Origin of the sequence: Paenibacillus algorifonticola (genome assembly GCF_000971975.1) — a bacterium.
Lineage (GTDB): Bacteria > Bacillota > Bacilli > Paenibacillales > Paenibacillaceae > Pristimantibacillus > Pristimantibacillus algorifonticola.
Window position 1 is genome coordinate 1 of the sequence record NZ_LAQO01000026.1, and the last position, 57,671, is coordinate 57,671.

At 51.0% G+C, this 57,671-nt stretch carries 54 protein-coding genes and 4 pseudogenes (1 of these 58 running past the window's edge); 40 read left to right on the forward strand and 18 right to left on the reverse strand.

Going from position 1 to position 57,671, the window contains the following annotated elements:
- The 4 genes from WH37_RS25145 to purT form a co-directional block, all read left to right on the forward strand.
- Positions 1-1,991: dynamin family protein (locus WH37_RS25145; RefSeq protein ID WP_197091395.1), on the forward strand; the 1,991-nt coding region annotated here is incomplete at its 5' end.
- Between the two features lie 375 nt (positions 1,992-2,366).
- Entirely contained in the window at positions 2,367-4,148 is a 1,782-nt protein-coding gene (locus tag WH37_RS25150; RefSeq protein ID WP_046233405.1) for an ABC transporter ATP-binding protein, read from the forward strand.
- Positions 4,148-5,977 carry an ABC transporter ATP-binding protein gene (locus tag WH37_RS25155; protein ID WP_046233406.1) on the forward strand — a complete coding sequence of 610 codons (1,830 nt, stop codon included), beginning with the start codon at positions 4,148-4,150 and terminating at the stop codon, positions 5,975-5,977. Before WH37_RS25150 ends, WH37_RS25155 begins: the two co-directional genes overlap by 1 nt.
- A 143-nt stretch (positions 5,978-6,120) precedes the next feature.
- Positions 6,121-7,302 carry a formate-dependent phosphoribosylglycinamide formyltransferase gene (gene purT, locus WH37_RS25160; RefSeq protein ID WP_046233508.1) on the forward strand — a complete coding sequence of 394 codons (1,182 nt, stop codon included), beginning with the start codon at positions 6,121-6,123 and terminating at the stop codon, positions 7,300-7,302.
- Positions 7,303-7,560: 258 nt separating this feature from the next.
- Here the strand turns inward: purT and WH37_RS25165 are convergent, their stop codons facing one another.
- The gene (locus tag WH37_RS25165) at positions 7,561-8,289 is read right to left on the reverse strand and encodes a TylF/MycF family methyltransferase (protein WP_046233407.1); all 729 of its coding nucleotides are present in this window, start codon (positions 8,287-8,289) and stop codon (positions 7,561-7,563) included.
- Positions 8,290-8,432: 143 nt separating this feature from the next.
- Here WH37_RS25165 and WH37_RS25170 point away from each other — a divergent pair, with 143 nt between their 5' ends.
- The 5 genes from WH37_RS25170 to gyrA are packed head-to-tail and all read left to right on the forward strand — an operon-like array spanning position 8,433 to position 15,691.
- Complete coding sequence (locus WH37_RS25170) at positions 8,433-9,245, forward strand: GDSL-type esterase/lipase family protein (protein WP_046233408.1); 813 nt, start codon at positions 8,433-8,435, stop codon at positions 9,243-9,245.
- Between the two features lie 14 nt (positions 9,246-9,259).
- Positions 9,260-10,219: an ABC transporter ATP-binding protein gene (locus WH37_RS25175; protein WP_046233409.1), complete on the forward strand. Its 960-nt coding sequence runs from the start codon at positions 9,260-9,262 to the stop codon at positions 10,217-10,219.
- A complete protein-coding gene (locus tag WH37_RS25180) occupies positions 10,212-11,198 on the forward strand; it encodes an ABC transporter permease (protein ID WP_074904760.1) in 987 nt (328 codons plus the stop codon). Before WH37_RS25175 ends, WH37_RS25180 begins: the two co-directional genes overlap by 8 nt.
- 56 nt (positions 11,199-11,254) lie before the next feature.
- Positions 11,255-13,225 (forward strand): DNA topoisomerase IV subunit B, encoded by a 1,971-nt coding sequence (parE, locus tag WH37_RS25185; protein ID WP_046233410.1) that lies wholly within the window; start codon positions 11,255-11,257, stop codon positions 13,223-13,225.
- Between the two features lie 12 nt (positions 13,226-13,237).
- Positions 13,238-15,691, forward strand: coding sequence for a DNA gyrase subunit A (gyrA, locus tag WH37_RS25190; protein ID WP_046233411.1), 2,454 nt, complete (start codon positions 13,238-13,240; stop codon positions 15,689-15,691).
- On the opposite strand, the gene WH37_RS36085 is transcribed toward gyrA, so the two are convergent.
- A complete protein-coding gene (locus WH37_RS36085; protein ID WP_172455590.1) occupies positions 15,682-15,849 on the reverse strand; it encodes a hypothetical protein in 168 nt (55 codons plus the stop codon). The two genes, gyrA and WH37_RS36085, sit on opposite strands and share 10 nt — an antisense overlap.
- A gap of 197 nt (positions 15,850-16,046) precedes the next feature.
- On the opposite strand from WH37_RS36085, the gene WH37_RS25195 reads away from it, so the two are divergent.
- Positions 16,047-16,451 (forward strand): MarR family winged helix-turn-helix transcriptional regulator, encoded by a 405-nt coding sequence (locus WH37_RS25195; protein WP_046233412.1) that lies wholly within the window; start codon positions 16,047-16,049, stop codon positions 16,449-16,451.
- Positions 16,452-16,584: 133 nt separating this feature from the next.
- On the opposite strand, the gene WH37_RS25200 is transcribed toward WH37_RS25195, so the two are convergent.
- Genes WH37_RS25200 through WH37_RS25210 form a run of 3 tightly spaced genes read right to left on the reverse strand, consistent with a single transcriptional unit; the run spans position 16,585 to position 19,506 of the window.
- Positions 16,585-17,889 (reverse strand): CapA family protein, encoded by a 1,305-nt coding sequence (locus WH37_RS25200; RefSeq protein WP_052737202.1) that lies wholly within the window; start codon positions 17,887-17,889, stop codon positions 16,585-16,587.
- Complete coding sequence (locus tag WH37_RS25205) at positions 17,873-18,640, reverse strand: RluA family pseudouridine synthase (protein ID WP_046233413.1); 768 nt, start codon at positions 18,638-18,640, stop codon at positions 17,873-17,875. Before WH37_RS25205 ends, WH37_RS25200 begins: the two co-directional genes overlap by 17 nt.
- Entirely contained in the window at positions 18,640-19,506 is an 867-nt protein-coding gene (locus WH37_RS25210; RefSeq protein WP_046233414.1) for a class I SAM-dependent methyltransferase, read from the reverse strand. The genes WH37_RS25205 and WH37_RS25210 overlap by 1 nt, the downstream gene beginning before the upstream one ends.
- Before the next feature lie 280 nt (positions 19,507-19,786).
- Here WH37_RS25210 and WH37_RS25215 point away from each other — a divergent pair, with 280 nt between their 5' ends.
- Positions 19,787-20,230: a phosphatase PAP2 family protein gene (locus tag WH37_RS25215; protein WP_052737203.1), complete on the forward strand. Its 444-nt coding sequence runs from the start codon at positions 19,787-19,789 to the stop codon at positions 20,228-20,230.
- A gap of 24 nt (positions 20,231-20,254) precedes the next feature.
- Here the strand turns inward: WH37_RS25215 and WH37_RS25220 are convergent, their stop codons facing one another.
- The gene (locus tag WH37_RS25220) at positions 20,255-20,581 is read right to left on the reverse strand and encodes a helix-turn-helix domain-containing protein (protein ID WP_046233415.1); all 327 of its coding nucleotides are present in this window, start codon (positions 20,579-20,581) and stop codon (positions 20,255-20,257) included.
- A gap of 135 nt (positions 20,582-20,716) precedes the next feature.
- Here WH37_RS25220 and WH37_RS25225 point away from each other — a divergent pair, with 135 nt between their 5' ends.
- From WH37_RS25225 to pdaA, 6 genes and pseudogenes are all read left to right on the forward strand, one after another.
- Positions 20,717-20,905, forward strand: coding sequence for a hypothetical protein (locus WH37_RS25225; protein WP_046233416.1), 189 nt, complete (start codon positions 20,717-20,719; stop codon positions 20,903-20,905).
- A 102-nt stretch (positions 20,906-21,007) separates the two neighbouring features.
- Positions 21,008-21,364: pseudogene (locus WH37_RS25230) on the forward strand (hypothetical protein); the annotation flags it as partial.
- Between the two features lie 20 nt (positions 21,365-21,384).
- A pseudogene (locus tag WH37_RS37660) lies at positions 21,385-21,438 on the forward strand (hypothetical protein); the annotation flags it as partial.
- A gap of 141 nt (positions 21,439-21,579) precedes the next feature.
- Positions 21,580-22,026 carry a carboxymuconolactone decarboxylase family protein gene (locus WH37_RS25235; protein WP_046233418.1) on the forward strand — a complete coding sequence of 149 codons (447 nt, stop codon included), beginning with the start codon at positions 21,580-21,582 and terminating at the stop codon, positions 22,024-22,026.
- 66 nt (positions 22,027-22,092) lie between these two features.
- A complete protein-coding gene (locus tag WH37_RS25240) occupies positions 22,093-22,998 on the forward strand; it encodes a sigma-70 family RNA polymerase sigma factor (protein WP_046233419.1) in 906 nt (301 codons plus the stop codon).
- 83 nt (positions 22,999-23,081) lie between these two features.
- The gene (gene pdaA / locus WH37_RS25245) at positions 23,082-23,867 is read left to right on the forward strand and encodes a delta-lactam-biosynthetic de-N-acetylase (protein ID WP_046233420.1); all 786 of its coding nucleotides are present in this window, start codon (positions 23,082-23,084) and stop codon (positions 23,865-23,867) included.
- Between the two features lie 169 nt (positions 23,868-24,036).
- Here the strand turns inward: pdaA and WH37_RS25250 are convergent, their stop codons facing one another.
- Positions 24,037-25,134: a branched-chain amino acid aminotransferase gene (locus tag WH37_RS25250; protein ID WP_046233421.1), complete on the reverse strand. Its 1,098-nt coding sequence runs from the start codon at positions 25,132-25,134 to the stop codon at positions 24,037-24,039.
- Between the two features lie 122 nt (positions 25,135-25,256).
- On the opposite strand from WH37_RS25250, the gene WH37_RS25255 reads away from it, so the two are divergent.
- The 4 genes from WH37_RS25255 to hmpA all read left to right on the forward strand — a co-directional run bounded on the left by WH37_RS25255 (position 25,257) and on the right by hmpA (position 29,330).
- On the forward strand, positions 25,257-26,147 hold the full coding sequence (locus WH37_RS25255; RefSeq protein ID WP_046233422.1) for a LysR family transcriptional regulator: 891 nt from the start codon (positions 25,257-25,259) through the stop codon (positions 26,145-26,147).
- 103 nt (positions 26,148-26,250) lie between these two features.
- Positions 26,251-26,538, forward strand: coding sequence for a hypothetical protein (locus WH37_RS25260; RefSeq protein ID WP_143088480.1), 288 nt, complete (start codon positions 26,251-26,253; stop codon positions 26,536-26,538).
- Positions 26,519-27,463 carry a glycoside hydrolase family 43 protein gene (locus WH37_RS25265; protein WP_046233424.1) on the forward strand — a complete coding sequence of 315 codons (945 nt, stop codon included), beginning with the start codon at positions 26,519-26,521 and terminating at the stop codon, positions 27,461-27,463. The genes WH37_RS25260 and WH37_RS25265 overlap by 20 nt, the downstream gene beginning before the upstream one ends.
- Positions 27,464-28,073: 610 nt before the next feature.
- The gene (gene hmpA / locus WH37_RS25270) at positions 28,074-29,330 is read left to right on the forward strand and encodes an NO-inducible flavohemoprotein (RefSeq protein ID WP_046233425.1); all 1,257 of its coding nucleotides are present in this window, start codon (positions 28,074-28,076) and stop codon (positions 29,328-29,330) included.
- Here hmpA and WH37_RS25275 read toward each other — a convergent pair whose 3' ends face one another.
- Entirely contained in the window at positions 29,331-29,858 is a 528-nt protein-coding gene (locus tag WH37_RS25275; RefSeq protein WP_046233426.1) for a Crp/Fnr family transcriptional regulator, read from the reverse strand.
- A gap of 207 nt (positions 29,859-30,065) precedes the next feature.
- Here WH37_RS25275 and WH37_RS25280 point away from each other — a divergent pair, with 207 nt between their 5' ends.
- Positions 30,066-31,337 carry a molybdopterin molybdotransferase MoeA gene (locus tag WH37_RS25280; RefSeq protein WP_046233427.1) on the forward strand — a complete coding sequence of 424 codons (1,272 nt, stop codon included), beginning with the start codon at positions 30,066-30,068 and terminating at the stop codon, positions 31,335-31,337.
- Between the two features lie 175 nt (positions 31,338-31,512).
- Here the strand turns inward: WH37_RS25280 and nrdD are convergent, their stop codons facing one another.
- Complete coding sequence (gene nrdD, locus WH37_RS25285; RefSeq protein ID WP_231594359.1) at positions 31,513-33,483, reverse strand: anaerobic ribonucleoside-triphosphate reductase; 1,971 nt, start codon at positions 33,481-33,483, stop codon at positions 31,513-31,515.
- An 11-nt stretch (positions 33,484-33,494) separates the two neighbouring features.
- Entirely contained in the window at positions 33,495-34,166 is a 672-nt protein-coding gene (locus WH37_RS25290; protein ID WP_231594360.1) for a radical SAM protein, read from the reverse strand.
- A gap of 118 nt (positions 34,167-34,284) precedes the next feature.
- Between WH37_RS25290 and mobB the strand changes: the two genes are divergently transcribed.
- Positions 34,285-34,797: a molybdopterin-guanine dinucleotide biosynthesis protein B gene (gene mobB / locus WH37_RS25295; RefSeq protein ID WP_046233430.1), complete on the forward strand. Its 513-nt coding sequence runs from the start codon at positions 34,285-34,287 to the stop codon at positions 34,795-34,797.
- Positions 34,798-34,948: 151 nt separating this feature from the next.
- Here mobB and WH37_RS25300 read toward each other — a convergent pair whose 3' ends face one another.
- The 5 genes from WH37_RS25300 to WH37_RS25320 are packed head-to-tail and all read right to left on the reverse strand — an operon-like array spanning position 34,949 to position 37,805.
- Complete coding sequence (locus WH37_RS25300) at positions 34,949-35,290, reverse strand: metal-sulfur cluster assembly factor (protein WP_046233431.1); 342 nt, start codon at positions 35,288-35,290, stop codon at positions 34,949-34,951.
- 31 nt (positions 35,291-35,321) lie between these two features.
- Positions 35,322-36,554 (reverse strand): hypothetical protein, encoded by a 1,233-nt coding sequence (locus WH37_RS25305; RefSeq protein WP_046233432.1) that lies wholly within the window; start codon positions 36,552-36,554, stop codon positions 35,322-35,324.
- 13 nt (positions 36,555-36,567) lie between these two features.
- Positions 36,568-37,179, reverse strand: a complete 612-nt coding sequence (locus WH37_RS25310; protein ID WP_046233433.1) for a DUF2249 domain-containing protein — start codon at positions 37,177-37,179, stop codon at positions 36,568-36,570.
- Positions 37,180-37,201: 22 nt separating this feature from the next.
- Complete coding sequence (locus tag WH37_RS25315) at positions 37,202-37,522, reverse strand: hypothetical protein (RefSeq protein ID WP_046233434.1); 321 nt, start codon at positions 37,520-37,522, stop codon at positions 37,202-37,204.
- A gap of 43 nt (positions 37,523-37,565) precedes the next feature.
- Complete coding sequence (locus tag WH37_RS25320; protein ID WP_046233435.1) at positions 37,566-37,805, reverse strand: DUF2249 domain-containing protein; 240 nt, start codon at positions 37,803-37,805, stop codon at positions 37,566-37,568.
- 244 nt (positions 37,806-38,049) lie between these two features.
- On the opposite strand from WH37_RS25320, the gene lpdD reads away from it, so the two are divergent.
- Positions 38,050-38,409, forward strand: a complete 360-nt coding sequence (gene lpdD, locus WH37_RS25325; RefSeq protein WP_046233436.1) for a prenylated flavin chaperone LpdD — start codon at positions 38,050-38,052, stop codon at positions 38,407-38,409.
- Here lpdD and WH37_RS25330 read toward each other — a convergent pair.
- Positions 38,406-39,389: a multicopper oxidase domain-containing protein gene (locus tag WH37_RS25330; protein ID WP_231594361.1), complete on the reverse strand. Its 984-nt coding sequence runs from the start codon at positions 39,387-39,389 to the stop codon at positions 38,406-38,408. The genes lpdD and WH37_RS25330 overlap by 4 nt on opposite strands.
- A 162-nt stretch (positions 39,390-39,551) precedes the next feature.
- Here WH37_RS25330 and WH37_RS25335 point away from each other — a divergent pair, with 162 nt between their 5' ends.
- From WH37_RS25335 to WH37_RS25345, 3 genes are all read left to right on the forward strand, one after another.
- Entirely contained in the window at positions 39,552-40,742 is a 1,191-nt protein-coding gene (locus WH37_RS25335) for a TIGR04053 family radical SAM/SPASM domain-containing protein (RefSeq protein WP_046233438.1), read from the forward strand.
- Positions 40,743-40,769: 27 nt separating this feature from the next.
- Positions 40,770-43,028 carry a nitric-oxide reductase large subunit gene (locus WH37_RS25340; protein ID WP_046233439.1) on the forward strand — a complete coding sequence of 753 codons (2,259 nt, stop codon included), beginning with the start codon at positions 40,770-40,772 and terminating at the stop codon, positions 43,026-43,028.
- 105 nt (positions 43,029-43,133) lie between these two features.
- Positions 43,134-44,423 (forward strand): hypothetical protein, encoded by a 1,290-nt coding sequence (locus tag WH37_RS25345; RefSeq protein ID WP_046233440.1) that lies wholly within the window; start codon positions 43,134-43,136, stop codon positions 44,421-44,423.
- Positions 44,424-44,429: 6 nt separating this feature from the next.
- Here the strand turns inward: WH37_RS25345 and WH37_RS25350 are convergent, their stop codons facing one another.
- Positions 44,430-45,116 (reverse strand): Crp/Fnr family transcriptional regulator, encoded by a 687-nt coding sequence (locus tag WH37_RS25350; protein WP_052737204.1) that lies wholly within the window; start codon positions 45,114-45,116, stop codon positions 44,430-44,432.
- Between the two features lie 210 nt (positions 45,117-45,326).
- On the opposite strand from WH37_RS25350, the gene hemG reads away from it, so the two are divergent.
- Positions 45,327-46,787: a protoporphyrinogen oxidase gene (hemG, locus tag WH37_RS25355; RefSeq protein ID WP_414812325.1), complete on the forward strand. Its 1,461-nt coding sequence runs from the start codon at positions 45,327-45,329 to the stop codon at positions 46,785-46,787.
- Positions 46,788-46,893: 106 nt separating this feature from the next.
- The gene (gene ric / locus WH37_RS25360) at positions 46,894-47,601 is read left to right on the forward strand and encodes an iron-sulfur cluster repair di-iron protein (RefSeq protein ID WP_046233441.1); all 708 of its coding nucleotides are present in this window, start codon (positions 46,894-46,896) and stop codon (positions 47,599-47,601) included.
- Between the two features lie 63 nt (positions 47,602-47,664).
- Here ric and WH37_RS25365 read toward each other — a convergent pair whose 3' ends face one another.
- Entirely contained in the window at positions 47,665-48,390 is a 726-nt protein-coding gene (locus WH37_RS25365) for a Crp/Fnr family transcriptional regulator (protein ID WP_046233442.1), read from the reverse strand.
- A gap of 224 nt (positions 48,391-48,614) precedes the next feature.
- On the opposite strand from WH37_RS25365, the gene mobA reads away from it, so the two are divergent.
- The 11 genes and pseudogenes from mobA to WH37_RS25420 form a co-directional block, all read left to right on the forward strand.
- On the forward strand, positions 48,615-49,235 hold the full coding sequence (mobA, locus tag WH37_RS25370) for a molybdenum cofactor guanylyltransferase (protein ID WP_052737205.1): 621 nt from the start codon (positions 48,615-48,617) through the stop codon (positions 49,233-49,235).
- A 181-nt stretch (positions 49,236-49,416) separates the two neighbouring features.
- The gene (locus tag WH37_RS25375; protein WP_046233443.1) at positions 49,417-50,457 is read left to right on the forward strand and encodes a hypothetical protein; all 1,041 of its coding nucleotides are present in this window, start codon (positions 49,417-49,419) and stop codon (positions 50,455-50,457) included.
- The gene (locus tag WH37_RS25380) at positions 50,444-52,621 is read left to right on the forward strand and encodes a molybdopterin oxidoreductase family protein (RefSeq protein WP_046233444.1); all 2,178 of its coding nucleotides are present in this window, start codon (positions 50,444-50,446) and stop codon (positions 52,619-52,621) included. The genes WH37_RS25375 and WH37_RS25380 overlap by 14 nt, the downstream gene beginning before the upstream one ends.
- The gene (locus WH37_RS25385) at positions 52,618-53,181 is read left to right on the forward strand and encodes a 4Fe-4S dicluster domain-containing protein (RefSeq protein WP_046233445.1); all 564 of its coding nucleotides are present in this window, start codon (positions 52,618-52,620) and stop codon (positions 53,179-53,181) included. Before WH37_RS25380 ends, WH37_RS25385 begins: the two co-directional genes overlap by 4 nt.
- A gap of 69 nt (positions 53,182-53,250) precedes the next feature.
- Positions 53,251-53,784: a Rieske 2Fe-2S domain-containing protein gene (locus WH37_RS25390; RefSeq protein WP_046233446.1), complete on the forward strand. Its 534-nt coding sequence runs from the start codon at positions 53,251-53,253 to the stop codon at positions 53,782-53,784.
- Entirely contained in the window at positions 53,774-53,959 is a 186-nt protein-coding gene (locus WH37_RS25395) for a hypothetical protein (protein WP_046233447.1), read from the forward strand. The genes WH37_RS25390 and WH37_RS25395 overlap by 11 nt, the downstream gene beginning before the upstream one ends.
- Positions 53,956-55,101: pseudogene (locus WH37_RS25400) on the forward strand (nitrate/nitrite transporter); the annotation flags it as partial. The gene WH37_RS25395 and the pseudogene WH37_RS25400, both read left to right, overlap by 4 nt.
- Before the next feature lie 138 nt (positions 55,102-55,239).
- Positions 55,240-55,593, forward strand: a complete 354-nt coding sequence (locus WH37_RS25405; protein WP_052737206.1) for a hypothetical protein — start codon at positions 55,240-55,242, stop codon at positions 55,591-55,593.
- Positions 55,590-55,886, forward strand: a complete 297-nt coding sequence (locus WH37_RS25410; protein WP_156182364.1) for a hypothetical protein — start codon at positions 55,590-55,592, stop codon at positions 55,884-55,886. Before WH37_RS25405 ends, WH37_RS25410 begins: the two co-directional genes overlap by 4 nt.
- Positions 55,887-56,107: 221 nt before the next feature.
- Positions 56,108-56,233: pseudogene (locus WH37_RS35735) on the forward strand (sugar kinase); the annotation flags it as partial.
- Between the two features lie 147 nt (positions 56,234-56,380).
- Positions 56,381-57,671 carry the 5' portion of an ABC transporter ATP-binding protein gene (locus WH37_RS25420; RefSeq protein WP_046233451.1) on the forward strand. Its footprint extends 428 nt past the window's final position, so the window shows 1,291 of its 1,719 coding nt (coding positions 1-1,291); it begins with the start codon at positions 56,381-56,383; its stop codon lies beyond the right edge, outside the window.

Here is a 57,671-nt window from a genome sequence, read left to right on the forward strand (position 1 = left end):
CAGCGGGCGACGCTGCTGCCGCAAGTGCCGGTGGCGCGGGCGTTGCCGCGACGCCAGTGCAAGCTGCGCTCGGCAGCGGCGAAGCGCTGTCGCAGCAGCATGGCGCAGCCGCGCGCTTGCTCAGCGCAGCCGCGCTGCTGACGCCGCACGCGCCGCTAGCCGCGGCCGCGCAGGCGATGCAGGACAAGGCGAACCGGCTCCGCAGCAGCCGGTTCACAATCGCGCTGTTCGGAGCATTCAGCGCGGGCAAATCCTCGCTCGCCAATGCGCTAATTGGCGAGCCGGTACTGCCGGTGTCGCCGAATCCGACGACGGCGGCGATCAACCGTCTCGTGCCGCCATCGGGCGAGCACGAGCATGGCACGGCAGACGTCGTCATGAAATCCCGCGCCGCCGTCCTTGAAGACCTGCGCTATTCGCTCGCTTTGCTCGGCGAAGACGCTTCTGACGCGGCGCTGCCGGACACTGCCGCCCTTATGCGCGCGATCGACCGCCTGTCGCCGGATGCGATTCACGCCGGCGGACGGCCGCACTACAGCTTCCTGCGTGCTGCACGCGCAGGCTGGGAAGCGCATGAGGCGCTGCTTGGCCAGCGCCTCACCGTCTCACAGGCGGAATATGAGCGCTTCGTAGCGGAGGAATCGCGTTCCTGCTACGTCAGCGAGATCGAGCTTTATTACGATTGCGAGCTGACGCGGCAGGGCATCGTCCTCGTCGATACGCCGGGAGCGGACTCCGTGAACGCCCGCCATACGGGCGTTGCGTTCAATTACATTAAAAATGCCGACGCCGTCCTGTTCGTCACCTATTACAACCATGCTTTTTCACAAGCAGACCGTCAGTTCCTAATGCAGCTTGGACGGGTCAAGGACCAGTTCGAGCTCGATAAAATGTTTTTCCTCGTCAATGCGGCCGATTTGGCAGCCGACCAGGAGGAGCTTGCGGGCGTCCTGAAGCATGTGGAGCATAATTTGCTCCAGCATGGCATTCGTTCCCCGCGCCTCTATCCGGTTTCAAGCCTGGACGGTCTCGACGCGAAGCAAAGTGGCGATGGCGAACTGCTAGTGCGCTCGGGGATTGACGCTTTCGAGCGCTCCTTCCTGCATTTTGTGAGCGAGGATTTAGGGAAGCTTGCGATCGACGCTGCTGAGCAGGAAATTGTCAGAGCAGCAGCTACCGTAAATGGCTGGCTGAGCAGTGCCGCAGGCGATGCGGCTACGAGAGAGCAGGAGCGCAGCCAACTGGCTGCGCTGCAAGAGCAGGCAGAGCTGCTGCTTGCGTCCTACCGGTCCAGCGAGGCACCGCCTCAGCAGGCACAGGAGCTAAGCGAGCTGCTCTATTATGTCGTACAGCGTCAGCAGCTTAGATTCGGAGAGTTTTACAACTATGCCTTTAATCCTTCTGTATTGCAGGATGACGGGCGCGATTTGAAGAAAATGATTTGGACGGCTTGGCTTGATTTGCAGCGGCAAATTCAGATGGAGCTGGCGCAGGAGCTGCAAGCGACCTCGCTGCGTCTGGAGCGGATTTTGAACGGCCTTTTGCGCAAACAATTTGACAGCTGCGCGTCAGAGCTTGCGGCTCTGCTGGCGGGTTATCAATCCATTCCGTATGAGACGGCCGCCATTCCTACTCCGGAAATCGACGTTGATTGGACGACAACGGATATTACAGGCAAATGGCTGTGGAGCCGCTTTAAATCGCCGCGGCAATTTTTCGAAGGAGACGGCAAAGGACAGCTGCGCAAGGAGCTTGAAGCGCTGCTCATTCCATCGCTCCAGCAGTGGATGGCTGCCTTGAACGGACAGTGGACCGAGCGCTACAGCGGGCTCTGGAGGAAATATGCCGAGCAGTCAGGTGAGCAGCTGCAGCAAGACGTTGTCAACTATGTAGAGGGCAAGAGCATCTCGCTCGCGGACAATGCCGATGTGGGGCAATTGCGCGAGCTGCACGAGCAATTGATTCATCTTCACTCTGCAACAATTGCATAAGCTTTCATCTAATAATAGTCTGAATGCTTTCAGCGGCTTGTCACAGCCGCTGAAAGCATTTTTTTATTCTGCCAAGCTGCCTATCGGCTATGCGGCTTTGAAACGGCACATATTTCAATGCGAAATGATTTTTTGCTGTCAAGCCATGCAAAAATGTTTATGCTTGTTTTGTGTGTTTTTGTGCAAAAATGGCGTAAGACACACACTTTAGGGATGATTTAAGACGATACTTGAGCATAGGTTAGTTAGTGTTTCCAAATTGCCATAATCGGCTGTTTCAATGTAATATACGGAAATTTACTCAGATTGCTCCTGCCATGGGATGCTGATAATATTCATTCATGCTTATAAAAAAGAACAGGGAGTGGGATTTACTTGGACGTCTTTAGGCAACTCAAACGATTTTACTGGGTCGAACGAAAATTCCTTCTGACCTCCATCGTCTGCCTGATGTTTGCGACAGCGCTCGGACTCGTATATCCGAATTTGCTTCGCATCTTAATCGACGATGTCATTAAAGAAGAGCAGTATGGCAAGGTACCAGCGTTAGCGCTAACCGTTGTGGGGGTTGTGACGTTAAAGGGATTAATGCAGTTTTTACATGGCTTTTTTGGGGGAAGGCTCGGCAACCGAGTAGCTTTTCGGCTTCGCAACGCTTGTTATGACAAGTTGCAATCGTTATCTTTTCAATATTATGACAAAGCGAAAACAGGCGATCTCATGTCGCGCTTGACTGCGGACTTAGAAGCGATCCGCAACTTTATCGGATTTGGCTTTGCCCAAATTTTGAACGTGGTGCTGATGGTCGTATTCGGCGGAGCGATGATGCTGTCGATCCACTGGCAGCTGACGCTTATTACATTGGTCACAATCCCGCTGCTTGTGTTTACAGCTTTGCGCTTCGAGCGCAAAATCCACCCGGCCTTTCAGGAAATGCGCCGCGCGCTCAGCAGCCTGACGACGGCCGTTCAGGAAAACATTACCGGCGTTCGCACGGTAAAATCCTTTGCCCGCGAGCCGCATGAAGTGAACAAATTTTCAGTGAAAAATGAAGCTTATCAGACGAATCAGATCGGCGCAGCAAAAATTTGGGCTCATTATTTCCCTATTATGGAATTATGTGCCAACATAAGCGCGGTCATCCTGCTTCTCGCAGGTGGCATGCTCGTCATTAGAGGAGAGCTGAAGCTCGGCGAACTGGTTGCCTTTTTCAGCTTGACTTGGTACATTATCGGCCCGATGTGGGGCATTGGGTTCCATATTAACAACTATACGCAATCTAAAGCTTCCGGCGAGCGGGTGCTGAACCTGCTGAACGAGCATGTCCATGTGAAAAATCTCGAACACGCTATCGTGCTTGACGATCAATTGGTTAAAGGGCATGTCCGTTTCAACAATGTAACGTTTAATTATCCAGATAAGGCTCCGGCATTAACGAATATTTCGATTGATGCGCCAGCAGGCTCCGTCATTGGTTTTCTGGGAGCTACAGGCTCTGGAAAATCGACGGTTATCCAGCTGCTAATGCGCGCCTACAATGTGAAAGAGGGCAGCATTACGCTTGATGGGATGGACATTCGCGACATTGACGTGGGTAGCCTGCGCAGACAGATGGCTCCTGTTTTTCAGGAAACGTTCCTGTTCTCCGCGTCCATTCGCACGAATCTGGCTTACGGCATGCAGGATGTGACAGATGAGCAGATTGAACATGCAGCGAAGCTGGCGAAGGCACATGATTTTATTATGGAAATGCCGGAAGGCTATGACACCATTGTCGGTGAAAGAGGAATGGGTCTGTCCGGCGGACAGAAGCAGCGGATCGCGATTGCCCGCGCCCTTATTAAAAATCCGCATATTCTCATTCTTGACGACGCTACGAGCGCTGTAGATATGGAAACGGAGCATGAAATTCAAGCCGGCTTCAAGGAACTCATGGCGGGACGCACGACCTTCATTATTGCCCACCGCATTTCCTCGCTGCGCCATGCGGATGAAATTATCGTTTTGGATCAAGGCGTTATTGTGCAGCGCGGCACGCATCAGCAATTGCTCGCGCAGCATGGACCTTATCGTGATACTTACAAAATTCAATACGCCGACTTTCCGCTCGAAGAGCTCGAGCAGGCGGGCGCGCAGTGGAAGGAGGGGGCGTTGTAATGAGCAGCACATCCGGCACGGATAAATACGATAAAAAAGAACGTTTTATTTACAAAGATGATGATGCGATCGAGAAACCGTTTAACTGGGCGCAGGTGGGCAGATTGTTCGTTTACATGAAGCCCTATAAGCGCCAGCTGATCCCGGCCATCTTCATGATGATTATTGGCACGCTGACGCGGCTCGCTACTCCGGCACTTGTCATCCTCGCGATTGACGAGGCGATTCAGCCGGCTGAAGGCGCGGCAAGCTTGCCTAAGCTTTATCTGTATGCCGGCTTAATGCTTTTGCTGTATGTGGTTCAATGGGCTGCCAACAGCTACCGGATCAAATATACGAATATTATTGGACAAAAGGTCATTTATGACCTGCGGCATGATCTGTTCAAGCATATCCAGAAGCTTAGCTTCCGCTTCTTCGACAAGCGTCCGGCAGGCTCCGTGCTTGTGCGGATTACGAATGACGTTAACGCCCTTCAGGACTTGTTTACGAACGGTGTCGTCAACTTGCTGATGGATTGCGTGCAGCTGCTCGGGATCGTTGTCATTTTGCTGGTCTGGAATTTCAAGCTGGGGCTTGCGATCATGGTGACGGTACCGCTGATGTTTATCGTTTCGACTGCGCTGCGCAAACGGATCCGTTTTGCTTGGCAGGACGTTCGGATGAAGCAATCGCGAATTAATGCCCACTTGAACGAAAGTATTCAGGGCATGAAAGTAACGCAAGCTTACGTTCAGGAAAAAGACAATATGCGTTTCTTCGACTACATGAATACGGTGAATGTGAAATCATGGAATAAGGCATCGGCGCTCAACCAAGCGTTCGGTCCGGTCATTGAAATCACTTCAGCGCTCGGTACATTTATTCTGTTCTGGTACGGTGCGCATTTGATTCAGCAAGGTGCGATTACAATCGGCTTGCTGGTCGGCTTCGCCAACTATATCGGCAACTTCTGGGACCCGATTAACCGACTTGGACAAATGTATTCCCAACTGCTTATTGCGATGGCATCCTCCGAGCGTATTTTTGAATTTATCGATGAGGAGCCAACGGTAAGCGAGAAGGGCGCAGCGAAGGCGCTGCCGAATATTCGCGGCGACGTTGTGTTTGACAACATTATTTTCGAATATGAAAAAGGGCGCCAGGCACTCAAAGGCATTAGCCTGGAGGCCAAGGCTGGCCAATCGATCGCTCTCGTTGGGCATACCGGCTCCGGTAAAAGCACGATTATAAACTTGCTCTGCCGTTTCTATGACCCTGTAAGCGGCAGCGTGCGGATCGATGGGAAGGATATTCGCGATGTAACGATTGAAAGCTTGCGCTCCCAAGTTGGCATCGTTATGCAGGATACGTTTATTTTCTCGGGAACGATTCGCGACAATATTCGTTACGGCAGACTGGGTGCATCGGATGCGGATATTGTGGAAGCAGCTAAAGCGGTTCATGCCCATGATTTCATTATGAATTTGCCGGATGGCTATGATACGGAAGTAGAGGAGCGCGGCAACATTTTGTCGATGGGCCAGCGTCAACTGCTTTCCTTTGCCAGAGCATTGCTTGCGAATCCGCGCATTCTCATTCTCGATGAAGCGACAGCAAGCATTGATACCGATACGGAGCTGAAAATCCAGGAGGCGCTTAAGGCGCTGCTTGCTGGACGGACATCCTTCATGATTGCCCATCGCCTGTCAACGATTCGCAATGCCGATGAAATTATCGTGCTGGATCATGGCCGCATCGTCGAGCAGGGCAAGCACGAAACGCTTATTGCTAAAAAGGGCATATACAATGGGCTGATTGAAGCCCAATATCGTTTCTTGTCGGCTTAAGTCGAAACAAAGCGGTCAAGGTCTTGATTTTTAGAGCAGGAACCTCCACAATGGAAGAAAAAACAATTCGGAATCGGTGTCGCTGCCGCGAAGGGGCAGCCACCGGCAATTATCCGGTTTGCTTCCAGGAGGTTCTTTTTATTATGTATGGATCACCATTGTCCGGGGCTTCGCGCAAGCTTATGCTGCTGGGATCAGGAGAGCTTGGCAAGGAGGTAGCGCTAGAGGCGCAGCGGCTCGGTGTCGAGACGATTGCGGTGGATCGCTATGAGAACGCCCCGGCGATGCAGGTCGCCCATCGCTCTTATGTGGCCGATATGCTTGATGGAGCGGCTCTTAGACGAATCATTGAAGAGGAGCGCCCGGACTATATCGTGCCAGAAATTGAAGCGATTGCAACCGAAACGCTGCTGGAGCTGGAACAAGAGGGCTTCCGCGTCATTCCAACCGCTCGCGCTGCATGGCTGACGATGGACCGGGAAGGCATTCGCCGCCTTGCTGCCGAGCAGCTTAGCTTGCCGACGGCCGCCTACCGCTTTGCCGATACGCTGGAGGAGCTGCGTGAAGCGGCTGCTGCACTTGGTTTTCCATGTGTTATCAAGCCGATAATGAGCTCGTCAGGCAAAGGGCAAAGCGTCTGCCGCAGCGAAGCGGAAATTGAAGCTTGCTGGAGCTACGCTATGGAAGGCGGGCGGGCGAAGAAGCAGCGGATTATCGTCGAAGGATTTATTACGTTTGAATCGGAAATTACGCTGCTCACGATTCGCTCTGTATCAGGCACAAGCTTCTGCGCACCTATTGGCCATGTGCAGAAGGATGGCGATTACATCGAATCGTGGCAGCCGCATGCGATGAGCACTGAGCAAATCGAGCAGGCGGAGGAAATTGCCCGCAAAGTGACGGAAGAGCTGGGCGGTTATGGCCTCTATGGCGTCGAATTGTTTCTTACGCAGGATGGCGTGCTGTTTAGCGAGGTTTCTCCGCGTCCCCATGATACAGGCATGGTTACGATGGCGACGCAGGATTTGTCCGAGTTCGCGCTGCATGTTCGCGCGGTATTGGGCTTCCCGATTCCAACGATCAGACTGCTATCTCCAGGTGCCTCACATACGCTCAAAGCGGATCGTGAAAGCAATCATTTCCGTATTGGCGGCGTGAAGGAAGCGCTGGCGCTGCCGCATACGCAAGTGCGGGTATTCGGCAAGCCGGAGACGAAAGTGGGCCGCCGGATGGCAGTTGCGCTAAGCACGGCTGTAGATGTAGAGCAGGCAAGGGAAACGGCGCGACAAGCGGCGGAGCTGCTGCATATTACATACGGAGAATAGGCTGCAGGAGGGCTGCCGCGTCCAGTTATCGTATGGGCGCAGCAGCCCTTCTTTCCCGAAATATAAGAATTTATAAGTTTCACACTTATAAATGGGCTTATATTTCAACGCGAAACGGAAGCTTTGCCGCCAAAGGACGGCTTCAGCCGTTTACGCATGAAATATAAGAATTTATAAGTTTCACCCTTATAAATGAGCTTATATTTCTCGGACTGAAACGCGCCACGCCGCCAGAGGGCGACAGCCGTTTCACCTTGCCTATTTTGTTTTTTTCCAGTACACGCCGGTTGAATCTATCGTGACGAGTGGATCGGTAATGTGATGGGCGTTGCGGAAATCCGTTACAGCTGCGGCGCAGTAGCCAATAGAGTAGTCGTCAATGACGATAAAGCCGCCGATGGCTACTTTAGGATATAGATGCGTCAGCGCATCCATCGTCGAGGAATACATGTCGCCATCCAGGCGGGCTATTGCTATTTTATTCGTTGGCGCCGTAGGCAGCGTGTCCTTGAACCAGCCTTTAAGAAAGATAATGCCATCGTCATACAAATCATATTTTTGAAAATTGCTGATGACCTCAGGCAAGGAAACGCGCAAAAAGTCCTGTTCGTGGAATTTCGAGGTTTCGTCGATAGGACAGCGGGCCTCCGGCTCTGGCAGCCCTTCAAAGGAATCGGCGACGATGACTTTACGATTCGTTATGCCATTAACTTTCAGGAAGCCGCGCATGAAAATACATGTTCCGCCGCGCCATACGCCAGTTTCAATGAAATCACCCTCGATGTTGTTGTTAACGACGGCATTCATTAGCTGATGCAAATGATTCATGCGGATACGCCCGATCATACTATGTGCAATGAGGGGCCAATCGAGGCCTTGAAAGCGATTTTCCTTCGTTGCGCCTGGCTCATGCTCCAGCCAAATTTCAAATAATATTGCTTTTTTCAACATTTCCAAATACATCTCTTTTGGTGTATTATTGCTCATAATCACAATCCTTTTCAGTTTTATGGTTAACGTATGAATATGAATCAAGTTTGAAAATGGCTTGTGTGTACGACCACTGGAGCGAAAAACTTATACATCGCCCGTAATTTGTAAATGATTGTGAAAAAGGAGAGAGACAAGCGATGCGTTCATCCAAAAGATTAGGCATTATGATTGGCGGCTGCTCCCTGTTGATCACGATATTGATGCTCGTTGGCATTGGCTATGCCATTAAGGATCAGTTGTTTCCCTCTGTATCAGCACAGCCGCAAGTCACGGCATTGCCGGAGCAGACGGCTGAGAAAAATCAGCTTCGCATTGTAGCGATAGGTGACTCCCTGACCAAGGGGGTTGGCGATTCGGCAGGCGGAGGTTATGTCAAGCAGGTCGTAGACAGCTTGGCTGCTGATCCGGACAAGCAGGCGGAGCTGGTCAACAATTTGGGCATTAGCGGCCTGCGCGCCGACCAGCTTGCACAAAATTTAAAGACGGATAAGGGCATTGCTTACGCGCTTCAGCAGGCGAATGTCATTTTGCTGACGATTGGCGGCAATGACCTGTTTCAATCGCTGCAGGGTGTTGGGGATTCCAACGCTGCTGCGACAGCTGAACAAAGTATGTCGCTCGCGCAGGTAGAGAAAGGGCTTGAGGAGGGCTTGACGCGGCTCGATAATGTGCTGTCGGAGCTGCACCGGATTAATCCGGATGCCCGCGTTATTTATATGGGCCTTTATAATCCGTTTTTTGATGTAGAAGAGCTGCGGGACGGCAGCTTGGAGGTACAGAAGTGGAATGAAAGAGCCTATGACATGCTGCATGGATACTCAAATATGACGATGGTGCCGACATTCGATTTGTTTGAGGAACGGATTGGCAGCTACTTGTCATCGGACCATTTTCACCCGAATCATGAAGGTTACAAACAAATTGCGCAGCGGGTCGTGCAGGCGTTGTAGCAGAAGGAGGCGCTATGGAACAGTCAAATGTAGTGCTGCAAGTGACCAATTTAAGCAAAAAAATTCGCGGCAAGCAAATCATTCACGACGTCAGCTTTGAGGTGCGGGCGGGTGAAATTTTTGGTTTCCTTGGACCCAATGGCTCTGGGAAAACGACGACGATCCGCATGCTGGTCGATCTCATTAAGCCGACCTCTGGGAAAATCCAGATTTGCGGGCATGATGTACAGAAGCAGCCGGAGCAGGCGCTTCGTCATATTGGGAGCATTGTAGAAAATCCTGAAATGTATGGCTTTATGACGGGCTGGGACAATTTGCAGTATTTTGCCAATATGCTTGATGATGTGGATGAGGCGAGAATTTGCGAGGTCGTTGAAATCGTCAGCCTGACGCAGCGCATTCATGAGAAAGTCAAAACGTACTCGCTCGGCATGAAGCAGCGTTTAGGTATTGCCCAAGCTTTGCTTGGACGTCCGAAGCTGCTTATTCTTGATGAACCGACGAATGGACTTGATCCGCTTGGTATCAAGGAGCTGAGGGCGTTTGTGCGGATGCTAGCTGGAGAAGGAATCAGCCTATTCATATCAAGCCATCTGCTGAGCGAAATTCAATTGATGTGCGATAGAGTGGCCATTATTGACAAGGGCAGAGTGCTTGCCGTCGGCTCGGTAGACGAGCTGGTGCAGCAAGCTGGAACTTATGTATTATGGCAGTTGGAGCCACGAGAGCAAGGTATTGCTTTACTGCTGCAAGGCGGCAAGGTCGCAATCGTATCGGAAGAGGAGCACCGTATTGATGAAAGCGTGCTGGCCAGCATGCCGGAAGCAGTCGTCACGACGATGCCGCTAGAGGATATTGCCCATACGGTGAGCCGGCTTGTGGCAGAAGGCATTAGCGTTGAAGGGGTGCACAAAGCCGCTCCTACACTGGAAGAATTGTTTTTGAACATGACGGAGGGGAAAAGCCTTGCATAAACTACTGCTCCTTATCGAGAATGAAACCTTGAAAATGTGGAAAAAAAGAAGGTTTCTCGTCATTGTCCTTGTACTCCTTGTTATTATTCCAATGTTCACGTATGCTCAGTTAACCGTTGCCCAGAACAATAAAGACAAATTTGCCGACTGGCGCAACGAGGTGCTGCAGCAAATTACGGATATGCAGAACAGGCTGTCGAGCAATCGGATTCCAGAGGAATGGAAAAAGCAGCAGCGCATTGCGGTGCAGCAGCTCCAATATTATTTGGACCATGATGTCAATCCTAGCAGCCCGAACGGCGTAACGTTTACGCGGGAATTTATGAATAATGCGGTAGGATTGTTTATTCCGCTGCTTGTACTGACCATTGGCTCTGATCTCGTATCAGGCGAGCGCGGCACCGGAACGATCAAAATGCTGCTCACCAAGCCGGTTCGCAGATGGAAGGTGCTGTTCAGCAAGCTTGCAGCGCTTACTCTTTATGTATCGCTGCTTGTCGGGGTGATGGTGCTGCTTTGTTATTTGATATCGGGCATGTTTTTCGGCTATGGAGGCTGGGGCTTGCCGATCTTTACCGGTTTTACGATCAACGGCAGCGAGGTCGACACGAGCTTTGTGCACGTTGTTCCCCAGTGGCTGTACATGCTCATGCAGACGGGACTCGTATGGCTGTCCGCCATGACGGTAGCGATTCTCGCCCTGATGGTATCGGTTCTTGTCAGAAGCACGGCGGCAAGCATGGTCATTATGATGGCTTCCGTTATTGCAGGAACGATCCTTTCGAGCATGTCCTCCTCGTGGGAAAATGCCAAATATTTATTTGCTGTGAACCTCAATTTGCCGGCTTACCTGGAAGGATCGCCGCCGCCAATTGAAGGCATGTCATTTTCTTTTTCCCTTATCGTGCTTGCGATTTGGGCGATTGCAGGGCTTATTGTCTCGTTCAGCGTCTTTACTAAACAGGACATCTTGAATTAAAATAGCTTGAAGATACGGTAACAATGTAACAAGTGCTGCAGATAAGGGGGGCGCATATGGCAGAGCATACAGAAGTTTTTACTCAAGCACCGGCCGCGGATCGGAATTATGAGGCCGATGATATACAGATTCTTGAAGGCTTGACAGCCGTCCGGAAACGTCCGGGAATGTATATAGGCTCTACGAGCAGCTCAGGGCTGCATCATCTCGTTTGGGAAATCGTCGACAATGCTGTCGATGAGCATTTGGCGAAATTTTGTTCCGCCATTGAGGTTACTTTGCACAAAAACGGCTCCATTACCGTCTATGACAATGGACGAGGTATTCCGACAGGAATGCATAAAAGCGGAATTCCAACACCGCAAGTTGTATTTACGATCCTTCACGCTGGGGGAAAGTTCGGCGGCGGAGGATATAAAAAATCAGGCGGCCTGCACGGCGTCGGCGCTTCGGTAACGAATGCGCTATCCGAATGGCTGGAAGTGGAAATTTTCCGTGATGGAAAAATACATAAGCTTCGGTTCGAATATTGGGTAGATGCAGATGGCAAGGAGCATGTCGGCGAGCCGACAACGGGACTTGAAGTGACGGGAACGACGTCGCGTACGGGAACGAAGGTTACATTTAAGCCGGATGGACGCGTGTTTCAAACTGGAACTACGCTGAATTACGATACGCTGGCGGAGCGGCTGCAGGAAATCGCTTTTCTCAATTCGGGGCTGAAAGTGACGATCAAGGATGATCGCAGCGGCAAGCTCGATGTTTTCCACTATGAAGGCGGGGCGCGCCAGTTCGTTGAGTTTCTCAATGAGGACAAGTCGGTGCTGCATGACGTCATTCATTTTGCTGGTGAGCGTGAGGATATTGAGGTTGAAGTGGCGCTTCAGTACAATGACGGCTATACCGAAACACTGGCTTCATTCGTTAATGCCATTCCTACGCGGGGCGGCGGCACGCATGAAACGGGCTTCAAAACCGCGTATACGCGCGTCATGAACGATTATGCCCGCAAAACTGCGATGTTGAAGGAAAAGGACAAAAATCTTGAAGGAAATGACCTGCGCGAAGGCATGATGGCGGTCATTAACATTAAGATGTCTGAGGTGGAGTTCGTCGGCCAGACGAAGGACCAGCTCGGCAGCGCGTCTGCACGCGGCGTCGTTGATGCCATTGTGACGGAGAAAATGCAAGTATTTCTCGAAGAAAATCCGCAGGTCGCACAGCTGCTGCTCAAGAAGGCTGTTCAGGCTTCAAGGGCGCGGGAAGCGGCACGCAAGGCGCGGGAAGATATGCGCAGCGGCAAGAAGAAGAGTGAAAGCTCCAATCTCGGCGGCAAGCTGACGCCAGCGCAATCGAAGGATGTTACGCGCAATGAGCTGTTTATCGTCGAAGGCGATTCGGCGGGCGGCTCGGCCAAGCAGGGGCGTGATTCGAAGCATCAGGCGATTTTGCCGCTCAAGGGCAAGCCGATGAATCCGGAGAAAGCCAAGCTGCATGATATTTTGAAAAACGACGAGTATAAAATGATTATCGCTGCTATTGGGGCAGGCGTTGGCCCGGAATTTGATTCCGAGGAATGCAACTATCACAAAATCATTATTATGACGGATGCCGATACGGACGGTGCCCATATCCAGGTGCTGCTTCTGACGTTCTTCTATCGCTATATGAAGCCGCTCATTGACAGCGGACGCGTATATATTGCTCAGCCGCCGCTTTACAAGCTGACGCGAAAATCCGGCAAGCTGGAGACGGTGCGTTATGCGTGGACGGATGAGCAGCTGCAAAATTATTTAAAGGAATTCGGCAAAAACTTTGAGCTTCAGCGCTATAAAGGACTTGGCGAGATGAATCCGGACCAGCTGTGGGAAACGACGATGAATCCGGAAACGCGGACGATGCTGCAGGTGCAGATCGAGGATGCTGCGAAGGCGGAGCGCCGTGTGTCTGCACTGATGGGCGACAAGGTTGATCCACGCAAGCGCTGGATTTTGGAAAATGTTGATTTTGCGGATTATGAGGAATAGGAGGCAAGCAGCATGAGCATTTTGGAACAGTTTCTTCCAGCATTTCTTGAAGAAATCGTGGGCGACCGCTTCGGCCGCTACTCTAAATATATTATTCAGGACCGCGCCATTCCCGATGTTCGCGACGGCTTGAAGCCGGTACAACGGCGTATTTTGTACGCGATGTACGATTCCGGCAATACGCCGGACAAGCCATATCGCAAGTCTGCGAAAACGGTCGGCGATGTAATGGGCAACTATCATCCACACGGCGACTCATCGATTTACGAAGGCATGGTGCGCATGGCGCAGCCTTGGAAAATGGGGCATATACTCGTTGACGGTCACGGCAACTGGGGCTCGATGGATGATGATCCCGCTGCGGCCATGCGTTACACGGAAGCTCGACTATCTCCGCTGGCGATTGAATTGCTGAGAGATATTGATAAGCGTACAGTCATGTTCAAGGATAACTTCGATAATACGACGAAAGAGCCGGTTGTGCTGCCGTCTCGCTACCCCAATTTGCTCGTAAATGGGGCCAGCGGCATCTCTGCCGGCTTTGCGACTGAAATACCACCCCATAACTTGCGTGAGGTCATTGATGGCTGTATCACGGTTATGAACCGCCCAGAGACGACGCTTGAAGAGCTGATGCAAATTATTAAAGGTCCTGATTTTCCTACGGGCGGCCTCATAATGGGTGAGGAAGGCATACGCGATGCTTATGCGACTGGCAAAGGCCGTATTTATTTGCGCGCCAAGACAGCGATCGAGGACATGCGTGGCGGACGCCAGCAAATTGTCATAACCGAAATTCCTTATCAGGTTGTCAAATCACGCCTCGTGACGGCAATGGAAAATATTCGTCTGGAGAAAAAGGTCGAAGGTATCGCCGAGGTTCGCGATGAGAGCGGACGCAACGGCCTTCGGATCGTTATCGAGCTGAAGAAGGATACGGATGCAAACGGCATTTTGGCTTATTTGCTCAAAAAGACGGATTTGCAGGTTGCCTACAGCTTTAATATGGTGGCCATCGTTAATAAAACGCCGCAGCAGCTCGGCATTCGCCAAATGCTGGATGCCTATATTGCGCATCAAAAGGAAGTTGTAACGTTCCGTACGCAATATGATCTGGAAAAAGCTGAGGATCGTGCCCATGTGCTGGAAGGGCTCGTGAAGGCACTGAATTTGCTTGACGAAGTTATCGCAGCCATCAAAGCTTCCAAAAACCGTGCCGATGCGCAGCAAAATCTCGTGCAGAAGTTTGAGTTCAGCGAGCGCCAGGCGGATGCGATTTTAACCTTGCAGCTGTATCGTCTGACAAATTTGGAGATTACGTCGCTGGAGAAAGAGCATAAGGAAGTAATGAAGCGCATCGCTTATTTGCGCAGTATCTTGAACAGCGATAAGAAGCTGATCGGTGTCATTCGTGATGAGATGATGGAAATTCATGCGAAATTCGGCATTAACCGCCGTTCAGATATTCAGGGAGAGGTCGAGGAGCTGAAAGTAAACCTTGAGGTGATGGTAACGCCTGAGGAAGTGCTCGTTACACTCAGCAATGAAGGGTACATGAAGCGGACAAGCATGCTGTCCTTTACGCGCTCCGGCGGTGAAGTTGGCAACGCGGGTGTCAAGGAAGGCGATATCATCCGCGGCTTGTACGCTGTCAACACCATAGATAATTTGCTGCTCTTCACGAAAAAGGGGCAATATTACACGCTGCCAGTCCATCAAATTCCAGAGTTCAAATGGAAGGATACGGGAACCGCGGTCGTCAATATCGTTCCGATTCCGAAGGATGATGCGATCATTAGCGTCATCCCGGTGAAAGATTTCAATGTTCCAGGCGCATCGCTCGTCTTTGTGACCAAGCGCGGACAGGTGAAGCGGACCGAGCTGAAGGACTACATGTCAACGCGCTCGACAGCGATTGCAGCCTGTAAAGTAGCTGAAGGCGACGAGGTTATTAAAATTTTGCCGAGCGACGGTACGAAGCAGCTGATGCTCGTCAGCAAGCAAGGCTGGAGCATCCGCTTCTCCGAAAGCGAAGTGAACCCTATGGGGCGTGTCGCTGGAGGTGTGCGTGGCATGCAGCTGAAGGAAGACGATGAACTGATTGCGGCAGATTGGGTAGGCGAGGACGAGGGAGAATTGTTCGTCATCTCTGACCTTGGATACGCCAAGCGCTCGCTGCTGCTGGATTATCCCGTCCAGGGCAGAGGCGGCAAAGGTGTCCAGACGTTCGAATTTAAAGAAGGCAAACGCGTGAAGCCGAATGGTTCAGCACTCGTTTATGCCGTTTATTGCAAGGAAGCGATTGATCTCATCGCGCTAACCTCATCCGGGGCTAAGCTGCCGATGACGACGGAGAAATCGCCGATTGATGATCGCAGATCGATAGGACGGGCTATCGTTCCGATCGAAAAAAATGATGCCATAACGGCGGTCATTGTCCGTCCGTCTGAAGTCATTCAATCATAAGGGCGATTAGGCGGATCAAAGCGTTCAATTAACTGGATCATCGCATCCAACATAACCCACAATGGTACGAGCTCATCCGGGCGATCGAGCCATTGTGGGTTTTTTATAATGCCGTAAGCTTTAATTTTGCGAATAATTTCGGCTTTCTCGTTGTCCATTGAGGTTCACTCCTTATGTGGCTGAGGATGGCGAAATAGGGAAAACGCCCAGATTCATTGTATGTCTACTCTTGTCAAAACGTTCGGGTATATCGCAGTTTGTGAGGGAAATTATTAATTGGGTTAACCTTTTATTCGACAATCTCGGATGGTATAATTGGAATTAAAGAGAAATTGGACAGGAAGCGGGTGCATGAATGGTTTCTGATGAATTTACTCGATTGTGGACGAAGCTAAGCAGAGAATGGAGGACAGGTCTGGAAGAGGGGCTGGCGCCGCTCACTGAAGGTCAGCTGAATGTGCTGGATTTATTGCTGCAGCACCAACCGATGAAGCCATCCGATCTGCTGCAGCATTTGGCAACGACTCCAGCAGCGATTACCACTTTGCTGGATCGTATGGAGCGCAATGAACTAATTGTACGTACAAGAGATACAGCTGATAGACGAATTGTATGGGTATCCGTATCAGGCAAAGGGAAATCAGAGGCACAGCGCGGCAAGGAAGTACGAACGAAGCTTATTTCCGAAGCGCTCGACCGGATTTCCTCCCATAATCAGCAGCTGCTCGTTTACTTATTAGGCAAGGTAGCGAATAGATAATATGGTCATTGCAGAAGGCAGGTGATGAGGCGAGCGGAGCAAGACGCCTCTATTATTCTGCACGAAACGGGCGTTGCCGTCCTTAGACGGCAACGCCCGTTTATACTTCCCTGTGTCTGTTACTCGACCTGCCCTAAGACATCGATTCGAGCCTTGTACGCAGCAGGCTGAGGTTTTTTTTCAGAGAAGCATATAGATCCGGTGTGAGCAGCTTGCTCGACTGTTCCGCAAGCGTTTGCTCGACAGGCAGTATGCGATAGCGATAGTTTTGATCCGGTTTGTAGCGGTAAACCCAAGTCGGAATCGCTTCAATATCGGCAAGCTGGATGCTGCCGTCCCCGTTATTTTTGCGAACAAGCACTTGATAAATAACGCCATAATCCTTCGTATCTCCACGCTGGTTGGAAATAAAATTGCCCATCGAATAAATAATAAGTCCTTGGCGCTCGCGCCCGTTGTCATCCGTTGCCTCCAGCACTTCATAGGGCTGAAGGACATGCGTATGCGAACCTGCGATAATGTCGGCGCCTTCCGCAATCAGCTTGCGGGCAAGCGTTTTTTGCTCCTCATTTGGCTTCGTCTGATATTCCGTTCCAAAATGGAGCGCTACCGTAACAAAATCGGCTCCTGCTTTCTTCAGCTTCTTAATATCGCCAATCATTTTTTGCTCATCAATTAGCGGTACCATATAGGGCTTCCCTTTAGGGATAGCAATGCCGTTCGTGCCATACGTATATGCGAGCAGTCCCATGTGAATCCCGTTTTTTTCGACGATGATGTTTGTATCCGCTTCCTTTTTTGTGGCGGCGGAGCCTTTTGTTATAAAACCTTTCTCCTTCATATGCTTCAGCGTCAGCAGCAGTCCTTTCTCGCCTTTGTCGAGCACATGGTTGTTGGCATTGGTCAATATGTTGAAGCCGGCGTTTTGCAGCGCATCGAGCAGGGCAACGGGCGCGTTAAACGTCGGGTAACCTGTATAAGCGAACGCTGATCCGGCAACGGGCGTTTCTAAATTCGCCAAAACCCAGTCGCCTTCTTTTAGTATAGGCTCAACATCTTGAAAGAAAGGGTCAAAGTTATAGCTTTTGGTCTTCTTATTGTAGGCGCCTGGCAACTCCGGGGAGTGCATCATAATATCGCCAACTGCGACCCATAGCGCTTCCTGATAGCTGTTAGAAGGGCTGGATGGGGGAGCCGTTGCTTCCTGCGTTGTAGTGGGCTCAGATGAAAGCACAGGGGAAGTCGTTGCACTAGGAGCTGCTGTCGGTTGTGCACTGGCGCTTGATTCCGACGCCATAGGTATCGTGGAATCGCCGCTGTTAGCGGTAAACGGTAATGAGCTTGCTAGCGGCGGGAAAAAAATAATAAGGAGCCCTGCTGCTGCCAGCAGCAGCAGGAGCAAATTGACGGCAAGATGAATTTTAGTCCTTCGGCGCATGGGCGGAATCTCCTTTAGCCAAGTAGATGTCTGCTGCGGCTTCCAGCTCGGCTTGCGGCCACCAGCCCCATGCTTTCGAACCATAAGGGATGGAGCGGAAGCAGACATGTTCCTTCGTTATGGGATGGGAAACCGAAACGGAGGTAGACCAAAGCGCGATATCGGCAACGCCGCCCGTTTGCGGCGCTCCATATTTACGGTCAGCCACCAGCGGACAGCCGATAAAGGCCATTTGCGCCCGAATCTGATGGGGCCGCCCCGTATGAAGCATGACAGCTACTAGGGAATAACGGTCTGTACTGGCTACAACCGTGTATTCCAGCACGGCCTCCTTCGCGTCGGGTGTTTCCTGCTTGAACACGGTCACCTGATTCAGCTTCGTATCCTTGCGGATAAAGTGGCGAAGCTTGCCGCTTGCCGCGTGAGGCTTGCCATGAACGACGCATACATAGGTTTTGCCAAAATTTCTGCTGCGGACAGCCTCGGAGAGCCGCGAGGCCGCTTTCGAGGTTTTGGCGAACAGCATCGCGCCGCCTACAGGCTGATCAAGCCGGTGAATAAGGCCGAGAAACACATTTCCCGGCTTTTCGTGGCGTTTTTTTAAATCGCGTTTGAGCAGTGTCAGCATATCCGGCGTACCCGTGTGATCCTCTTGGGAGGGAATGCCAGGCTGCTTCACGACTGCCAAAATATGATTGTCCTCAAACAGCACCGGAATTTCACCGATGCTATCCAGAGAGGGGCCAGCCATTAGACAGACTCCCAGCGGCCCAATATGCCACAAGGCAGGTTCAGGCCGGATGCCGTAATCGGCAGGCCGATTTCGCCGCAATGAATGGCCCCGCCGAAGCGCTTCGCCATCGTCATATGGAGCAGATTATGAAGCACGGATGGGGATAGTCCCGTCGTGTACGAATTAATAAGCATAAACAAAGGATGATCAGATAAAATCGTCGTGCAAAACTCAAGGAACGGGAACAGGTTCTCTTCCAGCTTCCATGTCTCGCCGTTCGGGCCGCGTCCGTAAGACGGCGGATCCATAATAATAGCGTCATATTGACGGCCACGACGCTGCTCGCGTTGAACAAACTTGAATACATCATCGGTAATGAAGCGGATTGGCTTATCGGAAAGCCCGGAAAGCTGGGCATTTTCTTTCGCCCACTGCACCATGCCTTTGGAAGCATCCACATGAACAACCTCTGCTCCTGCTGCTGCAGCGGCAACTGTAGCTCCACCGGAATAGGCGAAAAGGTTCAGCACGCGAATCGGACGGTCTGCCGTACGGATTTTATCCATCATCCAGCTCCAGTTCACCGCTTGCTCAGGAAAGAGCCCCGTATGCTTGAAGCTTGTCGGCTTAATATGGAAGGACAGCTCTCCATAGGAAATCGTCCAACGCTCCGGGAGCTGGGAATTGAACTGCCATTCGCCGCCTCCGGAGGAGCTGCGATGGTAGTGGCCGTCTGTTTTCTTCCACAAGCCGTCTTCCTTCGTTATGGGCCAAATAATTTGCGGGTCAGGCCTGCGAAGAATATAGGAGCCCCAGCGCTCCAGCTTATCTCCATTTCCTGTATCTATTACCTCGTAATCTCTCCATTTATCTGATACGTACATGATTTTAGTATTCCTTCCCAATTTCAAAATTTGTATTATAATATTAAGGTCAACGCTAATTATAGCGAAGCAAACAAGTTGAAGCAATTGGGAGAGGATATTTATTCGAAAGGGATTTTGGGGATGGATCGCTGGACTTGCTGTAAGCCTGCTCATATTTGCATTAACAGTAGCGGCTGCAACACGTCCAGAGCTGTCACAGCTCGACAAAGAAACAGCCGCATTCGCTGAGCAAATGCGGGGAGAAGGCTGGACGGCTTTTTTTAAAGTGCTATCTTATATGGGTTCTTCGCTATTTATTATCGCAGCGACTTTCGTGCTTTTTCTATGGTTCGGCTGGCGCAGTGGCTGGCTGAAAGCAACACCAATTATAGTTGGTACTGGACTTGTATACATAACGAATACTTTGGCCAAAATGGCCTTTGACCGGGGCCGGCCAGAGGAGGCTTGGGGAATAGAGGCAGCTGGTGCAAGCTTCCCGAGCGGGAATGCGATGCTGGCGCTGGCGCTTTATGGGCTTGCAGCTATATGGATTGGAAGGGATGCCTGGTTCAGTCAAACGACGAAGCGGATCAGCTATGTACTCGCCGGATTGCTTATTTTATTAATGGGCGCGTCAAGACTGTATTTCAGCGTCCATTACGCAACGGACATTATTAGCGGGTATGCAGCAAGCTTTGCCATCCTTGCACTAATGATGGCCGTTCTGACGGCTCGCCGCTAAAGAAGGCTGCAAGATGGCAAACGATTATTCCGATTCGCGTATGACACTAAGCATTTTATTAATGGATGCTTTTCGCTTGTCTTCATCCATATGATTCAGCAGCCGCAGCAGCTCCTGCGTTTCTTCCCTGGCTAGCCCAGCCTCTTGCTGGCGGGTTTCACCTTCAATAATATAATCCGTCGTCACATGAAAAAAGAAGGCGAGCTTAATCAACGTTTCATATACAGGCTGGCGATTGTTAATTTCGTAATGACTGTAAGCGGAGCGGGTTATCCCGATCGCACGGGCAACGGCTTCTTGCGAAAGATTTTTTTGTAAGCGGAGTTCCTTCAATCGGTCTCCCATCGTCATTTTAGTGGCTCCTTCAAAAAAGCTGAAATAAGAATACAAGCTTAACTATTAATTTATGATACAAAATGTATCATTGTCAATAGTTTTGGCGAAATTAGCAGGAAATAACATCGTTTAGGGGAGGACAATCAAACAGTGGTACTAACCTTTGAATGTGTTTGCGGCAATCAAACCGGACTGTTCGCAACCGGAGATCGAGATGAGCAGGGGCGCGAATATTTGGAAGCGGAGGACGATGATCGCATCAGCTGGGTCATGGGCGAGACCGGCATGTTGTTCAAATGCTCCTTCTGCGGCCATACGTATCGATTAGAGAAGCAGTAGCTTGTTGGAAGAGGCCCTAGCCGGGCCTCTTTTTTGAATGATGGGAGAGGTACTCCCGGCCAAGCGGCCTGCTGAACGTAATAAGGGGTGAATTCCTTTGTAATGTCCGTACAAGTCGAAATGACAGTGGCTGGAGCGGGAAGCCAGCATTTATATGGACCGGAGACGCTTGAGGAAGTCGCGCAGCACTCGCTCATTATAACGGAAGCGTTCAATGAAGACGGAATCAATCCTTTTGAAATCGTATTCAAGACGGTTGCAACAACGCCTGAAGATATTTATCAAATTTGCTTGGCAGCAATAGCAGATGAAACTTGTGCGGGCGTTATTACGTGGATGCATACGTTCTCGCCTGCGAAAATGTGGATTCACGGCCTCACCGATCTTCGCAAGCCGCTGCTTCACCTGCATACACAGTTCAATCGCGATATTCCTTGGGATTCGATTGATATGGACTTCCGGGTCTTGCTGTACAGCGTCTAATGGAGCAAGGTTATGGCTTCGGCGGCGATCTTAGCTACCGTTTGCGTTAAAATACTACAAAGTGAACGAGCAGGATTTACGCTTTATGCGTAGAGTCCGGTTTTTTTGCTTTTGCTTGTCACAAAAGGAGCTGCTATTTTGTCTTATCTTATGAAGAACGAACAACACCAACCTATTAGGAGGAATTAAAAATGAAATTAAGAGTGAACTATCGCACAGCGAACCCGGCTGTATTTAAAGCGTTGATGGAATTGGAAAAAGCGGCGTCAAGCTCCGGTATTGATCCTATCACCTATGAGCTTATTAAGCTGCGCGCATCGCAAATCAATGGCTGTGCTTTTTGTCTGGACATGCATAGTGAGGATCTTATGAACAAGGGCGAAAGCATGCAGCGAATTATGCTGCTAAGCGTATGGAGAGAAGCGCCGATCTATACGGAGAAGGAATGTGCTGTTTTGGAATTAACCGAGCATGTGACCCAGGTTTCTGAAGCGGGCGTGCCGGATGAGCTGTACAATCGAGTGAGAGACTATTATGATGAAGCGGAATATGCGGCTTTAATTTTGGCGATTATTACGATTAACAGCTGGAATCGCATTGCCATTTCAACTGGCATGTTTCCCGGCTGCTTTGACTAAATGGACACCGTAGGCAATTATATATTTGATTATTTTGTTTGAGGGAAAGGAAGTTTTGGAAGCAAAATGGCGGATACTCAGGTTTTGTGGCAGGTAGCAAAGTGGTATGCAGACTATAAGACGCTGCTCAGCTCGCTGGCTTATAAGCTGCTTGGATCACGACAGGAGGCGGATGATGTCGTCCAGGATATTTTTGTGACGCTCCAGTCGGCGGAGCCTTATCCAATGCGCAATGTCAAAGCCTATTTATGCAAAATGACAGTCAACCGCTGTATGAATAGGCTGCAATCTGCTCGTCACAAGCGAGAAGCTTATGTAGGGGAATGGCTGCCGGAGCCTTGGAGTGGCGAGTATGGCGATGGACCATTGGAGCAGTTGGCGCGCAGAGAGACGATCAGCTATGCCATCCTTGTTATGCTGGAGCATTTATCTCCACTAGAGCGTGCTGTATTTGTGCTGCGTGAAGGATATGGTTATGGCTATGATGAGCTTGCCGAGTTGGTAGGCAAATCGGAGGCAAACTGCCGCAAAATTTTAAGTCGTGCCAAGCAGGCACTTGAGCTGTACCGCCAGCTTCCAGAATCACAAGTGGAAGAACAAGAGCTAACGGTGGACGCTTCAGCACTAGAACCATTTGTTGCGGCATTTGAACAGGCCGATATTGGGAAGCTGCTCGCCTTGATGCGCCAAGATGCTGTGCTTTACACCGATGGCGGTGGTAAAGTTACTGCAGCGAGACGGCCCATTATTAGCGCGCGCCGCGCGGTTTTGCTGCTGCGAAGAATGTCTACGCACAGCCTGCACGGTACGAGCATATCCGTCTCCATCATGAATGGGCAGCCAGCGCTCGTCTTTCGCCGTGAAAGGGCTGTACAGGCAGTTATGTGTCTGGAATGGGTGCAAACGGAGGTCGGCAGCCGCATAAAGCGTATTTATACGATGTACAATCCGGATAAGCTATCGTTTATTTAATGTAAGGTTTCACTCATAATTTGCTTGCTGGATGCAGAACATAATGGCGAGTAAGCAGCAAATGAATGAGGGGGAACAGCATGATGAAGCGTATAACACTCCGGCTGCTAAGCCTGTGTTTGGCTGTATGGCTAGGATGCCTTGGCATGGACAGCGCGTTGGCACAGCCGGGGGTTTATCATTTTGGGTTTAAGAAAAGCGTAGGAGGACAGCTGCCTTCGATTAATGAGGAGGGCTTTAAAGGCATCGTTCAGCAAAATGGGGCGATTTTCCTTGGCGATACGAAGCAAAAGGAACTATATTTGACCTTCGATAATGGCTATGAAAATGGCTATACCGCCAAAGTGCTGGATACGCTTAAGGCGAAGGGAGTGCCTGCCGCCTTTTTTGTAACAGGCCATTTCATTAAAGACCAGCCGGAGCTAGTAAAGCGTATGGCGTCAGAAGGGCATATCGTTGGCAATCATTCCTGGAGCCACCCGGATATGACACAGCTCAGCTCAGAACAAATTCAGACGGAGCTCAAAAAGGTGGAGGAGCAGTCGGCACTGCTCACCGGCCAGCAGGAAATGGCGTATTTGCGTCCGCCAAGGGGGATTTTTAGTAACCAGGTGCTTGCTGTCAGCAAGCAGGCAGGATATACGAGCGTATTCTGGTCGGTTGCCTATAAGGATTGGGACATTAAGAGCCAGAGGGGCGCAGCTTACGCCCAGGATCAAGTGATGCGCCAGCTTCATCCGGGTGCCGTTATTTTGCTGCATTCGGTTTCCTCCGATAATGCCCAAGCTTTAGGAGCGATTATAGACGGTGCGAGGGCGCAAGGCTACACGTTCAAAAGCTTGGATCAGTTGACGAATCGCAGCTATTGACTCTATAAGTTGTTTCAACTGACGAAGGAAAATTGCCGTATATGATGAACGATAAAACGAAAATGTAAAACGATAAAACCCACCCTCAGCTGCTCGAAAAGAGCGCGATAGGTGGGTTTTATGCATGGTATGATTGGCATGCTGCGTGTTGAGCAAGCGCCGTTATGTTTTATTTTGTTCCAGCGGTATATTGGGCACTTGGAAGCTCGACGGTCCAGCCAAATGGATCGGCAATGACGCCCGTTTGAATGCCTGTTAACGTCTCGTACAGCTTGCGTGACAATGGACCTGTCTCACCGCCGCGTAGCAGCAGCTGCTCATCGAGGTAATGCAGCTCACCAATTGGAGAAATAACTGCTGCCGTACCCGTTCCGAAAGCTTCCTCCAGCGTACCATTATGATAAGCTTCTACGAGTTCGCCAATGGACAGCTTGCGCTCCTCAACAGGAATGTTCCACGATTTAAGCAGCTCAATAATCGATTTGCGCGTAATGCCGTCGAGAATGCTGCCATTCAGCGCCGGAGTTACAATCGTGCCATTGATGCTGAAAAAGACATTCATGCTGCCAACTTCCTCGACGTATTTACGCTCAACACCGTCCAGCCACAATACTTGCGTGCAGCCTTTAGCTGCTGCTTCTTCCTGGGCTTTCAGGCCAGCGGCATAGTTGCCCGCTGTCTTGGCATTGCCGACGCCGCCTTTAACCGCACGTACATATTCGGATTCCACAAAAATCTTAACCGGATGAATGCCCTCAGCGTAATACGAGCCGACTGGCGAGAGAATAATCATAAACATATAGTTTTGCGAAGGCGCTACACCAAGTGATGATTCGTTTGCAATAATGAACGGACGGACATAAAGAGATGTTTTATCCTCATCAGGAATCCAGTCCTGATCGACAGTAATGAGCTGCTTCAAAGCTTCCAGCGCAATTTCCTCGTCAAGATGCGGAATGCTTAGGCGTTCGTTAGAACGGTTTAGCCGCTTAAAGTTTTCTTCTGGGCGGAACAGCAAAATGCTGCCGTTATCCGTGCGATACGCTTTCAACCCTTCGAACACCGTTTGTCCGTAGTGGAATACCTTGGAGGCAGGGTCGAGCGTAATGGGCTGGTAAGGAACGATTCTTGGGCTATGCCAGCCTTTCGATGCTTCATAGTCCATAATGAACATATGATCGGTATAATATTTTCCAAACCCTAATTGATCGGCTTGGGGCTTTGTTTTTTTTGTAGCAGCTAATTCAATGGCAATCGGTTGGTTCATTATCAGAATCCTCCCACTTATATTGGTGATATTCGTTTAGTTGAATCGTACCACTTAAACAAGTATATTGATAATATCTGTTTTGTCGGATCATCATACTTTTTAGGTATAGGAGAATGCATATGGATATACGCCAGCTTAAATACTTCCTGGCTATCGCCAAGGAGGGACAAATTACGCGCGCTGCCAAGCTGCTGAATATGGAGCAGCCCCCACTTAGCCGCCAATTAAAGCAAATGGAGCAGGAGCTGAACGTCACTTTATTTGACCGCAATGGCAAAAGCCTTGTGCTAACTCATGCGGGAGAGCTGCTGCGCGATAAGGCCGAAAGCTTGGTCAATCAATTTAATGAAACGATGCAGGAGGTACGCGAGCTGGATGCGGGCATTCAGGGCGTGCTGCCCATTGGCTCGGTCGTTTCCTGCATTTCGCTGCTGCCGCCTGTCATTGAGCGATTTCGGGACAAGCATCCCGAGGTGACGTTTAAAATTTGGGAAGGCGATCATTATTTGCTGGGCAGCCAGCTGGAGAAGCGCAGCATTGAGCTTGTCGTTGCCAGACTCCCGTTTGAATCGGCTTCTGATTCGCTGCCTTATTCGATTTTGCCGCTGCCATCCGATCCATTCGTTGCGGTACTGCCTTCGAAGTGGAGCACAGATCCGCAAAAGCATTCGATGCAGATGAGCGAGCTTAAGGATTTGCCGTTTCTTGCCCTCAAGACGGAGCGGACAACGGCGATGCATGAGAAGGTGATGATTGAATGTCGCGCTCACGGCTTTGAGCCGAAAATTATCTGCGAATGCTCCAGCGTCGCCATTATAATGGCACTTGTGGCAGCGGGAATCGGGGTAACCGTCTTTCCTAAATCAGTGATGGCCTCTTTCCCGCTTCCATCGATTCGCATGCTGGCCATCACTGATACGGATTTTCAATCGGATGTCGGCATCGTATGGCTCAGGAATCGTTATCTTTCCAATGCAGCCCGTCATTTTATTCAAATGTTTCAGCAATAATCGGTTCTTCAGGCTCGCCTTGTGTGTTATTTTGGATTTGCGTGTTTCCTCCCGCAGCTCAATAGAGAGCGATGTTAACGCTTCTGACGAAGCGCTCAGTTGAATGTCTATAATGGGGGAAAAGAAGGATTTGGACGTCAAGCTGGAGAAGCTAGTTTATGAGGATTTGGAGCTTGCTGTGGTTGATTTAAGCGCATCGTTGTTGTCCGAGACCCATGTACAGAAGGGCAATGAGCTCAAAACAGCAATAACCGATGCACAGACCAAATACGTATGGGGTGAGCTTGACGAGAAAGGTTGGAATGATGCAGTTGTCAAATGGAGAAAAGACGGCGGAGACAAAATCATCGAAGAGTTTACAGCCGATTACAATGCAATTCACGCAAAATGAGGGCAAAGCGATCATCCTGCAGCGCGCTGACCCGTGGATCTATAAGCATGTAGACGGTTGGTATTATTTCACCGCGACAGAGCCGGATTATAATTATATCGAGCTGCGCCGCTCGCAGACGATCGTTTGCCTTGCTGAGGCCGAGCCGGTTGCCATCTGGCACAAGCATGAAAGCGGCGAGATGAGCGCAAAAATTTGGGCGCCGGAAATCCATTTTATCGCTGGCAAATGGTACGTTTATTTCGCTTCGGGCCGGACGGATGCAGGCTTTGCCCATCGCACCTATGTGCTTGAAAATGAAAGCGCTAATCCGCTGGAGGGCGAATGGACGGAGAAGGGCAAAATTATAATGAACTGGGAGTCCTTCAATCTGGATGCTACGACGTTCGAGCATAAGGGAGAGCGTTATCTGGTGTGGGCGCAAAATGATCCAGCGATCAAAGGCAATACGAACCTGTACATCGCGGCGATGGAAAACCCTTGGACGATTCGCGGGACTCAGATTATGATCGCAACGCCGGAATATGACTGGGAAAAAATCGGCTATTTGGTTAATGAGGGGCCAGCGGTCATTAAACGCAGCGGCAGCATTTTCATCAGCTATTCTGCAAGCGCTACCGATTTTAATTATTGCGTCGGTTTGCTTACGGCATCCGAGGACAGCGACTTGCTTGATGCGGCTTCGTGGACGAAATCGCCGGAGCCGGTATTTAAGACGGATGAGGAACGTGGGCAGTATGGCCCGGGCCATAACGGCTTCACTGTAGCGGAGGATGGCGAGACGGATGTATTTGTGTACCATGCCCGCACGTATAAGGAGATTGAGGGCGACCCGCTTCATGATCCGAATCGTCATACGTTCGTCAAGCAGCTGCATTGGTCGGAGGATGGAAGCCCTGATTTTAATGGATGGAATAAAGGTTAGCGTACAATCGGCATCAAACGATATCAAACCTAAAATAAAAAAAGTGGCCCACATTTCTGTGGGCCTGTCCTAGTTATATGATCAACTGTGGGGTTGATAGTTATTATTATATAAACAAAACCTTAGTCGAACCTTAAAGAACTTTGTCTAACGATTGTCTAAAACGTGACTGATTGAGGGCAAATGTGACAAAAAGTGCTATAAGGTTGAAAAAAAGCTCAAATCCAGCTGAAGCCCTTGCTTTATCTGGATTTTTTTGAAATATAAGACTATTATAAGTTTCACCCTTATAATGGGCTTATATTTCACCCTCGAAACGGTAGCTTTGCCGCCAGAGGACGGCGACAGCCGTTTACGCTTGACGTATAGGAAAGTATATGAATTTTCTCATTCTTTCTCTATACGTTTCGCCAAAACGATGGCGTCTAATAGATAGGACGCCGCCAGGCGTTTTTCTTAGTTTTTCGCTTTTGTCGATTAATCCCTGGGCAACTGTCACAATTCAGCATCTTTTATTGTGATTTCAATCACAATCAAAAACGTATTCCTTGTTTATACTAGTGAAGATCAAGTTTGAAGGATACCTAAAAACCGTGAGGAGAGTGCGATGATGCTGAGTGAGAAGACCATTGCTACAATTAAATCTACCGTTCCTGTATTGGAAGTCCACGGCACGACGATTACGAAGCGTTTCTATGAAACGATGTTTGCGGCTCATCCGGAGCTGCTTCATATTTTTAACCATGCCAATCAAAAACAAGGCAAGCAGCAAGCGGCACTCGCAAATACGGTTTACGCTGCCGCTCTTCATATTGATAATTTGGCTGCTATTTTGCCAGTTGTGAAGCAAATTGCCCATAAGCATAGAAGCTTGGGGATTTTGCCAGAGCATTATCCAATCGTCGGAAAATATTTGCTTGCTGCCATCAAGGATGTGCTGGGCGATGCGGCTACTGATGATATTTTGCAGGCGTGGGCAGAAGCATATGGTTTTATTGCCGATGCGTTTATCGGCGTAGAGAAAGAGATGTATAAGCAGGCGGAGCAGCAGCATGGCGGCTGGGAAGGGTTCCGGGCTTTTGTGGTCAATAAAAAGGTCCAAGAGAGCGACAACATTTCATCCTTCTACCTCGTTCCGGAGGACGGCGGTGCGATAGCAAGCTTTAAAGCCGGGCAATATGTGAGCATGAAAAGGGAACTGCCTAATGATGCCTATACCCATATTCGCCAATACAGTTTATCGGATTCGCCAAGCAAGCCTTATTATCGCATTTCGGTCAAACGCGAGGATGGGCGGGATGACCTGCCTGCTGGCAAAGTGTCTGTGTCTCTGCATGAGCATCTGCGCGAGGGAGATGTCGTTCATTTGTCAGCACCGGCGGGCGATTTTACCGTTGATTTAGAGGATACGCGGCCTGTCGTGCTCATTAGCGGCGGCGTGGGGCTGACACCGATGATGAGCATGCTGCATGCTGTACTGGAAGCCAGTCCAGAACGCCCGGTTACCTTTATCCATGCGACCACGAATGGAGACACGCATGCGATGAAGGAGCAGGTATCCGCGCTTGCCGGCCGTCATCCGCAGCTGTCCGTCTTCTACTGCTATACGCAGCCGACGGCGCATGACCGGGCGCTGAAGGATTACCACAAGGAAGGGCTGATCAATTTCCCATGGCTGCGCACAGTTATTCCGACGACGGATGCCAGCTTCTACTTTTGCGGACCGCAGCCGTTTATGAAAATGATTAATCGCGCCCTGCGGGTATTCGACGTTAGCGCGGCTGATATTCATTTTGAATTTTTTGGCCCGGCTGAAAGCTTGAACGATGGGCAGGAGGAACAGCAGGAAACAGCGGATACCGTTTAATTAGACGGATGCTTCTTTCATTGTTGTTTCGGCGGCCTTTGCCCGCAGCAGCCGATTGACCGTTTCGCGGCGCAGTCCGATTAGCTGCCCAATTTCATCCTGCGTCAGCACATCGCAAAGGGTAGCCGGTGAAATATGCTGATCGAACCACTGCTCCAGCTTGCGGAGCTTATCAATCGGAGCGGCCTGCGTCAATTGATCGATGCGCTGCTGCATCATGCGCAGCTTGTTTTGCAGCAGCAGCGCAATATCGCGGCATTTTTCCGGCCCGCTCTCCAGCGTTTGGTACCACTCCTGCGATGGCAGCACCTCAATATCGCAGGTGACCAGCGCTACGGCTGTCCCGTGATACGCCTGCTGGGTAATGAGAGAATGATGGGGAATCGTTTCTCCAGCGGTAATAATATTCATCAAGATCGGACTGCCATCCTCATGCAGGCGAATAATTTTGAGCATGCCGCTTTTAATGTGATAGAGCGGTCCGAGCTCTCCTTGGCGGAACAGTGTTTCTCCTTTATAAAGCAGCATAACGAGCATCTTCCTTCCTGTATTTCTTATATGTAAATTATATCGGTTTTTCATAGACGGGATCAATCAGTGCCAGGCTGATTGGTCTTTTTTTTGCAATATGGACATGCATAAGCTATTCTTTAGTGACCTATCTCACAGTGGTTCGGCACATTATACTGGTACATTCAAATAAACGAGAACAGCTTTTGAAAGGACGGCCTTCAAATGAACATACACAAGGAAAAAAATGATCGTAAACTCCATCGAAAAGCGGTGACACTAGGCGACGCGCAGCAGGCTTTGCTGGATCGGGTTCATCAAGCGGGTACGGTTAAAATAGCATTGGCCGATGCAGCAGGCTATCGCTTGGCCGAAGACATTCGCGCGCGCGAAGCGATTCCGCATTTTCGCCGTTCTGGCATGGATGGCTACGCCATTAGAACGGCGGATTTACAGCAGCTTCCTGTTATGCTGGAAGTCATTGAACAGCTGCCATGCGGTACTGTGCCGACAAAAGTGATTACACCTGGCACTGCAGCGCGGATTATGACCGGCGGGATGGTGCCGGATGGTGCCGATGCCGTCATCATGCTGGAAATGACCGAGGAGGCCGAACAGGCTGGCCAGCCCTATGTCCAGCTGCGCAAAGCGGTGCCCGTCGGCGCGAACATTTCGCCAATCGGCGAGGAAGCGCGTGCTCAGGAGCTGCTGCTGGAGGCGGGCGAGAGCATCGGACCAGGGCAGATGGCGCTGCTGAGCGCACTTGGCTGCGCAGAGGTTCTCGTGTACCGCAAGCCGCTCGTTGCGATCGTTTCAACAGGGAGCGAGCTGCTGTCCATTAATGATCCTCTGGAAGGCGCCAAAATCAGAAACAGCAACATTTATATGCTGGCGGCTCAGGTGCGCGCTTGCGGCGCTGAACCGCTTTTTGTGGAACACATTCCCGATGATTATCCGAACGCTGAAAGCATGCTGTACAAGCTGCTCAAAAGCGATGTGGATATGGTTATCGCTACTGGAGGCGTGTCTGTCGGAGATTATGATATTATCGCGGATTTTTTCCTGCAGTGGGAAGGGGAAACGCTGTTTAATAAAATCGCAATGCGTCCAGGCAGCCCGACGAGCGCTGGCGTATGGAATAACAAACTGTTTTTTGGATTGTCCGGCAATCCGGCAGCCTGCTTCATCGGCTGTGAATTATTGGTGCGTCCCGTTTTGCTTGCGATACAGGGGGAGCGGAAGGCGGCAGATGTTCAAGCGCATGATGCTTTTCTTGCAGCCGATTATAACAAGGTAAACGCCTATCCCCGATATGTGCGGGGCATTCGTTATTTCCACAATGGACTGGTGTACGTGAAGCAGGAGGGCATGGATATGTCGAGCGCGATGGTTACGCTGAAGGATGCGAACTGCCTGATGGTTATTCCGCCTACGAAGACGGGCATCAAGGCTGGGACGCTTGTAACTGTGATTCCGCTTGCCGCTTCTACGTTGTAAGGCAGGGAGACCTGCACTATACAAGTTCTTTCTATAAAACATGCCATGAAAAAGCGCTGCCCGTCCCCCTCCCGCACTATATTCGGAAGGGGAAAAGGGCGGCGCTACACAATTAGTGGTTGATGCGAACGGGCTTATAACGCAGCCGCCGCACCCGGCCTTCCTATTGTCTAAATCAAGAATCTGCTGCTGAAACGCCAGCGGCTGTGCTAACGCTGTCAACAGCCTCTTCCTTCATGCGTTTACGAGTATTCCAGTCAAAACGCCGCGCGTTGCTCCAGAAATTGTATTCTCCTGTATAATAGCCTTGCTCATCTACCTCCAGCTTTTTACGAGCAATCATTTTGACATAACCAATGACGCGGCTGAAGGTGGCGATATCGTCGCTGCCGCATACAGGGCAGGCGTGAATATTTTTTCCGTCCTCGGCAACGATTTGCTGGCTGCAAGTCAGACAGCTAGTCAGAGTTGGCGTAAGCGTAATGTATTGAATGGGCTTTTCGAAAATTTTCCTTAAATAATCGGCCAGCCTCTCCGGCGCCAGCTTCGTTTCAAGGAAATGATGCAAAATGCTGCCCGAGGTCGCATAAGCCTGAAATTCGGCGCTGTTCTCCACCTGGCGCAAAAAGTCGTCCTCGCTGAACGGCAGCATGCAGCCCGAGGTCAAATAAACGTTATCCCCGGTGCCCTGCACGAAAATGCTGCGGTCATGGTTTTTCGCCCATTTGACATCATGGCGGGCCAGCTTGATGGCTGCATTTTCACCCGGTGCATATTCGATGCCGCAGGCGACCTGATCGCGGACGATAAATTCATTGATCGTTTCCGTCATAAACTGCATAATCCGGTGGGCAAGCCGCTTGCCAGCCTCATTGTTCATCCCGCCCTCATAGCCGATGTTGATTAATCCTTCATGCATGCCGGTAACGGCAAACACATTGAAATAATTGGACAAATCGCGGTTTAAGGCGAAAAAGGTCGGATACAGCTCTTTGTTTTGCTCAATCCACTGCCGCTTGGCCATATGGCCTTCCTGCATAATGTCCAGCAGCTCTTTGATTTTCGCCAGCAGCTTTTCCTCATGTCCGCCGTATTCCATCAGGACGCGGTTCATATTCAAATTAAGAACCTGTACAGCACCTGTAGAGCCAGTGGAGCTGCCAAAAATCCCGCTACCGAGCCGTGACAGCACCGTTAAATCAATTTGCAATCGGCAGCACAGGCTGCGGCTGACCTCGGGATCACGCGGCTTGATGTAAGGGTTAAGACGGCGATAATGCTCGCTCTCGAACGGCTTGCTGCGGAAGTTTTCAAAATAAACGCCGCCCCATTGGTACATGCCGTCCAGCAGCTCCAGAAACAGTGGATTGCTGTAGTCAAAATGATCATCAATCGGCACCGTCAAAAGCGGAAAGGTGAACGGGATGCCATTTCCTGTGCCTTGCTTCATAACCGCAATAACCGCCTCATTCACCCGGTCAAAGTAAGTGGAGGGAATTTCCTTATAGTGCATGTCCAGCAGCGAGCCGCCAATGACGACAAAATCATCTTTAATTTCATCAGAAGGCTTGCCAAATTCCAGCGTAATGTTGGTAAATGCGGATTGCGAGCCGCCGCGCAGCGGCATATTCATTTCCCAGATCAGGCTTTGGAATAGCTGCTGAAGCTCCTCAGCCGTGAAGCTGTGCCCTCTGACCGTCTCCTCATAATAGAGGTAGGAGGCGGACACCGTCGTCATCTGCGAAAGCATGACGGCGCCGGACACCTGCTGCGACATCAGAACGACGAGGTTGCTGAAATGCCGCAGCAGCGTTTCGAGCTTTTTCGTCGGCTGCGAGGACATCATATTTTTCGCCAGTGTAGGGATGCCGTTCGCCGCAATATCCTTACAGCCTACACTTAGGCAATAAGGGCTAAGCTGCTTGTCGTGAATGTACACAACGCCGTCCCAATATAGCTCGGTGAGCGCGGGCGGCAAAATATGCTCCAGCAAATACTCCTCCTCGGCAAAATTGTTCAAATTATGGCGCAGCAGCGGCAGCGAATAGACGAAGTTGCTGTTTTCTCTTTTCAAATAATCGGCTTGCTTCGTTTCGGACCCGGAAGTAAACGTGCGAATAATATCGGTGGATTGGCTAAACATCATCGGCCTCCGTTCTATTTTTGCGGTGGATGGTAGGGATTCAGGGAATAAGGTACAATACTGTCATACTTGTCTTTCAATTGCTCAACATAGGAGGCAATCTGGACGAAAAACTCCTCGCTCAGCAGCGGGTAACGAACCGTCCTTACTTGGCTCAGCCTGCTGTTGTGGCGAATGACGAGATCGACGGAGTCGAGGATGTCCTGACAGAAGCGGGCGGAAGGCACAATGCCGATAATCGCCTCGAACACCTCGGCATCCTCCACAGGGTCCAGCAGGTGAAAGGGCAGCTTCATATCGATATGAACGCCGTCGATCAGTGCTAGTTCTAGCAGCCGCTTCAGTTTGCCAGGGAACGTGCCATTCGTCATAATAATGATTTTCCCTCTGAAAATAAGGCGTACACGCCGCAGGAAGCTTTCCAGCTCCGCCTTGCTGCCGATTAAAAATTCGCCCCCGCTGAACAGCACGGCGTCGAACAGCCCATCGCTGCCGCCCAGCCGATCAAGCGTCTGCTCCGCGGTTAACAGCAAATGCGGAATCGGCTTCTGCGCGATTAATTCTGCATCATTATGGCAGCCGTAGCAGCGCATATTACAGCCGTTCCAAGCATGAATCAGCAGGGAGAGATGCCCGGGCAAATCTGTAAAGGTACGGATGAACCGGGGATAGAAGGTCAGCATCATGTTTTCCTTTCCACTGGAATGACTGCATTTAGTTTCAGGAGTTAATAGTAATACAACATATGGTATGCGTGAAGTGATAGGGATCACAGCAGCGTGAGAAAAAGAAGGAGAGGGACCATTGCACACTTCCATTATTCAAATTGTTGGCTTTAAAAATACCGGGAAAACGACGCTGACCGCGGCGCTGGTCAAGCAGCTTGCCGAAGCCGGCTGCCGCGTCGGCACAGTTAAGCATGACGGGCATGATTTTGACATCGACCATCCGGGTACCGATACATGGCGGCATCGCGAGGCGGGTGCGCATAAAATCGCGATCACCTCGCCGCATCGTACGGCAATTATGGAGCAGCGGCCGACGCTGCTGAAGGAGCTGCTTCAGCAGTTTCGCGAGATGGACTGGGTCATTGTCGAAGGCTTTAAACAAGAGCGCTATCCGAAGATCGTCTTGATTCGCAATGAGGAGGATGAGGCGCTCGTTAAGCAATTAGAGCAGGTCGTTGCGGTTGCATCATGGTATCCAGTGAGTTTTGAAGGGCTTCCGGTATTCGCTGTGCAGGACAGCTCCGGCATGGCAGCTTGGATACAGGAGGAGCGCGGCAGGGGAGTATTCGCGCTGGAAGAGCCTACATAAGCGTATAAGTGGGGAAAGGTAGATTAAAGCGGAGTACCCGATAGCATTGGGAACGCCCCGTGAGAAGCTCGTGGTGCCACGAGGAATAGATAGCAGCACGAATAGGCAAGCCGCGATGATATTCATCAGCAGCTTGCCTATTTATTTTGGACTAGCAATAGCCCAAATATTCTTTCGCCTCCTCCGACATCATGGCAGGCTGCCATGCAGGCTCCCAGACTACATTAACCTCAACGGAGTTAAAGCCCAGCTCACCCAGAAGCACATGCCGAACGCCGCCAGCAATCATATCGTGCATCGGGCAGCCTGGCGTCGTCAGCGTCATTTCCACTGTAATATGCTCATCCTTCCAATTCAAGCTGTACACGAGGCCGAGATCGACAATATTGACGCCAAGCTCGGGATCATGCACCTTGCGCAGCAATTCCCATACTTGCTCTTTCGTACGCTCTTCCAATTGTTCGCCTAAACTTTCTTCTGATCGTTTTTCCATCCTGCTCCTCTCCTCTCCAAAGTGCCGTTCATTACCGTGTAAAAACCGAGGCGATTAGTGAAATGTAACCGAGTGAAAATAAGGAAAAGCCAAGGCCGCCTACAAGCGCTAGAAACGGCAGGCCAAGCAGCAGCCCCGCAAACAGCAGCAGTAGGGAAAAAGCGATGCCGGTAAGCCCGAGATTGACGCCGTTATCACCCAGCAAAGCGGCCATTGTAGGTATGCCGGGTTTGCCGACCTGCGGGCCGTATTTTTGCGTCCACCATAGGAAGGGGACGATTTTGGACAAGTAGCATAAAATCATAAAGGCGACCCAACCGCCCAAATAAATCCAGCCCGCAGCTGTTACAAGAGCAGCAGAATCGAATGCCTGCGGGTCAAATGCCGTATAGATAAGCGCACTAGTGGCAAACAACGCGATGGCGCGGCAGCTGTTCACTGACCAAGCGATGCCTGCGCCCGGCTGGCGCTTGTGCCGATGCTTGCGAATTTGCCCAAGGTGAACATTGTATGCAAGCAGCGCAAGTACGAGAAAGAGCAGCGCTGTCCATTTTGTCCAAAAGCCCCAGTCAAATAGAAACGCCGAGGCGCCGGTCAGCACACCAGCATTCCATAAGCCGAGCGTGACATAGGACAGGCGGGTGGGGAAGCTGTGCGCCAAATAAAACATTGGCAGCATTTTATAGCTGAAGCCGGTAATGAGCAGCCCGAACCAGCCTAAGGTACCGAGCCAAATATGGGCGCCGAACAAGCGTTCATGCAGCCCGCCCCAAGCATTTAGGGCGAAGTTCAGTCCCATGCCCATGCCGGACAACCCCGTCAGCGTCAAATACAAAACGGCGCAAGCGGTGCTGAGCGTAATGGCATTCCACTGTGCGGCGCGCCATAGGGTGCGAGTGACATTTAAGGCGAACAGCAGCAGACCGATTAGAGCGAGTACGGCAAAGCTGGCAATCCAGGCAACCTCGCCATTAATGAACCCGTAAAGCAGTCCACACACACCGGCGGTGAAGCAGCCGTAATGAACGTAAGCGAGCCGTTCGCTATAAATTTTTGATTGTAAAATAACATGAATGAGCTGATACACAGCGCCCATTGCAATCATCGTTGCCCATCCAAGGATGATGAGATGGATGTTGTACCACCCAGTGGGCCCGCGAACAGGATCACCGATCCAGTCGGCAAGCGACAGCAGGGAGGTGAGGTGGAACAAGGTGAACCCGGCGATGCCTGTTGCGATAAAGAGAAAAGGGAGACGCAACATAAGCTGAGGCCTCCTAGCTTTTTTGAATGAACACCTGCGCAGAGCCGTCTTCCTGCTCTTCAATCGTAAAGGCGTAGCCGAGTGAGTTCAGCTCCTCAATGAGGAAGACGGGGACTCTGTCATTATGAATGACTACTTCATCGCCAGCGTTAAGCTTCTCCAGCGCATTCAAGGTACGAATCATCGGCTGAGGCGGCTCCAGACCGCGGTTGTCCAGCCGAATGATTTTTGTGCCAGAATGCTCTGAGGAATTCAGAGCGGCTGCTGGATGTGTTTCTGCTGATAACTCGTCTGCTGCCGCTTTTGTTTTTGTTGGTTCTTCCTTGACTGCCTCCTCCATCGCCGCATCGGGCTCTGCGTCCCATGCTTGCAGGAAGCTTTTATTTTTCTTGTTTACGAAAGTGACGCTCCAGTGCTCGGGGCCTACCTGCTGCACTTTATTGGCGTAACCCTTTACCTTCATTAGACCAAGCAGCGGCGTAGGCTTGAAGGTAGCATGGAGCACGAGCACATCATGAATTTCCAGTTCCTTCACCTGATCCATAATGAGCTGGAAGGGCTCCAGCTTTTGGCGCAAATAAGGCCTGACATCAAGCTCCACAATCCGGGTTTGCTTGGGTAGCATGGCTGCTCTCCTCCTCCAGTAGTTACAGGTAAAGCCTCGCTTCCTCGTACAGTCCTGTCATTCCCCCATACAAAGCGTAGAAAAAGGAATCCGGCGCATCGAGTGAAAAGGAGGTGTACTGCTTGGGATCCGTATCCAGCATCCGCTCGAAAAGCGCGGCGCTGTCGTAAGCATAGAAGCAAAAATACGTATAGTTGAACTGCGGCATTTTTTCCACCATGGTGACGATGTCAAACGCATATTCCGTAATATGGGTCTGGGCATCGCGGATCATGGTCAGCGCATCCTCCAACTGGACTGCAATTTTAATCGTTTTTTCATTGACGATAGTCACTTCGGCCATGTGCTTGCCTCCTTTGCGAAGCTTTTATACGAAGCTCATGCTGCTACAGCGAGAGCTTTCCAATTTTGACGCGAAAGAGGTCAGGGCCCTGCTCGATATATTCCCAATCAAATTGATCCTTGTACATCGATTCGAATTGGAAGCGGAGCGGCACGGGATCATGATCGTTAATGAGCAGCATCGCTTCGGAAGGCTTAAGCTCCTGAAACGTTTGAAAAATAACTTTGTGCTTTAATTGCGGCGGATATTCCGTAGCGTTGACAGTTGCAGTGAAAGCTTGCATAAAACATTCCTCCTCGAAAAGATTGGTTTTGGCTATGTCAAAAGCATAATCGAAAGCGGGAGGCGGCTTTGTGACGGGCATCACATTGTGCGCAGTATGGGCATTTTTTTGCTGAAAGGGTACGCGAAGGGCGGAGGAGCTGTGGTGACGGCTGTCACAGCCATCCTGCCGGGATTGCTGTAGACTCGCTTTATAAAAAACATAAAGGCCGCGCTAATTGCACGCGGCCAAGCAGGAGGGCAGTATGGAGCATCAAATAAGGCATAAGATCGAACAGCAGGTAGACATTCGGGTGCTGCCAATGGGGAGCGATCTAGTATTTCTCATCACTGGGGGAGCTGCGCATATTGGCGCATCGGCTACCGCCTATTGGACAGCATGGGGCGCTCATTTAGCTGCTCCCAAATGCGAAACCATTACGCTGCCAGGGCATCGCGAAGGAGAACTGGCAGCGGAGCTGGCGATGCTGGCGGCAAGCTCACTCGGCGTAACCGTTACGGTGGTCGTGGGCATTCATCTGGAGCAGCCGACACGCAGCGATATTACGAACATCGTCAATCGAACGAGAGAGGACATGAAGCAGAAAATTGCCCTTCTACGTTAATGTTTCATTGCAGGCTCATGCGTATCCTTGCCATCTTTCGTTACGCGTAAAATCGCGGTGGCTCCCTTGGCGGCATCATTAAACTGATGAGTCACAATCGGGTAGTCGCCTTCCTCGGTTACAGTCACCTCGACAACAGCACCACCGCTCGCTGGCAGCAAATACGTTTGCAGCCCGTACAGCACATTTCGCGGATTGCCGTCGATATAAACCCGGTCCAGCAGGGTGCCTACAATATGAAACGAGCTAACCTCGTTCGGACCGGCGTTATTGACATAAAACCGCACCCGATCTCCGACTTTGGCAAGGAAAGGCTGTTCTTTAAGTCCAAAGTCATTGCCATTAAATACGACATAGGTAGGCTCATCATTTAAAAAAGCTTGATAGTCATGCTCCGTATACCACTCGCTTTGCACAATCGTATATTCTCGGTCAATGTCTGCATCACTTGGATAACCGTCCGCTGGCGCTACAATAATCATGCCATACATGCCGTTGGCGATATGGGCAAGTGCCGGACTTGTCCCGCAATGATACATAAACACCCCGGGCGACTCCGCTTTATAGCTGAAATGGCCTTCTTCATTCGGCATCACATCGATGAATTTTTTGCTTGGCGCAGCATGAACGGCGTGAAAATCCATCGAATGGGGCACATTCGGATCCATATTTTTCAGCGTAAAATCAATCGTGTCACCTTCGTTCACGCGTAGTACAGGGCCAGGTACCGTGCCATTGAACGTCCACGCATTGTAAAAGACGCCTTTGGAGATTTCCACATCCGTTATCTGGGCGGTCATTTCAATCGTTACCGTGCTTCCCTCCCGGTGAATAATCGGCGCTACAGGCGGCTGATTCAACGTTTCCGCCGCTTCCGCGATTGCGGTCGCATCATTTTCCTCCGCAGGGATATACACGCAGAAAACAGCAATTGCCCCCAGAATCGCGATCACAATAATCATATGCCTCACATTCAGCATGGTCATCCTTCCTTTCAATCCAGTAGATGCCTAAGTGTTACGGTATATCTCAACAATAAAGCAAGGTGTCAGGCACGAATGTGACGGGACGCACAGTTGCGCCCCTGAATGTTTTCTAAAATAAGGACAGTTTCTATTTGGCTAAGGAAAGGAGGGAGAAGCATGAGCACGACCTTAAACAAGCTGGAGCACGATTATAAGGTTAATCCATTTATCGTCATTTGGGAGGTGACACGCGCCTGTGCGCTCAAATGCCTGCATTGTCGAGCGGAGGCGCAGTACAAGGCAGATCCTCGTCAGCTAACACTTGCTGAAGGCAAACGGCTGATTGATGAGATCGCGGCGATGGATCGACCGTTATTTGTTTTTACAGGCGGTGATCCGCTTATGCGGCAGGACTTGTTCGAGCTTGCGAGGTATGCGTCTGAGGAGCAGGGACTGCCCGTTTCGATGACACCCAGTGCCACGCCTAAGGTTACGTATGAGGCGATTTGCAAGGCGAAGGAAGCGGGCTTGTCACGCTGGGCGTTTAGTCTGGATGGCTCGACAGCGGCGATACATGATCATTTTCGCGGAACGAGGGGCTCGTTTGACCAGACGATGAAAGGAATTTCGTATTTGCAGGAGCAGCAAATTCCGCTGCAGGTGAATACAACCGTGTCGCGCTACAATGTAGCTGATTTGCCTGCAATTGCCGAGAGGGTGAAGGAGATGGGCGCCGTTCTGTGGAGCGTGTTTTTTCTCGTGCCTACGGGACGCGGAATGGAGACGGATATGATTTCGCCGGAGCAGCATGAGGCTGTGATGATGTGGCTGTGCCAGATTCAGCAAATCATGCCTTACGGGGTGAAGGCGACGGAGGCGCCGCATTATCGCAGAGTGTTTTTGCAGCAGCAAAAGCAGCAAAAGCAGCAAAAGCAGGACCAGCTGGAACAGCGAAAGCACGCCGGTGAGGAAGTGGCGGGACATAACACAAGCGTAAGTGGAAGTCGAAGCGGAAGCGCAGGTGCAGGTGCAAGTGCAAGCGGGGGCATGGGCAAACATGCCGACATGCTGGGACGCGCGCCGAAAGGTGTCAATGATGGGGACGGCTTTGTATTTATCAGCCATACAGGAGATGTTTATCCGAGCGGTTTTCTACCGATCGTATGCGGCAATGTACGCGAGCAGCCACTCGCGGACATTTACCGGTATTCACCCATTATGCAGCAGCTGAGGGATAAATCGCTGTTAAAGGGTAAATGCGGCATTTGCCCCTTCAAGCAACTATGCGGCGGCTCAAGGGCAAGGGCATATGCCCTTACCGGCGATTATTTGGAGAGTGATCCTTATTGTGCTTATATGCCGGGTTAAAATAAATAGGAAAAGGCGGGGGAGTTCATGCCTTATAAAAAGCTATGGGCGGCTTTGGCGCTCGTATTTGTTCTATCCTTTGGCGTATTGCTCTATTACGGCGGAGAGATTATTCAGGAGAAGCCGCCGATTCCGGAGCGGGTCGTCACGGAGCAGGGAGATGTGATTTTTACAAAAGCCGATATTATGGAGGGCCAGCAGGTATGGCAGCGAATGGGCGGTCAGGAGCTGGGCAGCATCTGGGGGCATGGCTCCTATGTAGCACCGGATTGGACGGCTGACTATTTGCATCGGCAGCTTGGGTTTATGAATGATTATAACGCGCAGCAAAAATACCAGCTGCCTTATGACCAGCTGACCGAGGAGCAGCAGGCTGAGCTTAAAGCCACACTCAAGCGTGAAATCCGCACTAATACGTATGATCCGGAGACGGGTGACATTTTGATTACTTCATTGCGGGCGTTGACGGCTTCTGAGCTGGGCGACTATTATGCAGGTGTATTCGGAGATGCACCTGAATGGGCCGCGTATCGCGAGCAAATCGCTCTGCCAGCCAATACGGTAGGCTCACTGGACGATCGCGAGAAGCTGAACGCCTTTTTCTGGTGGGCGACTTGGTCAACCTCGACGAATCGGTTAGGCTCAGACATTACGTATACGAATAACTGGCCGGGCGAGCCGCTCATTGACAATGAACCGACAAGCGCGTCGCTGCTCTGGTCAATTGTGAGCGTGGTTTTGTTGCTGGCCGGAGTAGGAGCGCTTGCCTGGTATTACGCCGTACAGCGGAGCAGGGAGCAGGATGAGAGTGGGCACATACCGGAGAAAGATCCGCTCCTGCAAGTAAAAGCGACGCCTTCCATGCGGGCGACGATGAAATATTTCTGGATAGTGACGGCGCTGATCGCCGTGCAGGTAGGTCTTGGCGCGATTACCGCCCATTACGCGGTGGAGGGCAAAGGGTTTTATGGCATCCCGATTGCGGAATGGTTTCCTTATAGCGTCACGCGAACTTGGCATCAGCAGCTCGCTGTATTTTGGATTGCCACCGCATGGCTCGCAACCGGCCTATATATTGGCCCAGCTATTTCTGGGCATGAGCCCAAATTCCAGCGTTTGGGCGTGAACGTGCTGTTCGGCTGCCTGCTGCTGATCGTGGCGGGTTCAATGGCGGGCGAATGGCTTGCGGTCAAAGGCTATATTACAAGCGCGACGCATAATTTTTATTTTGGTCATCAGGGCTATGAATATGTAGATTTGGGCCGGGCGTGGCAAATTTTTCTGACGGTCGGCTTATTTATTTGGTTTTTCCTCATGGCGCGGGCAATCTGGCCGGCCCTTAAGAAGAAGGGGGAAAGCCGCCATCTACTGACGCTGTTCCTGATCGCCTCAGTTGCCATTCCGGCGTTCTACATTCCGGGCTTAATGTGGGGGCCTCAGGCGCATTTGACCATTGTGACCTACTGGCGCTGGTGGGTCGTTCATTTATGGGTGGAAGGCTTTTTCGAGGTGTTCGCCGCGGTCGTTATCGCATTTCTGTTTTCTCGCATGGGGCTTATTCGCACGGCAACTGCGACGGCAACGGTGCTGTTCTCGACCGTTATTTTTCTCGCTGGCGGCATTATTGGCACGTTTCATCATTTGTATTTTGCCGGAACGCCGATTGGGGTGCTTGCTTTCGGAGCATCGTTCAGCGCGCTGGAGGTTGTGCCGCTGCTATTGATTGGGTTTGAAGCTTATGATAATTTGCGTCATGGCCGGGCAAAGCCGTGGGTAAAGCGCTACAAATGGCCGATCTTTTTCTTCGTTGCCGTATCATTCTGGAATTTGGTCGGAGCGGGGCTCTTTGGCTTCCTTATCAATCCGCCAATTGCGCTTTATTATATGCAGGGGCTTAATACGACGGCGCTTCATGCGCATACCGCTCTGTTCGGTGTTTATGGCATGCTTGGAATCGGGCTTATGCTGTTCTGTCTGCGCGGCCTCACCGGAGAGAAGGAATGGCGGACGAAGCTGCTGAAGTTTTCCTTCTGGTCGTTTAATATCGGCTTGATGACGATGGGGTTGGCAAGCCTGCTGCCCGTAGGAATACTCCAAACGATGGCGAGTATGGAGCATGGCATGTGGTATGCGCGCTCCGCCGAATTTCTTCATACCCGCACGATGCAAAATCTCGTCTGGCTGCGCGCAGTCGGCGATACGATTTTTGCACTCGGCGTAGTGGGCATTGTTATTTTTGTCATCGGTCTGGCAACAGGTCGATCCTATAAGTCGGACGTAAGCTAGTTATTTACTAATGCTGGAAGGTGGAATGCTGGATTGCTGGATTGCTGGCAAGCAGCGGGCGAATCGCTGCTCGCCGGCCCATTTTAAACGAAGGAGGGGGAAAGCTTGCCCAAAAGCTGGATTCATCTAACGATTGGTTATTTCCTTGTAACGGCGGTAACGGGCCTGCTGATGCGCAGTATGGCATTTGTCTCGCTGCCTGGGCTGCGTTACGATTATTTGCTGCATGCCCATTCCCATTTGGCGCTGCTCGGCTGGGGGTATATGGCGCTGTTTTTATTGCTGCTTGCCGTCTTTTTCAACCCTGTCAACGGCAGTGAGATCAGCGTCTTCAAGGAAATGAAAATCCGTGTGATGCTGGTGATAACGCAGCTGACACTTGCCGGAATGTTTCTTGCCTTCTGTATCCAAGGGTATGCCGCCGTATCGATCAGCTTCTCGACACTGCAAATTTTGCTTTCCTACTGGTTCGCCGGATGGGCATGGAGCCGGTTAGGAGCGCTTGCAAGAAAAGGAGCAAAACCGGAACGAGGAACAGGCCCACATCCGGGCACGAGACAGCCGCTCTCCTTTCTGTTCGTCAAAGGCAGTCTCCTTTGTCTCGTTATTTCCTCACTTGGCCCTTGGGGGCTTGCCCTGCTGAGTGCCAATGGACTGAAAGGCAGCCCGCTATATGAAGCGGCGATTTATTTTTATTTGCATTTTCAATATAACGGCTGGTTTACGCTCGGCTTGTTCGCGGTACTGCTGCGGCTGATGGAACAGCGACAAATCGCCTATTCTGTGAAAATCGTCAGGCTTCTGTTTTGGCTATACCTGCTGGCGATGCCGCCTGCATTTCTATTATCGGTGCTCTGGCTGAAAATAGGGCTGGCCGCCCAGCTCGCCGCAGCGCTCGCTGCCGTCATTCAGTGGGCGGCTATTGCGCTTTTTTGCGCCGTCCTGCTTAAAGCCCGCTTCGCCTTATCCGCCGTATTCACAGGCTGGGCGGCACGTTTGCTTGTGCTAGCGCTGCTGCTCGCGGCGGTCAAGGCGACGCTTGAGCTTGGCCTGATCGTACCGCAGCTGGCGGAGGCGATTTATCAGTCGCGCAGCATCGTCATTGGTTATTTGCATCTGACGCTGCTCGGTTTTGTAAGCTGCCTCTGCCTAGCGCTTTTTCTCCAGCAGGGCTGGCTGAATGGGAGGGGGAGAGCGGTACATATCGGCTATGTGAGCTTTATTGCTGGTTTTATGCTGAACGAGCTGACGTTATTTTTACAGGGCTTATTCGATTGGACGGGGCGCGGGGCTCTTGTATTCGTACAGGAAGCCGTCTGGGCGGCAAGTCTGATTATGGTGACGGGCATCCTCATATTCTGGGGAAAAAGAAAAGCCGCGCAAGTGCAAGGCTAACCGCCTTCACTTGTGCGACCAGGTTTTTAATGCTTCATAGTCATGAATCAGGTAGCCGCTCCGCTGCGGCTCCAAAATACCTTCCTTACGCAGCTGGTTAATGAGCCGATTGACCGTTTCCCTCGTCGTGCCAATCGTATTGGCAAACTCCTGATTGGTCATCGGCACCTCGACATGGACGATGCCGCCGTGCTCCGTTCCATAATTTTCTGCAAGCTTGAGCAGGAAGGACACGCCGCGGTCTTGCACATCCTGACCCGTGAGCTCCTGCAATTTTTCCTGAAGCTCCATAATTTTACCGCTGAGCACCCGCATTACTTTGATCGCAATCGCCGGGGTATTCGTCATCAACTGCTCAAACGCATGAATGGGAATGGCGAGCAGCTGCGTCTCCATAATCGCTTCTGCCGTTGCCGGGTACGGGTGCTGGTTGAAAAAGCCGGTATGAGGGAACATGTCCCCGGTTTTGAGGAAGGACATAATATGCTCATTGCCGTTTTCATCGGTTTTATACGTTTTGATCAGCCCGTTCTGGACGAAAAACACGGCCTCTTTATGGCTGCCCTCCGTAAAAATAGCGGTCCGTTTGCGGTATGACCGGGGAATGACGATAGCCCATATTCGGGCCAGCTCATCCGGCGTCAAATCGCGAAATAAAGAAATTTGGCGCAAAAGCTCCATTTGCTGCTGCATCGCCGCACACCTCCGTTTTTTCCATTATACCTCAGACGATTTGGACGTTATGTGACGCTAGTCACAAGTCTAGTCTATCGCTTAGGCAGCCTCTCTCGCTGTCCCTTCCCTAGCCTCAATCTGGCGCCGCATGTTTTTCCAGTCGTATGACGCATATCACATCCGCTGCGTTTCCAGCATGGTATCGTAAATCTGGACAGAGGAAGGGGGATGGCAGCAGTGGGAGAAGCGCCTAAGCAAATCATCATTATTGGGGGCGGCATAACGGGCCTCAGCGCCGCCTTCTACATGCGAAAGCTGCTTGCTGGGCAGCAAATATCGGCAGAAATAACCCTTGTTGAAAAAAGCAGCAGCCTTGGCGGGAAAATAAAAACGCTGCGCCGGGATGGCTTCCTCATCGAGCAGGGGCCGGATTCGTTTATGGCGCGCAAGCAGCCCATACTGGATCTGACGAGAGAGCTTGGCCTTGAGAGGGAGTTGGTAGCGGCTAATCCGAAAGCGAAAGCAAACTATATTTTGCATAAAGGCAGACTGCATCAAATGCCTATGGGGCTTATGCTCGGCATTCCGACGGAAGTGACTCCGTTTATAAAAACCGGTTTATTGTCGCCGCTGGGCAAGCTTCGCGCAGCCTTTGATTTGTGGCTGCCGAAGCGAGGTACGACCGGGGACGAGTCCTTGGGCGGCTTCATTGAGCGGAGGCTTGGCCGTGAGGTGTTGGAGCAGGTTACAGAGCCGCTGCTGGCGGGCATTTATGCGGGAGATGCCAAAGCGCTCAGCCTGCAAGCGACCTTCCCGCAATTTCGGCAGCTGGAGCAGCGGCATCGCAGCTTGATTTTGGGTATGCTCGCCAGCAAGAAGCAGGCGCGTGAAATGCCGAAGGAGCTGCCGGAAATCGCCCGCCGCAGCCTATTTCTCACGTTTAAAGGCGGGCTTGGAAGCTTGATCGAGCGTCTGGACGAGCAGCTGAGCTCTATCCGCAGGCTGACCGGACAGGCGGTCACGGAAGTGAGGAGGGAAGGGCGTCGTTATCAGGTTAGGCTTGAGCATGGGGAGGAGCTGCAAGCGGATGGCGTTATAATGGCGCTGCCTGCTTACGAGGCAGCCGTTTTGCTGGAAGAAAGCGCGGAAATACAAGCTCAGACGCAAAGACAAATACAGACGCTGAGGGATATTCCCTATGTATCGGTTGCCAATATCGCATTAGCCTACAGGCCGCAGGATATCAAGCTTCCACTGAACGGCTCCGGGTTTGTGGTGCCGCGAAGCGAGGGCCGAATGATAACTGCATGCACCTGGACGTCGTCGAAATGGCTGCATACGGCACCGGAAAATCATATTTTACTGCGGGCTTATATCGGACATGCGGGGGCGCAAGCCTGGACGAAGCTCACGGATCGCCAATTGCTGGACGCCGTACGCCAAGATTTGCAGGCGATAATGGGCATTACAGCTGAACCGCTTTTTACGGAGCTGACCAGATGGGGGCGGTCGATGCCGCAGTATCCGGTGGGGCATCTGGAGCAGCTGGCCAAGCTGCGCGAGGGATTGGCGGTTAGCCATCCCGGCTTATTATTATGCGGCTCCGGTTATGAGGGAGTCGGGCTGCCGGATTGTATCGGGCAGGGAAGGCAAGCGGCTGAAGCGCTGCTGCCATTTTTCAAGCAGTGATCCTCATCACAAACACGCTAGCCAGCCTGCGCTATACTAACAGCAGCTCAAGCTTCATCATCATAAAAGGCCGGAGCTGCAACATTATTTTATGGAGGTGCGAAAAATGACCACATTTAACGGTACGGAGAAAATTGGTGAAATTGTAACGCGTTATCCGGGGGCAAGCAACCTGTTCCGAGCCTATAACATTGATTTTTGCTGCGGGGGCAATCGCTCGCTGCATACGGCGCTGCGGCAGCTGGGGACGGATGAAGCTTTGTTTTTAACCGCGCTCAATGAAAATTATGCCGAGGCCAGCAAGCATAAGGGCGAGGATATCGACTGGAGCAGCAGACCTTATACGGAGCTGATCGAGCATGTGATTCAGACGCATCATGTCTACGTCCAGCAGGAGCTTCCGCTGCTTAGTGAGTTTACGACAAAAATTTTGCGGGTGCATGGGCACAAGCAGGCTGATGTGCTGCCCCGGCTGCACCGACTGTTCCACGAAATGAAGCTGGAACTGGAGCAGCATCTAATCGACGAGGAGGAGCAAATCTTTCCGCTCATCCGCCAGTATGAACAGGAGCCATCCCCCGAGCTGCATCAGAAGCTGACAGCGGCGATAATGGAGCTTGAGTCCGAGCACAGCCAGGTCGGCGATCTGCTCAAGGAAATGCGCGCGGTTACGCATCATTACGAGCTTCCCGAAGGGGCATGCCGCACGTATACGTTAACCTTCCAGAAGCTGGAGGAGCTAGAGACCGATCTATTCCAGCACATCCATTTGGAAAATAATATTTTGTTCCCGCGCGTTCTTCAGAGCGCATAACTTCATTTGAATAGAACAGAAAAAAAGCCTTCCTACTGGTCAAACCATTGCAGGAAGGCTTAGTTAAATGCGGCAAACTTCCTTCGGACATTGCTCGCAATTGCAAATCGATTTCAGATGCTCGGTGTCTTTCAGCACGATATAACCGTGATCGAACGACAACACCTCTTGTTTTTTCAGCTCGCCGAGCATGCGGTTGACGCTTTCCCTAGCTGCGCCGATATAATCAGAAAGCTCGGTATTCGTTATTTTTTCTGAAATCAGCACGCCATCCTCCGTTTGCTTCCCGAAAGAGTTCGCCAGCCGAATAAGCGTCGAGGCTAAAGCGCCCTGCTTGCCATATAGCACGAGGTCGCGGAATTTAGTCTGGGTCTGACGATGCATAAGCCCCATCCACTTCATAAATTCAATCGCCAAATCACCATGCTGCCATAATAAAATTTCCAAATCGCTTTTTTGAATAACGCCGATGGTGCAGTCCAGCACGGCCTTTGCGCTTGAGCTGTGGCAAGTAGGCTTGAAAGGATCGAACTGCCCGAGGATATCACCTGTTTGATATTGCGAGAAGACAAATTCCTTGCCGTCAGTATTGTGCTTAATCAGCTTAACGCGGCCTTCCATAATGTAATAGAGCTTGTCGTCGGCATCGCCCTCCCAGAAAATATGGCCTCCGACAGGAATATGATGGGTATACATAATTTCTTTAAGTTTCTCAAAACCAGTCTGTGAAAAACAAAACGTATTGCATACGGTTTGCGTATAGGGTCTCGCGACTGTCACTTGTTTCATCCCAAATTACCGCCTTTGCTGCTAGTATAGCGGGACTATCCGCTTGAAATAGCTTACTCCCAATGTAACAGAAGTCCATCACTGTCAGAGTGACTAAAATCACACATTGGCCATAAAAATTGCAAATAAAGCCTAAGAGAGTGATATTTGTAACAGTATCGCCTTATAAAACCTTCTATAATGTAGCCAGAAAAGGGTGTCCACTACAGAACGGAGGGACATATATGCTGACGGGAGCCATATTAGCCGGCGGGCAAAGCCGCAGAATGGGCGGTCGCCATAAAGGTCTGCTTCCTTTTGTAAACGAAAGCATTGTCGAGCGGCAGATCCGTACGATGAAGCAGCTTTGCGCTGAAGTCATTTTGGTCACGAATGACCCGCGAAGCTTTTTGCCTATTCTAGGCAGCAGCATTCGCATCATTACGGATTATATTCCAGGCAAAGGTCCGCTTAGCGGCATGCATGCCGCCTTAACCTTAGCGACGCATTCGGACATCTGGGTCGTGGGCTGCGACATGCCGCTTATTTCAAGCGTGGTGGCCGAGCAGCTGTGGAAGGTGAAGCGGGAGCGTCGCTCTGCGGCGGCGATTCCATCTGCGGCTGGCAAGCTGCATCCGCTGCATGGCGTCTATGATAAGCGAAGCGCTGGTGAAATTGAGAAGCTGCTCGATATAAAAGAATACCGAGTGATGACGTTTTTGAACCGGATTTGCTATTACGGTGTAGATACGCAGCAGCTCGAACAGTCGGATGAACAGCTCAGCTGTGTGACGAATGTGAACACGCCTGAGGAGTATGAGCGTATCGTCAGCTTGTATGACGCAGCCTCGGCCTCTCAAACTTAAAATGCCTAACCTCAAACAGATGCTTTGAATTCAATTTTCCTTAACGCTGCGTATAGCGGAGGAAAATTGTTTTTTTTTGAACAAAAAGTGACAGAGGTTCTATTGTGATGGCAATCACAGCGATGCATCCGTCTGGAATGGTTTAATGAGGGCAGAAAACATCGAAGAAGGAGAATTTGCCATGGATCGAGCCTTTGCTTCCAAATTTGCGAAAATGTATTTCATGACCGTAGTAGCGCTGCTGATTCTCGTTTACGTCGGCACCCGATTTTTCACCCATATCGACCTTGCGCTTTACGGCTATATGGTGGGCACGTTCGTTTTTATCGGGGGATTTTTTTACCGCTTTATCGCCTGGGCTGAGCGCCCGCCAACGAAGCTGATTATGAAGAAGGGGCTCAAGCTGTTGTTTCGCAAAAGCACCCCGCAGACATCGGTCGAGCATCTGGGGACCTATCGTTTCATCTTCAAGCGCGGTGTTTATCGCTGGACACAGCACGTGCTGCTCGGCTGGGGCTGTATTCTGTCCTGCTGTGTAACATTTCCGCTGGTGTTTGGATGGATGTATTTTACGATGGGCGAAAATGGCCTGTATACCGTCGTCGCTTTCGGCATTAATGTGATGCAGGTAAAGGCGGACGGCTGGATCGCCTTCCTGTTCTACAACGCGCTGAACATTACCGCCTTTATGGTTATTGCCGGGGTGTGCATGGCGCTGTATCGCAGGCTTAACAATATGCAAGCGAAGGCGGAGCAGACTTTCACCTATGATTTTCTGCCGCTGTATTTGCTGCTCTTCATTAGCATTACGGGGCTGCTGCTGACGTTCAGCAACATTTTCCTGCATGGCTGGGGCCATCCGGTGATTTCTCTCGTGCATCAATGGTCGGTCATCCTTACGCTGATTTATTTGCCTTTCGGCAAGCTGGCGCATATTCCATTCCGTCCGATGAGCGTACTCGCCAAAAACTATCGTGAAGCTTACGGCGAGCAGCAAATGAAAGCCTGCAAAGTATGCGGCAGCAGCTTCGTATCTTCGGAGCAATCCAGCGATGTCATCCAGGTGCTTGCACAAAACGATATTTCCTTCGAGATGAAGGAAGGCTTCCATCTGGCCGAGCTTTGTCTGCCTTGCAGGCGCAAATACCGAATGTCCCGCTTTACGGGCATTCCGACACATGAAATCAAGGTCAAGGAGGCGAACCAGCATGCTAAAGGATAAGTTTCAGCAGAATATTGCGGGCAAGCATCATCCGAAGGAAAAGCTGGTCAAAACCCACTGCTCTTACTGCGGCATGCAGTGCGGAATGAATTTGCGGGTCGATACCGACAGCAATACGATTATCGGCGTGGAGCCAAGGTACGACTGGCCCGTCACACGCGGCAAAATGTGCCCGAAAGGCGTGACCGCCTATCAGCAGACGAACCATCAGGACCGGCTGCTAAAGCCGCTCATTCGGGACGATGCTTCGAAAAAAGGGACGAAGGAAGGCTTCCGCGAAGCTAGCTGGGACGAAGCCTATGATTTAATCGCCCGCCGCTTCAAGGAGCTGCAAGCCGAATATGGCAAGGACACGCTGTCCGTATTCAGCGGCGTCTCGATGACGAATGAAAAATGTTATTTGACCGGGAAATTCGCCCGTGTTGGGCTGCAAACAAGATACATTGATTACAACGGAAGATTTTGTATGGCAAGCGCGGCAGCGGGCTTCCTTCGGAGTTTTGGCATTGATCGCGGCTCAACACTGCCGTGGACAGATATCCATCAGACGGATTGCTTGTTCATCGCGGGCAGCAATACGGCGGAATGCCATCCAACTTCGATGTTCCGGGTCTGGGAGGTACAAAACCGCGGCGGCTATCTCATCGTCGTAGATCCAAGGGAGACGCCGATTGCCCGGAGAGCGGATGTCCATCTCGATCTAAGGCCGGGAACGGATTTGGCACTTGCTAACTGCATGGTAAATTTGCTCATTCAAAACGGGCATGCCGATCATGAATATATCGCTAATTACACCAGCGGCTTTGAGGAGACGCAGGAGATTGTGAAGGTTTTCACACCGGAATATACGAGTGAAATTACCGGGGTAGCACCGGAGAAGCTGATTCGGGCGGCGGAAATTTTCGGCAAGGCGCCGAATGCGATCGTCATGTTCGCCAGAGGCATTGAGCAGCAAGTTAAAGGCGCGGACAACGTCTCGGCCTACACGAATATGTGCCTCGTTACTGGGAAAATCGGACGGCCGAAATCGGGTGTAGCGACGCTTACGGGACAGGGCAACGGTCAAGGCGGACGCGAGCATGGGCAAAAATCCGATCTGCTGCCGGGCTACCGCAAGCTGACGAATCCGAAGCATGTGCAGGAGGTATGCGAGGTGTGGGGCATCACGCCGGAGGAAATGCCGCTGCCGGGCGTCTCGGCCTTTGAAATGTTTGAGCTGATGGAGCAGAAGACGATTCGCGGCATGTATCTGCTGTGCTCGAACCCCGCCGTGTCAGCGCCGCATCTCAATTATGTGCGCTCGGTATTGAAGGATCTGGACTTCATGGTATGCGCCGACTTCTTCTTGTCGGAATCAGCGGAATTTGCCGATGTCGTGCTGCCATCGGTGACGTGGTCGGAGGATGAAGGCACGGTGACGAATTTGGAGGGACGCATTATTAAAATCAACAAGGCGCAGGAGCCGCTGGGCGAATCGAAGCCGGATTGGCTCATTCATGTAGAGCTGGCAGAGCGGCTTGGACGCGGTGACTATTTCCGCCATTTGCAGACGGCAAGCCAGGTTGCAGATGAGTTCCGCCTCGCTTCCAAGGGCGGCTACGCCGACTATTACGGCGCCACTTGGGACAAAATCGACCGGCAGGATGGCGTGTTCTGGCCCTGCAAGGATGAAGCAGATACCGGAACGCCTTATATGTTCGAGGATCACAAATATTTTCATCCCGATGGACGGGCGAAAATTTGCGCGCTGCCTTACCGCCCATCAGCGGAGGAGCCTTGCGAGGAGTACCCGCTCCGCCTGACGACAGGCCGGGTTGTCTATCATTATTTATCGGGCAATCAGACGCGGCGGATTCCGTTTTTGCGGGATATGTGCCCGGAGCCGTACGTCGAGGTTCATCCCGAGACAGCGCAGCAGTATGGCATTGCGCATGACGAGGTTGTCAGACTGTTTACCCGCCGCGGCGAATGCTTTTATAAAGTGAAAGTGATTGAAGCGATTCGTAAGGATACCGTATTCGTGCCTTACCACTATGGCTATGAGCAGTCGGTCAATTTGCTGACGATTGCTGCGCTTGATCCGATGTCGCGAATGCCGGAATTTAAAGTCTGTGCCGCACAAATCACGAAGGTGCCCGCCGCTGCAAAGGAGGCGGCACGATGAAGAAGCTGCTGTATATCGAAATGGACAACTGCATCGGCTGCCGCAGCTGCCTCGCCGCTTGTACGCAATGCGGCGGTCACGACGAGCGCAACCGCAACTATGTGTATGACGTCAACCCGCTGGTGGATCGCCAGACGATCCCGCTCATGTGCCTGCACTGTGTCAATCCGGCGTGTGCGAGAAGCTGTCCGGCGCAAGCGATTCAAATTACAGAAGAAGGCGCGGTGTTGTCCGCGCTTGTCGAGAAATGCATTGGCTGCCAGAACTGTACAATTGCTTGCCCTTACGGCATTCCGAAATTTGATGAAGAGCAAAATTTAATGTATAAATGTGACCTCTGCTACGACCGGACGAAGGAAGGAATCCCGCCGATGTGCGCTTCCGTCTGCCCGACCAATACGCTGCAATGGATTACCGAGGAGGAGTTGGCAGAGAAGCAGGAGCGCCACAGACTAGGCAAATGGGTTTCCAGCCACCAGCCGTTCGAGCCGCTTGAAGGCGAGACGAATGTGAAGATCAGCCTTCCCGGCATTTTGCAGGGTGTCCAAAAACTATTTTAACTATAAATATAGCGAAGATTTTCTCTTATTATACGGCTTAGAACGCTAGTAGAAGGAGGTTCAGATGCAATGGACAATGAGGCAGGCAAAAACAATAAAGTGCCATTCGAAGAGGATAATTACACGCATAATATCCATAAAAACAATGAACGCCAGCTGGACCGCAGGGGCTTTCTGAAAACGATGGTTGGCGCAGCGGGCGTATTCGCCGTGTCCACGCTTCCGTGGGGCGGACTTGCCGCTAAGGAGCTGATGGGCTTTGGACAAAGCAGCCATCCGAAGAAGAAAATCGCCGATGTGCAGGCGCTGAAGGTAGGGGAGGCGGTAGAATTTCACTACCCCGGCGACCATGAATCAGCACTGCTGATCCGTCTGGGCGACAATAAATACAAGGCATATCAAAATGCCTGCACCCACTTGAAATGCCCGGTGTTCTGGAGCCGGGAGGAGGATCAGCTTGTATGCCCTTGCCATCATGGATTTTTCGACCCCCAATCGGGCAAGCCGACAGCAGGACCGCCGCGAAGAGCGCTTCCTGAGGTAGTGGTTGAAATCGAAGGCGGAGCGATTTATGCGACAGGGGTGAAGCGGTATGAAACGTAGCTACAGAGGCGTCATTCTGCTGAGCGTGGTGCTTTTTCTGAATATCGTCTGTACGCAGTATGTGGTCAATCATTATTTTCATGAAAAATATGAGCTTGTCCTCGTATTTGCTTTGCTGAATGTGCTGCTTTTCCCGCTTGCACTATGGATTTATAAGAAGGAGGTACGCAGATGAACGGAAATAAATCGCAGTTATGGATTCAAACGGGAAGCTTGATTCTTGGGTTTATGGTTTGGGTGATCCTTTCATCGCTCATTCCGTTTATTAAGGAGGATATCCAGCTGACATCAGGGCAGCTTGCCTGGGTAACGGCGATTCCGGTGCTGTTCGGCTCAGTGCTTCGGATTCCGGTCGGCTATTGGACGAACCGCTATGGCGCGCGCAAGCTGTTTGGGTTTAGTTTTCTCATTCTGCTTGCACCCGTCTATTGGGTCAGCCTGGCAGACAGCTTTGCCGATCTGATTATCGGCGGGATTTTCCTTGGCATCGGGGGAGCGGTGTTTTCGGTTGGCGTTACTTCTCTGCCGAAATATTATCCGAAGGAACGGCATGGCTTTGTGAACGGCATTTATGGCATCGGAAATTTGGGGACGGCGATTACGGCTTTTACCGCTCCCGTAGCGGCTAACTATCTGGGCTGGAGCAAAACAGTGCTGCTGTATCTGGTGCTGCTGGCCATATTCATCTTGATTAATTTTATGATGGGAGACCGCAATGAGCCGAAGGTGATGGCTTCTTTGTCGGAGCAGATTAAAGGGGTATACCGCAATGAAAAGCTGTGGGCGCTCTGTTTGTTTTATTTTATTACCTTCGGCTCTTTCGTCGCTTTTACGGTCTATTTGCCGAACTTCCTTGTCTCGCATTTTGAGCTGAGCAAGGTGGATGCGGGGCTGCGCACAGCTGGCTTCATCGTGCTGGCGACCATCATGCGGCCTGTCGGTGGCTGGCTCGGTGACCGTTTCAATCCATTTGCGATTTTGATGTTCGTGTTTGGCGGACTTACGCTGTCAGCGGTTGTCCTGTCATTCGCGCCATCCATCGGCATGTACACGGTTGGCTGCCTCATTATTGCGCTTTGTGCAGGTACAGGCAACGGGACGATTTTCAAGCTGGTACCGCTGTATTTCGTTAAGCAGGCGGGCATTGCAAACGGCCTGATCTCCGCTATGGGCGGGCTTGGCGGATTTTTCCCGCCGCTGCTGCTGTCCGTGCTGTTCAAATGGACGGGGCATTACGCGATTGGATTTATGGCGCTGTCCGAGGTTGCGCTGGCGAGCCTAATACTCGTCATTTGGTTGTTCTATCAAGAGAAGCTTGGTCAAGCTGAGCGCTTGATTCAGCAAAACGCTCAAAACGCTCAAAACGCTCACAGCGCAAGAAATAGGCTGCCGGGCGATATGGTCAAATCTTAAAGGTCAGGCTTCATTTTATAGATGCTCAGGGAGGGATTGACGATGAAATCGGAATTTATGCTGGATTTATGCTTCATCCGCAAGCAGGAGCAGGAAAGCTCATTTACTAAATCAATTGAAGCGCTGCTCCAGCAGCTGTTTGCTAAGAAATCCTCCTGGTTTCTGGAAGAGAAGCATGAGGGAGAGCTTGAGGTCGTCAATGCGGCGGTAAAAGGCTACAGCGACTGGGAAAAGGAAGAGGAGGTGCTGCTATTTATCGAGGAGCAGGCACCTGCAGAATTTTGGGATTGGATTCAGGGCTACCGGCTGGAGCTGGATTTGAAGCGGCCCGAGGAATGTCAGCATTGCGGCGAGCAAACGGCTCGTAAAAATGCCGGAGCAGGAGCGGCCTCATGATGGCGATGCAGCGTTTGGTTGGTGAGCTGATGCCGTATGAGGGCAGCCGCATTAAGGTATGGATGGAGGACCGCTCAGGCGAGCAGCAGACGCTGCCGAAGCCTTATACGCTGTTTAAGGTGGAGGCAGCAAGCGATGGAACGCAGTTGTTGTTTTATTTTAACAAGGAGCAGTTTCTGTCGGTTCCGGTTTTTGATGAGAAGCATACGCTGTTGGAGCAAACGCCGACTGGGCCGCGCTTTGTCTCGCATGATGAGCAGTCGCAGCTGCATTATTGGGTCTATTTTTTATAGATAAGTAAAGCCTTCGCTATAAAGCTCCAACGTCGCTGGGTTCGTGACGGCGGAGCTTGTTTTTATAATGTCGGTTTGACAGTATTGAAGGTATTAATTATCATTTAGATATTATCAATTTGACATTATAAAAAAGAAGCGGGGAACGAGCCATGTTTGGATTCGAATTCGTTAAGTTTCAACCTAGCGACTATGTCGATTCTCGCCGTACTGCCAAACAAGTGTCGCAGATGCCGGAAGACGGTGTTATTTTCAGCGATGGGGTAGAGAGTGATTTCCTTACTTTCCATTCAGGGCTTGAGGCGACGATTGGGCCTGCTGACCGTCAGGGACATCTCGTTATTTAAGCAAAGAGCGTAAGGGGCAAGGTGACGCAGGGCGCGATCCTTTTGGAAATCTATAGGGAGATTCACACGCCAGTCCTCAGCAATCATGTTATAATGAGCAGGAATACGCTTGTGAATCTAATCTAGAGATGAGAGAGTGATTTTGAAATGCTGCGTCGATTTTTTTCGTATTATCGTCCCTATAAGGGACTGTTCTTTCTTGATTTCGGCTGCGCCATTCTTGCCGGATTGCTGGAGCTGGCTTTCCCGCTCGCTGTCAGTCAATTTATCAATGATTTGCTGCCGAGCCAGAACTGGCCGCTAATCCTCGCTGCATGTGCGGGGCTGCTTGCCGTTTATGCGCTCAATACGATCTTGAACTATATTGTTACCTACTGGGGCCACATGCTTGGCATTAACATTGAGACGGATATGAGGCGCAAAATGTTCGACCATATCCAGAAGCTGAGCTTCCGCTTCTTCGACAATCACAAGACGGGGCATTTGATCGGCCGTATTACGAATGACCTGAATGATATTGGCGAAGTGGCGCATCACGGACCAGAGGATGTGTTCATTGCGGTTATGACGCTCATCGGCTCCTTCTCGCTAATGGCCTACATTAATCTGGAGCTTGCTCTTATGACCTTCATCATTATTCCGGTTATGGCTTGGCTGATTATCGTCTTCGGCGGCAAAATGAGCAAAACGTACCGTCGTTTGTTCGGCGATGTCGGCAACTTTAACGCCCGAATTGAAGACAATGTCGGCGGCATTCGCGTCGTTCAATCGTTTGCGAACGAAGAGCATGAGAAAAAGCTGTTTTCCGTAGACAACCAAAATTTCCGCCTGACGAAGCTGCTCGCTTACAAAACGATGGCGAAAAGCATTTCCGTCAGCTATATGATGATGCGTCTCGTTACGATTTTTGTCATGATTTGCGGCGCTTACTTTTTTATTCAGGGTAAGCTGGATATGGGTGAATTTATGGCCTTCCTGCTGCTCTCGAACATTTTCTTCCGCCCAATTGAGAAAATAAACGCGGTCATCGAAAGCTATCCAAAAGGCATTGCTGGCTTCAGACGTTACACGGAGATCATTGATACAGAACCTGACATTGAAGATCGGCCAAATGCGACGGAGCTCAAAAAAGTCGTCGGCAATGTACGTTTTCATGACGTGAGCTTTGGCTATGAAACGAATAATATGATTTTGCAAAAAATCAATCTGGATATTAACGCTGGAGAGACTGTGGCATTCGTAGGGCCATCGGGCGCAGGGAAAACGACGATTTGCAGCTTATTGCCGAGGTTTTATGATGTGGTCTCAGGCAGCATTACGGTAGACGGCAAAGATATTCGAGATATTAAGTTGGAATCGCTGCGCAAAAATATTGGAATCGTGCAGCAGGACGTGTTCCTGTTCTCGGGCTCGATTCGCGAAAATATCGCTTATGGCA

Coding starts and splice junctions, on each gene's coding strand:
- WH37_RS25305 (WP_046233432.1), bottom strand. CDS start 36,554: ATGTTGCGTCTCCCTTTTCTCTTTATCGCAACAGGCATCGCCGGGTTC.
- WH37_RS25195 (WP_046233412.1), top strand. CDS start 16,047: ATGGTTTCTGATGAATTTACTCGATTGTGGACGAAGCTAAGCAGAGAA.
- WH37_RS25390 (WP_046233446.1), top strand. CDS start 53,251: ATGGACAATGAGGCAGGCAAAAACAATAAAGTGCCATTCGAAGAGGAT.
- gyrA (WP_046233411.1), top strand. CDS start 13,238: ATGAGCATTTTGGAACAGTTTCTTCCAGCATTTCTTGAAGAAATCGTG.
- WH37_RS25350 (WP_052737204.1), bottom strand. CDS start 45,116: ATGCAGCAGCAAATGGAGCTTTTGCGCCAAATTTCTTTATTTCGCGAT.
- mobA (WP_052737205.1), top strand. CDS start 48,615: ATGCTGACGGGAGCCATATTAGCCGGCGGGCAAAGCCGCAGAATGGGC.
- WH37_RS25265 (WP_046233424.1), top strand. CDS start 26,519: ATGCAATTCACGCAAAATGAGGGCAAAGCGATCATCCTGCAGCGCGCT.
- WH37_RS25200 (WP_052737202.1), bottom strand. CDS start 17,889: ATGCGCCGAAGGACTAAAATTCATCTTGCCGTCAATTTGCTCCTGCTG.
- lpdD (WP_046233436.1), top strand. CDS start 38,050: ATGGAGCATCAAATAAGGCATAAGATCGAACAGCAGGTAGACATTCGG.
- WH37_RS25255 (WP_046233422.1), top strand. CDS start 25,257: ATGGATATACGCCAGCTTAAATACTTCCTGGCTATCGCCAAGGAGGGA.
- WH37_RS25395 (WP_046233447.1), top strand. CDS start 53,774: ATGAAACGTAGCTACAGAGGCGTCATTCTGCTGAGCGTGGTGCTTTTT.
- WH37_RS25205 (WP_046233413.1), bottom strand. CDS start 18,640: ATGGCTGGCCCCTCTCTGGATAGCATCGGTGAAATTCCGGTGCTGTTT.
- ric (WP_046233441.1), top strand. CDS start 46,894: ATGACCACATTTAACGGTACGGAGAAAATTGGTGAAATTGTAACGCGT.
- WH37_RS25220 (WP_046233415.1), bottom strand. CDS start 20,581: ATGACGATGGGAGACCGATTGAAGGAACTCCGCTTACAAAAAAATCTT.
- WH37_RS36085 (WP_172455590.1), bottom strand. CDS start 15,849: ATGGACAACGAGAAAGCCGAAATTATTCGCAAAATTAAAGCTTACGGC.
- WH37_RS25320 (WP_046233435.1), bottom strand. CDS start 37,805: ATGCAAGCTTTCACTGCAACTGTCAACGCTACGGAATATCCGCCGCAA.
- hemG (WP_414812325.1), top strand. CDS start 45,327: ATGGCAGCAGTGGGAGAAGCGCCTAAGCAAATCATCATTATTGGGGGC.
- WH37_RS25210 (WP_046233414.1), bottom strand. CDS start 19,506: ATGTACGTATCAGATAAATGGAGAGATTACGAGGTAATAGATACAGGA.
- WH37_RS25410 (WP_156182364.1), top strand. CDS start 55,590: ATGATGGCGATGCAGCGTTTGGTTGGTGAGCTGATGCCGTATGAGGGC.
- WH37_RS25280 (WP_046233427.1), top strand. CDS start 30,066: ATGAACATACACAAGGAAAAAAATGATCGTAAACTCCATCGAAAAGCG.
- WH37_RS25335 (WP_046233438.1), top strand. CDS start 39,552: ATGAGCACGACCTTAAACAAGCTGGAGCACGATTATAAGGTTAATCCA.
- WH37_RS25330 (WP_231594361.1), bottom strand. CDS start 39,389: ATGCTGAATGTGAGGCATATGATTATTGTGATCGCGATTCTGGGGGCA.
- WH37_RS25365 (WP_046233442.1), bottom strand. CDS start 48,390: ATGAAACAAGTGACAGTCGCGAGACCCTATACGCAAACCGTATGCAAT.
- WH37_RS25215 (WP_052737203.1), top strand. CDS start 19,787: ATGGGTTCTTCGCTATTTATTATCGCAGCGACTTTCGTGCTTTTTCTA.
- nrdD (WP_231594359.1), bottom strand. CDS start 33,483: ATGATGTTTAGCCAATCCACCGATATTATTCGCACGTTTACTTCCGGG.
- WH37_RS25375 (WP_046233443.1), top strand. CDS start 49,417: ATGGATCGAGCCTTTGCTTCCAAATTTGCGAAAATGTATTTCATGACC.
- pdaA (WP_046233420.1), top strand. CDS start 23,082: ATGAAGCGTATAACACTCCGGCTGCTAAGCCTGTGTTTGGCTGTATGG.
- WH37_RS25175 (WP_046233409.1), top strand. CDS start 9,260: ATGGAACAGTCAAATGTAGTGCTGCAAGTGACCAATTTAAGCAAAAAA.
- WH37_RS25165 (WP_046233407.1), bottom strand. CDS start 8,289: ATGAGCAATAATACACCAAAAGAGATGTATTTGGAAATGTTGAAAAAA.
- WH37_RS25170 (WP_046233408.1), top strand. CDS start 8,433: ATGCGTTCATCCAAAAGATTAGGCATTATGATTGGCGGCTGCTCCCTG.
- parE (WP_046233410.1), top strand. CDS start 11,255: ATGGCAGAGCATACAGAAGTTTTTACTCAAGCACCGGCCGCGGATCGG.
- WH37_RS25385 (WP_046233445.1), top strand. CDS start 52,618: ATGAAGAAGCTGCTGTATATCGAAATGGACAACTGCATCGGCTGCCGC.
- WH37_RS25155 (WP_046233406.1), top strand. CDS start 4,148: ATGAGCAGCACATCCGGCACGGATAAATACGATAAAAAAGAACGTTTT.
- WH37_RS25315 (WP_046233434.1), bottom strand. CDS start 37,522: ATGGCCGAAGTGACTATCGTCAATGAAAAAACGATTAAAATTGCAGTC.
- hmpA (WP_046233425.1), top strand. CDS start 28,074: ATGCTGAGTGAGAAGACCATTGCTACAATTAAATCTACCGTTCCTGTA.
- WH37_RS25290 (WP_231594360.1), bottom strand. CDS start 34,166: ATGATGCTGACCTTCTATCCCCGGTTCATCCGTACCTTTACAGATTTG.
- WH37_RS25235 (WP_046233418.1), top strand. CDS start 21,580: ATGAAATTAAGAGTGAACTATCGCACAGCGAACCCGGCTGTATTTAAA.
- WH37_RS25300 (WP_046233431.1), bottom strand. CDS start 35,290: ATGGAAAAACGATCAGAAGAAAGTTTAGGCGAACAATTGGAAGAGCGT.
- WH37_RS25340 (WP_046233439.1), top strand. CDS start 40,770: ATGCCTTATAAAAAGCTATGGGCGGCTTTGGCGCTCGTATTTGTTCTA.
- WH37_RS25260 (WP_143088480.1), top strand. CDS start 26,251: ATGTCTATAATGGGGGAAAAGAAGGATTTGGACGTCAAGCTGGAGAAG.
- WH37_RS25405 (WP_052737206.1), top strand. CDS start 55,240: ATGAAATCGGAATTTATGCTGGATTTATGCTTCATCCGCAAGCAGGAG.
- purT (WP_046233508.1), top strand. CDS start 6,121: ATGTATGGATCACCATTGTCCGGGGCTTCGCGCAAGCTTATGCTGCTG.
- WH37_RS25250 (WP_046233421.1), bottom strand. CDS start 25,134: ATGAACCAACCGATTGCCATTGAATTAGCTGCTACAAAAAAAACAAAG.
- WH37_RS25380 (WP_046233444.1), top strand. CDS start 50,444: ATGCTAAAGGATAAGTTTCAGCAGAATATTGCGGGCAAGCATCATCCG.
- WH37_RS25240 (WP_046233419.1), top strand. CDS start 22,093: ATGGCGGATACTCAGGTTTTGTGGCAGGTAGCAAAGTGGTATGCAGAC.
- WH37_RS25275 (WP_046233426.1), bottom strand. CDS start 29,858: ATGCTGCTTTATAAAGGAGAAACACTGTTCCGCCAAGGAGAGCTCGGA.
- WH37_RS25310 (WP_046233433.1), bottom strand. CDS start 37,179: ATGCTACCCAAGCAAACCCGGATTGTGGAGCTTGATGTCAGGCCTTAT.